The 54,073-nt window shown below is 70.4% G+C and carries 59 protein-coding genes, 4 tRNA genes and 1 pseudogene (1 of these 64 cut by a window edge); 35 read left to right on the top strand and 29 right to left on the bottom strand.

All coding sequences use genetic code 11. The annotated features are described in order from the left end of the window. The 5 genes from ACFYYW_RS48060 to ACFYYW_RS48040 form a co-directional block, all read left to right on the top strand. On the top strand, window positions 1-637 hold the 3' portion of the coding sequence (locus ACFYYW_RS48060) for an ABC transporter ATP-binding protein (RefSeq protein WP_387661045.1). The gene continues 80 nt to the left of window position 1, outside the view; 637 of the gene's 717 nt are visible here — the last part of the coding sequence; its start codon lies beyond the left edge, outside the window; the stop codon is at window positions 635-637. Further along, entirely contained in the window at window positions 634-1,359 is a 726-nt protein-coding gene (locus ACFYYW_RS48055; RefSeq protein WP_387661042.1) for an ABC transporter permease, read from the top strand. Before ACFYYW_RS48060 ends, ACFYYW_RS48055 begins: the two co-directional genes overlap by 4 nt. Then, window positions 1,353-2,606: a sensor histidine kinase gene (locus tag ACFYYW_RS48050; RefSeq protein ID WP_387661039.1), complete on the top strand. Its 1,254-nt coding sequence runs from the start codon at window positions 1,353-1,355 to the stop codon at window positions 2,604-2,606. Before ACFYYW_RS48055 ends, ACFYYW_RS48050 begins: the two co-directional genes overlap by 7 nt. Before the next feature lie 3 nt (window positions 2,607-2,609). Next, complete coding sequence (locus ACFYYW_RS48045) at window positions 2,610-3,236, top strand: response regulator (RefSeq protein WP_387661036.1); 627 nt, start codon at window positions 2,610-2,612, stop codon at window positions 3,234-3,236. 147 nt (window positions 3,237-3,383) lie between these two features. Continuing rightward, window positions 3,384-5,426, top strand: coding sequence for a cellulose binding domain-containing protein (locus tag ACFYYW_RS48040; RefSeq protein ID WP_387661033.1), 2,043 nt, complete (start codon window positions 3,384-3,386; stop codon window positions 5,424-5,426). A gap of 24 nt (window positions 5,427-5,450) precedes the next feature. Here the strand turns inward: ACFYYW_RS48040 and ACFYYW_RS48035 are convergent, their stop codons facing one another. Together ACFYYW_RS48035 and ACFYYW_RS48030 are read right to left on the bottom strand one after the other, a co-directional pair. Next, a complete protein-coding gene (locus ACFYYW_RS48035; RefSeq protein WP_387661030.1) occupies window positions 5,451-7,454 on the bottom strand; it encodes a protein kinase in 2,004 nt (667 codons plus the stop codon). A 71-nt stretch (window positions 7,455-7,525) separates the two neighbouring features. Then, a complete protein-coding gene (locus ACFYYW_RS48030; protein ID WP_387661027.1) occupies window positions 7,526-8,509 on the bottom strand; it encodes a DUF5937 family protein in 984 nt (327 codons plus the stop codon). Window positions 8,510-8,644: 135 nt separating this feature from the next. Here ACFYYW_RS48030 and ACFYYW_RS48025 point away from each other — a divergent pair, with 135 nt between their 5' ends. Continuing rightward, the gene (locus ACFYYW_RS48025; RefSeq protein WP_387661024.1) at window positions 8,645-9,499 is read left to right on the top strand and encodes an isocitrate lyase/phosphoenolpyruvate mutase family protein; all 855 of its coding nucleotides are present in this window, start codon (window positions 8,645-8,647) and stop codon (window positions 9,497-9,499) included. 332 nt (window positions 9,500-9,831) lie between these two features. On the opposite strand, the gene ACFYYW_RS48020 is transcribed toward ACFYYW_RS48025, so the two are convergent. The 4 genes from ACFYYW_RS48020 to ACFYYW_RS48005 form a co-directional block, all read right to left on the bottom strand. Beyond that, window positions 9,832-9,908, bottom strand: a tRNA-Phe gene (locus ACFYYW_RS48020). Between the two features lie 5 nt (window positions 9,909-9,913). Beyond that, a tRNA-Asp gene (locus ACFYYW_RS48015) sits at window positions 9,914-9,988 on the bottom strand. A 100-nt stretch (window positions 9,989-10,088) separates the two neighbouring features. Continuing rightward, window positions 10,089-10,161, bottom strand: a tRNA-Glu gene (locus tag ACFYYW_RS48010). Beyond that, window positions 10,162-11,667, bottom strand: coding sequence for a metallophosphoesterase (locus ACFYYW_RS48005; protein ID WP_387661021.1), 1,506 nt, complete (start codon window positions 11,665-11,667; stop codon window positions 10,162-10,164). A gap of 87 nt (window positions 11,668-11,754) precedes the next feature. Between ACFYYW_RS48005 and ACFYYW_RS48000 the strand changes: the two genes are divergently transcribed. Both ACFYYW_RS48000 and ACFYYW_RS47995 read left to right on the top strand, forming a co-directional pair. Continuing rightward, the gene (locus ACFYYW_RS48000; protein ID WP_387661019.1) at window positions 11,755-12,105 is read left to right on the top strand and encodes a metallopeptidase family protein; all 351 of its coding nucleotides are present in this window, start codon (window positions 11,755-11,757) and stop codon (window positions 12,103-12,105) included. A 109-nt stretch (window positions 12,106-12,214) separates the two neighbouring features. Further along, a complete protein-coding gene (locus ACFYYW_RS47995) occupies window positions 12,215-13,501 on the top strand; it encodes an MFS transporter (protein ID WP_387661016.1) in 1,287 nt (428 codons plus the stop codon). Here ACFYYW_RS47995 and ACFYYW_RS47990 read toward each other — a convergent pair whose 3' ends face one another. Next, on the bottom strand, window positions 13,502-13,798 hold the full coding sequence (locus ACFYYW_RS47990) for a PspC domain-containing protein (protein WP_352360963.1): 297 nt from the start codon (window positions 13,796-13,798) through the stop codon (window positions 13,502-13,504). It abuts the gene before it with no gap. Between the two features lie 91 nt (window positions 13,799-13,889). Here ACFYYW_RS47990 and ACFYYW_RS47985 point away from each other — a divergent pair, with 91 nt between their 5' ends. The 3 genes from ACFYYW_RS47985 (at window position 13,890) to ACFYYW_RS47975 (ending at window position 15,576) form a co-directional block, all read left to right on the top strand. Continuing rightward, on the top strand, window positions 13,890-15,044 hold the full coding sequence (locus tag ACFYYW_RS47985; RefSeq protein ID WP_352324511.1) for an acyl-CoA dehydrogenase family protein: 1,155 nt from the start codon (window positions 13,890-13,892) through the stop codon (window positions 15,042-15,044). Window positions 15,045-15,093: 49 nt separating this feature from the next. Continuing rightward, window positions 15,094-15,169: transfer RNA gene (locus ACFYYW_RS47980), tRNA-Lys, on the top strand. Window positions 15,170-15,387: 218 nt separating this feature from the next. Then, a complete protein-coding gene (locus ACFYYW_RS47975) occupies window positions 15,388-15,576 on the top strand; it encodes a hypothetical protein (RefSeq protein WP_387661012.1) in 189 nt (62 codons plus the stop codon). Between the two features lie 48 nt (window positions 15,577-15,624). Here the strand turns inward: ACFYYW_RS47975 and ACFYYW_RS47970 are convergent. The 3 genes and pseudogenes from ACFYYW_RS47970 to ACFYYW_RS47960 form a co-directional block, all read right to left on the bottom strand. Beyond that, a pseudogene (locus ACFYYW_RS47970) lies at window positions 15,625-15,753 on the bottom strand (integrase core domain-containing protein); the annotation flags it as partial. A 337-nt stretch (window positions 15,754-16,090) separates the two neighbouring features. Continuing rightward, window positions 16,091-16,528, bottom strand: coding sequence for a hypothetical protein (locus tag ACFYYW_RS47965; protein ID WP_387661009.1), 438 nt, complete (start codon window positions 16,526-16,528; stop codon window positions 16,091-16,093). A 108-nt stretch (window positions 16,529-16,636) separates the two neighbouring features. Continuing rightward, a complete protein-coding gene (locus ACFYYW_RS47960) occupies window positions 16,637-17,002 on the bottom strand; it encodes an STAS domain-containing protein (protein ID WP_357709994.1) in 366 nt (121 codons plus the stop codon). A gap of 341 nt (window positions 17,003-17,343) precedes the next feature. On the opposite strand from ACFYYW_RS47960, the gene ACFYYW_RS47955 reads away from it, so the two are divergent. Next, a complete protein-coding gene (locus ACFYYW_RS47955; protein ID WP_387661006.1) occupies window positions 17,344-17,607 on the top strand; it encodes a hypothetical protein in 264 nt (87 codons plus the stop codon). Between the two features lie 147 nt (window positions 17,608-17,754). Here ACFYYW_RS47955 and ACFYYW_RS47950 read toward each other — a convergent pair whose 3' ends face one another. Then, entirely contained in the window at window positions 17,755-18,048 is a 294-nt protein-coding gene (locus ACFYYW_RS47950; protein ID WP_387661003.1) for a hypothetical protein, read from the bottom strand. Between the two features lie 432 nt (window positions 18,049-18,480). On the opposite strand from ACFYYW_RS47950, the gene ACFYYW_RS47945 reads away from it, so the two are divergent. The 7 genes from ACFYYW_RS47945 to ACFYYW_RS47915 all read left to right on the top strand — a co-directional run bounded on the left by ACFYYW_RS47945 (window position 18,481) and on the right by ACFYYW_RS47915 (window position 23,041). Continuing rightward, on the top strand, window positions 18,481-18,699 hold the full coding sequence (locus ACFYYW_RS47945; RefSeq protein ID WP_387661001.1) for a UBP-type zinc finger domain-containing protein: 219 nt from the start codon (window positions 18,481-18,483) through the stop codon (window positions 18,697-18,699). A gap of 19 nt (window positions 18,700-18,718) precedes the next feature. Beyond that, window positions 18,719-19,708, top strand: a complete 990-nt coding sequence (locus tag ACFYYW_RS47940) for an acyl-CoA desaturase (RefSeq protein WP_387660998.1) — start codon at window positions 18,719-18,721, stop codon at window positions 19,706-19,708. Window positions 19,709-19,840: 132 nt separating this feature from the next. Further along, complete coding sequence (locus ACFYYW_RS47935; RefSeq protein ID WP_387660995.1) at window positions 19,841-20,014, top strand: CsbD family protein; 174 nt, start codon at window positions 19,841-19,843, stop codon at window positions 20,012-20,014. Window positions 20,015-20,128: 114 nt separating this feature from the next. Next, window positions 20,129-20,341 (top strand): hypothetical protein, encoded by a 213-nt coding sequence (locus tag ACFYYW_RS47930; RefSeq protein ID WP_387660992.1) that lies wholly within the window; start codon window positions 20,129-20,131, stop codon window positions 20,339-20,341. A gap of 97 nt (window positions 20,342-20,438) precedes the next feature. After that, window positions 20,439-21,413 (top strand): LysR family transcriptional regulator, encoded by a 975-nt coding sequence (locus ACFYYW_RS47925; RefSeq protein WP_387660989.1) that lies wholly within the window; start codon window positions 20,439-20,441, stop codon window positions 21,411-21,413. Between the two features lie 157 nt (window positions 21,414-21,570). Then, on the top strand, window positions 21,571-22,215 hold the full coding sequence (locus ACFYYW_RS47920) for a TetR family transcriptional regulator (protein ID WP_387660987.1): 645 nt from the start codon (window positions 21,571-21,573) through the stop codon (window positions 22,213-22,215). A gap of 4 nt (window positions 22,216-22,219) precedes the next feature. Next, window positions 22,220-23,041: a class I SAM-dependent methyltransferase gene (locus ACFYYW_RS47915; protein ID WP_387660984.1), complete on the top strand. Its 822-nt coding sequence runs from the start codon at window positions 22,220-22,222 to the stop codon at window positions 23,039-23,041. Window positions 23,042-23,165: 124 nt separating this feature from the next. Here the strand turns inward: ACFYYW_RS47915 and ACFYYW_RS47910 are convergent, their stop codons facing one another. The 4 genes from ACFYYW_RS47910 to ACFYYW_RS47895 form a co-directional block, all read right to left on the bottom strand. Beyond that, window positions 23,166-24,437: a PP2C family protein-serine/threonine phosphatase gene (locus ACFYYW_RS47910; protein WP_387660982.1), complete on the bottom strand. Its 1,272-nt coding sequence runs from the start codon at window positions 24,435-24,437 to the stop codon at window positions 23,166-23,168. Between the two features lie 86 nt (window positions 24,438-24,523). Continuing rightward, complete coding sequence (locus ACFYYW_RS47905; RefSeq protein ID WP_387660979.1) at window positions 24,524-25,453, bottom strand: acyl-CoA desaturase; 930 nt, start codon at window positions 25,451-25,453, stop codon at window positions 24,524-24,526. A gap of 98 nt (window positions 25,454-25,551) precedes the next feature. Then, window positions 25,552-25,875: an STAS domain-containing protein gene (locus tag ACFYYW_RS47900; protein WP_387660976.1), complete on the bottom strand. Its 324-nt coding sequence runs from the start codon at window positions 25,873-25,875 to the stop codon at window positions 25,552-25,554. Window positions 25,876-25,994: 119 nt separating this feature from the next. After that, window positions 25,995-26,576, bottom strand: coding sequence for a DUF5994 family protein (locus ACFYYW_RS47895; protein WP_387660973.1), 582 nt, complete (start codon window positions 26,574-26,576; stop codon window positions 25,995-25,997). Window positions 26,577-26,727: 151 nt separating this feature from the next. On the opposite strand from ACFYYW_RS47895, the gene ACFYYW_RS47890 reads away from it, so the two are divergent. The 6 genes from ACFYYW_RS47890 to ACFYYW_RS47865 all read left to right on the top strand — a co-directional run bounded on the left by ACFYYW_RS47890 (window position 26,728) and on the right by ACFYYW_RS47865 (window position 31,558). Further along, window positions 26,728-27,732 (top strand): tyrosine-type recombinase/integrase, encoded by a 1,005-nt coding sequence (locus ACFYYW_RS47890; protein WP_387660970.1) that lies wholly within the window; start codon window positions 26,728-26,730, stop codon window positions 27,730-27,732. Window positions 27,733-27,922: 190 nt separating this feature from the next. Next, window positions 27,923-28,045: a hypothetical protein gene (locus tag ACFYYW_RS47885; RefSeq protein WP_387660968.1), complete on the top strand. Its 123-nt coding sequence runs from the start codon at window positions 27,923-27,925 to the stop codon at window positions 28,043-28,045. A gap of 96 nt (window positions 28,046-28,141) precedes the next feature. Beyond that, window positions 28,142-28,531 (top strand): STAS domain-containing protein, encoded by a 390-nt coding sequence (locus ACFYYW_RS47880; RefSeq protein WP_387660965.1) that lies wholly within the window; start codon window positions 28,142-28,144, stop codon window positions 28,529-28,531. A gap of 273 nt (window positions 28,532-28,804) precedes the next feature. Then, complete coding sequence (locus tag ACFYYW_RS47875) at window positions 28,805-29,890, top strand: AI-2E family transporter (RefSeq protein ID WP_387660963.1); 1,086 nt, start codon at window positions 28,805-28,807, stop codon at window positions 29,888-29,890. A gap of 199 nt (window positions 29,891-30,089) precedes the next feature. Further along, window positions 30,090-31,046, top strand: coding sequence for an acyl-CoA desaturase (locus ACFYYW_RS47870; RefSeq protein ID WP_387660961.1), 957 nt, complete (start codon window positions 30,090-30,092; stop codon window positions 31,044-31,046). After that, window positions 31,043-31,558: a DUF5994 family protein gene (locus ACFYYW_RS47865; protein WP_387660958.1), complete on the top strand. Its 516-nt coding sequence runs from the start codon at window positions 31,043-31,045 to the stop codon at window positions 31,556-31,558. Before ACFYYW_RS47870 ends, ACFYYW_RS47865 begins: the two co-directional genes overlap by 4 nt. A 23-nt stretch (window positions 31,559-31,581) precedes the next feature. On the opposite strand, the gene ACFYYW_RS47860 is transcribed toward ACFYYW_RS47865, so the two are convergent. Further along, window positions 31,582-32,022, bottom strand: coding sequence for an ATP-binding protein (locus ACFYYW_RS47860; protein WP_352361107.1), 441 nt, complete (start codon window positions 32,020-32,022; stop codon window positions 31,582-31,584). Between the two features lie 436 nt (window positions 32,023-32,458). Between ACFYYW_RS47860 and ACFYYW_RS47855 the strand changes: the two genes are divergently transcribed. Further along, window positions 32,459-32,848 (top strand): STAS domain-containing protein, encoded by a 390-nt coding sequence (locus tag ACFYYW_RS47855; protein WP_387660955.1) that lies wholly within the window; start codon window positions 32,459-32,461, stop codon window positions 32,846-32,848. Between the two features lie 159 nt (window positions 32,849-33,007). On the opposite strand, the gene ACFYYW_RS47850 is transcribed toward ACFYYW_RS47855, so the two are convergent. Beyond that, window positions 33,008-35,812, bottom strand: coding sequence for an ATP-binding protein (locus tag ACFYYW_RS47850; protein ID WP_387660952.1), 2,805 nt, complete (start codon window positions 35,810-35,812; stop codon window positions 33,008-33,010). A gap of 134 nt (window positions 35,813-35,946) precedes the next feature. Between ACFYYW_RS47850 and ACFYYW_RS47845 the strand changes: the two genes are divergently transcribed. From ACFYYW_RS47845 to ACFYYW_RS47835, 3 genes are all read left to right on the top strand, one after another. Further along, a complete protein-coding gene (locus ACFYYW_RS47845; RefSeq protein WP_387660949.1) occupies window positions 35,947-36,732 on the top strand; it encodes an alpha/beta fold hydrolase in 786 nt (261 codons plus the stop codon). Then, entirely contained in the window at window positions 36,729-37,271 is a 543-nt protein-coding gene (locus ACFYYW_RS47840) for a dihydrofolate reductase family protein (protein WP_387660946.1), read from the top strand. Before ACFYYW_RS47845 ends, ACFYYW_RS47840 begins: the two co-directional genes overlap by 4 nt. A 543-nt stretch (window positions 37,272-37,814) precedes the next feature. Next, on the top strand, window positions 37,815-38,132 hold the full coding sequence (locus ACFYYW_RS47835) for a hypothetical protein (RefSeq protein ID WP_352360929.1): 318 nt from the start codon (window positions 37,815-37,817) through the stop codon (window positions 38,130-38,132). A 482-nt stretch (window positions 38,133-38,614) separates the two neighbouring features. On the opposite strand, the gene ACFYYW_RS47830 is transcribed toward ACFYYW_RS47835, so the two are convergent. After that, on the bottom strand, window positions 38,615-39,859 hold the full coding sequence (locus tag ACFYYW_RS47830) for a M28 family metallopeptidase (protein WP_387660942.1): 1,245 nt from the start codon (window positions 39,857-39,859) through the stop codon (window positions 38,615-38,617). Further along, window positions 39,856-40,101, bottom strand: coding sequence for a hypothetical protein (locus ACFYYW_RS47825; protein WP_387660939.1), 246 nt, complete (start codon window positions 40,099-40,101; stop codon window positions 39,856-39,858). Before ACFYYW_RS47825 ends, ACFYYW_RS47830 begins: the two co-directional genes overlap by 4 nt. 232 nt (window positions 40,102-40,333) lie before the next feature. Between ACFYYW_RS47825 and ACFYYW_RS47820 the strand changes: the two genes are divergently transcribed. Further along, on the top strand, window positions 40,334-41,155 hold the full coding sequence (locus ACFYYW_RS47820) for a sulfite exporter TauE/SafE family protein (RefSeq protein ID WP_387660936.1): 822 nt from the start codon (window positions 40,334-40,336) through the stop codon (window positions 41,153-41,155). Here ACFYYW_RS47820 and ACFYYW_RS47815 read toward each other — a convergent pair. From ACFYYW_RS47815 to ACFYYW_RS47795, 5 genes are all read right to left on the bottom strand, one after another. Continuing rightward, window positions 41,127-42,245 carry an ArsO family NAD(P)H-dependent flavin-containing monooxygenase gene (locus ACFYYW_RS47815; RefSeq protein WP_387660933.1) on the bottom strand — a complete coding sequence of 373 codons (1,119 nt, stop codon included), beginning with the start codon at window positions 42,243-42,245 and terminating at the stop codon, window positions 41,127-41,129. The genes ACFYYW_RS47820 and ACFYYW_RS47815 overlap by 29 nt on opposite strands. Further along, entirely contained in the window at window positions 42,242-42,640 is a 399-nt protein-coding gene (locus ACFYYW_RS47810; protein WP_387660929.1) for a metalloregulator ArsR/SmtB family transcription factor, read from the bottom strand. Before ACFYYW_RS47810 ends, ACFYYW_RS47815 begins: the two co-directional genes overlap by 4 nt. Beyond that, complete coding sequence (locus ACFYYW_RS47805; protein WP_387660926.1) at window positions 42,637-42,885, bottom strand: hypothetical protein; 249 nt, start codon at window positions 42,883-42,885, stop codon at window positions 42,637-42,639. Before ACFYYW_RS47805 ends, ACFYYW_RS47810 begins: the two co-directional genes overlap by 4 nt. A 198-nt stretch (window positions 42,886-43,083) precedes the next feature. Then, on the bottom strand, window positions 43,084-44,499 hold the full coding sequence (locus tag ACFYYW_RS47800) for an FAD-dependent oxidoreductase (RefSeq protein ID WP_387660923.1): 1,416 nt from the start codon (window positions 44,497-44,499) through the stop codon (window positions 43,084-43,086). A 25-nt stretch (window positions 44,500-44,524) separates the two neighbouring features. After that, window positions 44,525-44,680 carry a hypothetical protein gene (locus ACFYYW_RS47795; RefSeq protein ID WP_387660920.1) on the bottom strand — a complete coding sequence of 52 codons (156 nt, stop codon included), beginning with the start codon at window positions 44,678-44,680 and terminating at the stop codon, window positions 44,525-44,527. Window positions 44,681-44,969: 289 nt separating this feature from the next. Here ACFYYW_RS47795 and ACFYYW_RS47790 point away from each other — a divergent pair, with 289 nt between their 5' ends. Together ACFYYW_RS47790 and ACFYYW_RS47785 are read left to right on the top strand one after the other, a co-directional pair. Further along, window positions 44,970-45,257 carry a hypothetical protein gene (locus tag ACFYYW_RS47790; protein ID WP_387660917.1) on the top strand — a complete coding sequence of 96 codons (288 nt, stop codon included), beginning with the start codon at window positions 44,970-44,972 and terminating at the stop codon, window positions 45,255-45,257. A 426-nt stretch (window positions 45,258-45,683) separates the two neighbouring features. Further along, entirely contained in the window at window positions 45,684-46,133 is a 450-nt protein-coding gene (locus tag ACFYYW_RS47785) for an ATP-binding protein (RefSeq protein WP_387660914.1), read from the top strand. A 9-nt stretch (window positions 46,134-46,142) separates the two neighbouring features. On the opposite strand, the gene ACFYYW_RS47780 is transcribed toward ACFYYW_RS47785, so the two are convergent. Continuing rightward, on the bottom strand, window positions 46,143-46,448 hold the full coding sequence (locus ACFYYW_RS47780; RefSeq protein ID WP_387660912.1) for an AI-2E family transporter: 306 nt from the start codon (window positions 46,446-46,448) through the stop codon (window positions 46,143-46,145). A gap of 296 nt (window positions 46,449-46,744) precedes the next feature. Further along, window positions 46,745-47,749, bottom strand: coding sequence for a tyrosine-type recombinase/integrase (locus tag ACFYYW_RS47775; protein ID WP_387660909.1), 1,005 nt, complete (start codon window positions 47,747-47,749; stop codon window positions 46,745-46,747). Window positions 47,750-47,900: 151 nt separating this feature from the next. Between ACFYYW_RS47775 and ACFYYW_RS47770 the strand changes: the two genes are divergently transcribed. Together ACFYYW_RS47770 and ACFYYW_RS47765 are read left to right on the top strand one after the other, a co-directional pair. After that, on the top strand, window positions 47,901-48,482 hold the full coding sequence (locus tag ACFYYW_RS47770) for a DUF5994 family protein (protein ID WP_387660906.1): 582 nt from the start codon (window positions 47,901-47,903) through the stop codon (window positions 48,480-48,482). 119 nt (window positions 48,483-48,601) lie between these two features. After that, complete coding sequence (locus ACFYYW_RS47765) at window positions 48,602-48,925, top strand: STAS domain-containing protein (protein WP_387660903.1); 324 nt, start codon at window positions 48,602-48,604, stop codon at window positions 48,923-48,925. Between the two features lie 553 nt (window positions 48,926-49,478). Here the strand turns inward: ACFYYW_RS47765 and ACFYYW_RS47760 are convergent. The 3 genes from ACFYYW_RS47760 to ACFYYW_RS47750 all read right to left on the bottom strand — a co-directional run bounded on the left by ACFYYW_RS47760 (window position 49,479) and on the right by ACFYYW_RS47750 (window position 52,360). Continuing rightward, window positions 49,479-50,399: an NAD(P)-dependent oxidoreductase gene (locus ACFYYW_RS47760; protein ID WP_387661048.1), complete on the bottom strand. Its 921-nt coding sequence runs from the start codon at window positions 50,397-50,399 to the stop codon at window positions 49,479-49,481. Further along, entirely contained in the window at window positions 50,396-51,844 is a 1,449-nt protein-coding gene (locus tag ACFYYW_RS47755; protein ID WP_387660900.1) for an MFS transporter, read from the bottom strand. Before ACFYYW_RS47755 ends, ACFYYW_RS47760 begins: the two co-directional genes overlap by 4 nt. A 69-nt stretch (window positions 51,845-51,913) precedes the next feature. Then, on the bottom strand, window positions 51,914-52,360 hold the full coding sequence (locus tag ACFYYW_RS47750) for a carboxymuconolactone decarboxylase family protein (protein WP_387660898.1): 447 nt from the start codon (window positions 52,358-52,360) through the stop codon (window positions 51,914-51,916). A 129-nt stretch (window positions 52,361-52,489) separates the two neighbouring features. On the opposite strand from ACFYYW_RS47750, the gene ACFYYW_RS47745 reads away from it, so the two are divergent. Then, window positions 52,490-53,380: a LysR family transcriptional regulator gene (locus ACFYYW_RS47745; RefSeq protein WP_387660895.1), complete on the top strand. Its 891-nt coding sequence runs from the start codon at window positions 52,490-52,492 to the stop codon at window positions 53,378-53,380. Window positions 53,381-54,073 lie beyond the last annotated feature (693 nt).

The following is a 54,073-nucleotide window of genomic DNA, read 5'->3' as shown; positions in this document are numbered from 1 at the left end:
ACGCGGCGAGATCTTCGGGCTCGCCGGGCCCAACGGCGCCGGGAAGACGACGGTCGTGGAGTGCGTGTCCGGGCTGCGGCGTCCCGACGGCGGCAGCGTACGCGTGCTGGGCCTGGACCCGCAGAGCGACCGGCGCGCGCTGCTCCAGCGCGTCGGCGCCCAGTTGCAGGAGGCCGCGCTCCCCGACGGCATCAAGGTCGGCGAGGCCCTGCGCCTCTACTCCTCCCTGTACGACCACCCGGCCGACTGGCGGGCCATCATGGACGAATGGGGCCTCACCGACAGGAAGGACGCCCGCTTCGGCGGCCTGTCCGGCGGCTGGAAGCAGCGCCTGTTCATCGCGCTGGCCCTGGTCGGCGACCCCGAGCTGGTCCTGCTCGACGAGCTGACCACCGGCCTCGACCCCGACGCCCGCCGCACCACCTGGGGGCTGATCCGGGCCATGCGCGACCGCGGGATCACCGTCGTCCTGGTCACCCACTTCATGGACGAGGCCGAGACGCTGTGCGACCGGATCGCCGTCGTCGACCGCGGCCGGGTCGTGGCCGAGGGCAGCCCGCGCGAGCTGATCGGCCGGGCGCGGGCCGCCTCCCTGGAGGACGCCTACTTCACGCTGACCGGGAGGGCCGGGGCATGAAGGGCTTCACGAGGGTCGTCGCCGTCGAGCTCAGGCTGGGGTTGCGCGACCCGATGTCGGCGTACTTCGCGCTGGGCTTCCCGCTGGTCATGCTCTGGGTCAAGCTGCGCGGCGGCGACCGGCCGCTGCCCGGCGGCGAGCGCCTGGTCGACGCCACCGTGCCGATGCTGACGGTCTTCGTCGTGGGGCTGGCCGCGCTGGTCGTCCTGCCGGCCACGCTGGCCCAGTACCGGGAGCGCCGGGTGCTCAGGCGGCTGCGGGCCACGCCCGCCACGCCGTTCCTGCTGTGCGGCGCCCAGTGGGCCGCGCACATGCTGCTGGCGGTGCTCGGCAGCGTGCTGCTGGTCGTCCTGGGGGTGGCCGGCTACGGGCTGAGCGCGCCCGCGAGCCTGCCCGGCGTGCTGCTGGCCTGGTTGCTCGGCGCGCTCAGCCTCGGCGCGGTCGGGCTGCTCCTGGGCGCGCTGGCCCCCAGCGGGCGGGCGGCGACGGTGATCGGGCTCGCCCTGTTCTTCCCGATGGTGTTCCTGTCCGGCGCGGTGATCCCGCGCGAGACCATGTCGGGGTCGATGCGGGCGATCGGGGACCTGACCCCCATGGCGCCCGCCGTCCAGGCGATCCGCGACGGCTGGTCGGCCGGCGCGCTCCCGCCGCTCGCCCTCGGGATCATGGTGGCGGTCAGCGCCGTCGCGGGCGGCCTCGCGGTGAAGGCCCTGCGGTGGTGAGCCGGTGGGAGCGGGTCACCGCGGCCCTGCCGTACCTGCTGGTGCTGCTGCCCACGTTGTTCTCGCTGCTGCGGACGTGGCGGGTCGAGGTGCTGGCCCTGGCGCTGTTCGCGGCGGCCTGGCACTGGTTCGTGGTGGCTCGCCGTCCCGGCCTGGCCGCGCGGGCGTGGGTGGTGGCCGGGTACTTCGTGGTGCTGCTGGCGGTGGTCGCGGCGCTGGTGCGGATCGACCCGGTCTTCACCGTGACCGGGGTGGGGATGTTCGTCCAGTGCTTCGCGCTGCTGCCGGGGTTGTGGGCGTACGCCGGGGTCGCGGTGACGGTCGGGACGCTGGTCGCCGCCCGTCCGCCGACCGGTCGCAGCCCGGTCGAGCTGCTGGCCTCCTTCGTGGTCGGGGTGCTGGTCGCGTCCATGACCGGGCTGGTCTTCCAGACCGTCGCCGAGCAGAACGCGCAGCTGAAGGAGAAGAGCGCCAGGCTGGCCGCGCTCGCCGAGGAGAACGCCGACCTGCAGGCCCGGCTCCTGGTCCAGGCCCGCGAAGCGGGCGTGCTGGCCGAGCGGCAACGGCTGGCCAGGGAGATCCACGACACCGTGGCCCAGGGGCTGACCGGCATCCTCACCCAGTTGGAGGCCGCCGACGAGGCCGCTGACGGGGCTGCCGGAGCGGCGCCCGCGGTGCGCGCGCGGCTGGCGACCGTACGGGAGCTGGCCAGGGAGAGCCTGACCGAGGCCCGCCGCTCGGTCCAGGCGCTGCGCCCGGCGCCGCTGGCGACGGCGGCGCAGCTCGGGACCGCCCTGTCGGACGTGGCGGCGGCCTGGTCCCGGGCCTGCGAAGTGCCGGTCACGGTGTCGGTCACGGGCGCGGCCCGGCCGCTGCACACCGAGGTGGAGAGCACGTTGCTGCGGGTGGCCCAGGAGGCGCTGGCCAACGTGGGCAGGCACGCGCGGGCCACCCGGGTGGGGATCACGCTGTCGTACATGGAGGACGTGGTGGCGCTCGACGTCCGCGACGACGGATCCGGCTTCACCCCGGGCTCCGGCGGCGGCTCAGGCGGCGGCTCAGGCGGCGGCTCAGGCGGCGGCTCAGGTGGCGGCTCGGGCAGCGGCTCAGGCGGCGGGTTCGGGCTGGTGGCGATGCGGCAGCGGGTCACCCGCCTGGCCGGCAGCCTCGCCGTCGAGAGCGCCCCTGGCCAGGGCACCGGGATCTCCGCTACCGTTCCGGCCATCCCCGCCGACCCGGGAACGTGAGCCATGCCGGTACGCCTGATCGTCGTCGACGACCACCCCGTGGTCCGCGACGGGCTGCGCGGCATCTTCGAGACCGACGGCTTCGAGGTGGTCGGCGAGGCGGCCGACGGCGCCGAGGCGCTCGCGGTGGCCCTGCGCACCGCCCCCGACGTCGTGCTCCTCGACCTGCGCATGCCCGGGCCGAGCGGCGCCGAGCTCATCCGCCGGCTGCGCGCGCAGTGCCCCGGCACGCACGTGCTCGTGCTGACCACCTTCGGCGACGACGCCGACGTGGTGCCCGCGATCGAGCAGGGCGCCACCGGCTACCTGCTCAAGGACACGCCGCGCGCCGAGCTGCGCCGGGCCGTGCTGGCCGCGGCCCGCGGCGAGAGCGTGCTGTCGCCGGCCGTGGCCGGGGCGCTGACGCGGCACGCGCACCCGCCGGAGCAGCGGGCGCTGAGCCCGCGGGAGCTCGAAGTGCTCGGCCTCGTCGCCCGCGGTGCGACCAACCGGGAGGTGGCCAGGAAGTTGTTCGTCACGGAGGCCACCGTGAAGACCCACCTGCTGCACGTGTTCGCCAAGCTGGAGGTCAAGGACCGGGCGGCGGCCGTCGCGGCGGCCTACGACCGGGGCCTGCTCAAGCCCGCCTGACCGGCCGTGACCCGCTCGCAGCCCGCCTGACCGCCGTGAAAGTTTCAGCGCCGATTGACGGGCCGGACCCCACGTCGCATGATCATGCTTGCCTCCTGGTCAGGAGGGGGCGTCGAGCCATACCGCTACCCACGGCGAGGTACCCCGATGCCTGGCAAGATCCTGCCCAGGGCCGCGACCGCGGCCCTCCTGACCCTCACCACGCTGATCGCTCCCCCGGCGCGCGCCGACGACGTCACCCCCGTCACGGTGACCGTCAACGCCCGCGCCGCCCTGGCCACCGCCCCCGAGACCGGCATCGGTTCCAACCATGCGATCTGGGACGCGAACCTGGGCACCGACCAGACCGCCGACCTCCTCAAGGACGCCGGCGTCAAGCTGCTGCGCTACCCCGGCGGCTCCTACTCCGACATCTACCACTGGGCCGACCACACCGCCCCCGGCGGGTACGTCGCCCCGAACACCGACTTCGACACCTTCATGCGCGGCGTACGGCGTACCGGCGCGCAGGCCATGGTGACCGCCAACTACGGCACCGGCACCGCCGAGGAGGCCGCCGCCTGGGTTCGGCACGCCAACGTCACCAAGGGCTACGGCGTCAAGTACTGGGAGATCGGCAACGAGAACTACGGCAACGGCCACTACGGCAGCGCCTGGGAGGCCGACGACCACGCCGACAAGAGCCCGGCCGAGTACGCCCGCCACGTCGTCGCCTACGCCGACGCCATGAAGGCGGCCGACCCGACGATCAAGATCGGCGCGGTGCTGACCACCCCCGCGAACTGGCCCGACGCCATCACCGCCGAGGGCGACGACGGGAGCTGGAACAAGGTCGTCCTGTCCCTCGCCGGGCCGAAGATCGACTTCGTGATCCTGCACTGGTACCCCGGCGCCCTGGACAGGGCCGGTCAGGTGCCCGACATGATCCGGCTCACCCGGCAGCAGCTCGCCGCGTACGCGGGGCCCGGCTCGGACCGGATCGGCATCGCGATGACCGAGTTCAACACCGGCTCCAGCAGCAACGGCACCAACACCCAGCCCGGCGCCCTGGCCGCCGCCGACGCCTACGCGAGCCTGCTGGCGAACGGCGTGTTCACCGTCGACTGGTGGAACGTGCACAACGGCATCGGCAACGTCACCGAGGTCGAGGGGCACACCGACTACGGCGACTTCGGCCTGCTGTCCAGCGGGGTCTGCAACTCCTCCGGGGTCTGCGAGCCGCCGCTGAACACGCCGTTCGCGCCGTACCACGCGTTGCGGATGGTCAGCGTGTTCGCCCGGGCCGGCGACCAGTTCGTCACGGCGGCGACCGACCAGCCGAAGGTCAGCGCGCACGCCGTCCGGCGGCCGAACGGCGACCTGGCGGTCATGCTGATCAACGCCTCGCCGGACACGTCGTACCCGGTCGCCGTGGACTACGCGGGCTTCACGCCGGCCGCGGGCGCGCCCACCGTGCTGACCCACGTCAACGGCGCCGACGCCATCACCACCGCGACCACCGGCACCGCCACCAGCCAGACGCTGCCGCCGCTGTCGCTGACCACCGTCGTCGTGCGTCCCGCCGCGCCTCAGGCCGGCCTTCCCGGCGCGCCCGGCCGTCCGACGGCCTCGAACGTCACCGACCGGGCCGCCGTCCTCTCCTGGCCCGCCGCCGCCCCCGGCGCCCGCCCGATCGTCAAGTACGAGCTCCACCGCCAGAACGGCGCCGTCAGCGAGCAGCTCGGCGAGACCGCCGGCACCTCCTACACGGTGGGCAACCTCAAGCCCGGCACCACCTACACGGTCAACGTGATCGCCCGCGACAGCGGCGGCGGCGTCTCCTGGGCCTCACCGCCCGTGACCTTCACCACCGGTACCCCGGCGACCAGCTCCTGCGCCGTGCGATTCACCGACCAGACCGACTGGGCCAGCGGCTACGTCGGCGCCGTCGAGATCACCAACAACGGCGCCCCGGTCAACGGCTGGACCCTGAGCTTCACCTGGCCGAGGCCCTGGCAGAGCCTCGGCAGCGGCTGGAGCGCCACCTGGACCCAGACGGGCTCGAACGTCAGGGCCGTCAGCGAGCCCGGCAACGCCTCCCTGGCCACGGGCGCCTCGACCACGATCGGGTTCGTCGGCAACTACGCCGGCCCGAACCTCCTGCCCACCGTCTTCACCCTCAACGGAACCGTCTGCACCACCCGGCAGTGACCCCGCACCCCGGCGTGCGGGTCCTCACCACAACACCCAGGGGCTCTCCGCGCCGCCGCCGAACGCCGCCGTCCCCGTCCGGCGCCAGCGCTGCCGCACGTCGTGCTTGGCGTGGACGGCCGGCGCCGTGGTGGTGAACGGCCCGCAGGTGGCCACCTCGCCGTCGTTCCGCGGGGACACCCCGGAGCAGGTGAAGGGCTGGGAGACGTTGCGGTCCGCGTCGGTGTCGTAGAGCTGGACGTGCACGTCCGAGCGGACCGAGCTCGCGCCTCGGATGCGTCCCATCAGGTAGAAGACGTCGCCCACCATGGCCATGCAGGGCGACATCTCCACGCCGGAACCGTCGCCCGCGGTGATCCACGAGCGGCATCTCCAGTTCGGCTGGGAGCTGCGCGGCGGGGCGCCGTCACCGTCCGTCCCGGGGTCCACGGTGTGCGGGGCCTCCGTCTTCCGGCCGGTCGGCGTCCGGCGAGGGTCGGCGGTACGGTTCGCCGTGGGGTCCGTCGTCGCGCCCGGCGTGCGTTCCTGGACGGTCGCGCCCGGCGTGCGGACCGGCTCCTTCGGCGTCTTCCTGGCCGACGACTTGAGTGGTTCGTCCTCGGTGCCGGACGTCTCCTCGTCCGCCTCCGACGGGACAGGCGTCTGCTTCTCCGTCCCGGACTCGGCAGGCGTCGCTGTGCCGGCCACCTCGGCCGCCTTGGACACCGAGAGCCCGGACGCGTCGTTCACGGCCCCCGCATCCGGCGTCCGCCATGGGGCCATGGCGGCCACGGCCACCGCGGTCAGCGCCACCGCCGTCGTGGTGCTCGCGATGACGACCAGCCGCCGGCGGGACCGTCCGGACGGCCGCCCACCCGCCGTACCCGCCTGCACGGCGGCGCCCCGCCCGGCGGACGGAACCATGCCGACCTGAGCCGCACCCCGCCCCGCGGACGGAACCGTGCCGTCCCCGCCGGCGACGCCCGAGACCGCCCCGGCCCCCGGGCCATCCCCAGAGGGCGGAGCAGCAGCCCGAACAGGCTCACCGCCTGGCCCGGCGGCGTCGGCCGGCGACGAACCAGGCGCCGGCCCCACGAGCGGCCCGCCCACCGACCCCGACCCCGGCACCGACCCCGGCACCGAGCCCGGCACCGGCGGCCCCGGGAGCGGCTCTGACGTCGCGGACGGGGCCTCGGCCCTGCCGACCCGCGGCAAGGCGGCCAGCCCCGCCACCACCGGCGCCGCCTCCCGCAACGCCACCGCCACCTGCCCGGCCGCCGGACGCGCCGCCGGATCCTTCGCCGTGCAGGCCGCGATCAACGACCACAGGGCGTCGGGCATCCCGGGCAACCGCCGCGGCATGGCCATCGCATGCTGCCGGAGCAGGGCCATCGGATGCTCGCCCACGAACGGCGGACGCCCGGCCAGCAGCTCGTAGAGGATCAGCCCGGCCGCATAGACGTCCACCGCCGGCGTGGGGACGCCGCCGTCGGCCACCTCGGGCGACAGGTACGTGGGCGTGCCGATGATCGAGGTGGTCTGCGTCAGCCCCGGCCCGAGGACGATCCGGGCGACCCCGAAGTCCGTCAGCCGCACCTGCCCCGAGGGCCCGTCGATCAGGACGTTCCCCGGCTTGACGTCCCGGTGGACGACGCCCGTCGCGTGCGCCGCCGCCAGCGCCTCGGCGACCTGGGCCATCAGCTCGGCGGCCATGGCCGGCGGCAGCGTGCCGTGCTGCTGGAGCAGGCCGCGCAGATCGCCGCCCTCGACGAGGTCCATCACCAGCGCGAGCCGCTCCCCCTCGATGACGAAGTCGCGCATCGTGACGATGTGGGGATGACGGAGGGTGCGCAGCACATTGCGTTCCTGCACGAACCGCAGCACCAGGTCCTGGTCGCCGGCGAGGTTGCTGCGCAACAGCTTGACCGCCACGAGCTCGCCGGTCTCCCGGTGGCGTGCCCGCCAGACGGTCCCCATCGCCCCGGCGCCGATCTCGTCGAGCAGCACGTACCGGCTGCCGAGGAACGCCTCGGCCCCACCCTCGTCCATCGCCCGCCTTCCCCCGAACAATGGGGATCACAATAGTCAGGATGATCGAGACAAAAAAGATCAGCGCCGTTTCACACCTGAGCCGTGAGCAGGGCGTCCGCGAGGCTCGTACGGGCGTAGAACACCGTGCGGCCCGCCCGGTGAGTGCTGGTCAGCCCGGCGGCCCGCAGCGCGGTGAGGTGCTGCGACACCCCCGCCGCGGACATCCCCGACCGCTCGGCGAGCTCGGTGGTCGAGGCCGGCGAGTCGAGTTCGGCCAGGATCAACGCCCGGGACCGGCCGATCACGGCGGCGAGCGCGTCCATGGGCGCATGCCTCCGCGACTCCCACAACGTCCCGATGCCACGCGCCGGATAGGCGAGCTGAGGCGGCTCGGACGCGACGGACCGCGTCAGCACCCGCGGCCACGCGAAGACCGACGGCACGAGCAGCAGCCCCGCACCGGTCTCGATCCTGGTGATCGCGCAGTGCCGCTGTGCCAGCTGGAGGCCGCCGCTGTCCCAGCGCACGGTGTGGTGGAGCTGGTCGAGCGTGCGCGCCGTGCCGTGCTCGGCCACCTGGCGGCCCCGGTGGAAGACGTCCGCGTCCAGCACCGACCGGATGCGCGCCCAGTAGGGCGCGATCGCGAGCTGCCAGTAGGTCTCGATCTCCGCGACGACCTTGGGCAGGTACGCCCGGGGGTCGCGGTGCAGGTTCCGCAGCCGGGGCGGCAACCGGCCGTCCCGCTCGGCGGACACCAGGTCGAGGTCGCGCCGCACCTGCTCGGGATCGGTGGCCTCGATGGCCGCCAGTTCGTCGGGCAGCTCGTGGGACGCCGTGGTCGGATTGAGGAAGTCGGGGAAATGGCCGACGGGCGCCACCATGTCGGCCAGCCAGCCGCGATCGAGCCCCGCCGCCGCGATCCGGGGACGCACCTGTTCGGCCCACCCACGATGAGGATCGGGCACCGTGGCCGCGGCCAGCGCCCGGCAACTCGTGACGACCTCCCACATGGCCGAGACGGCGAACCGGGTCTCGGCCAGATCGTTCACCGAAAAGGCCAGCCGCGCCTTCATGCCGCCTCCCGTGCGTCCACGATTCGGTCAGAGCTTAATCAATGGACGCCTACCTCGCCGCCCGGCAACATCCAGGACCAGGCACCCACCGAGCCATGGTGCCGGACTCCGAACACCCCGAAGGCGGTCACGCACATGTCTGTGGACAACCTCCCCTCCACCGATGCGACGACGACGAAAAAGGCTGATCTGTTCAGAAAGCTGAACGCCGGCTCCGTACTGATCCTCCCCAACGCCTGGGACGCCGCCAGCGCCGCCGTGATCGCCGCAGCCGGCGCCACGGCCATCGCCACGACCAGCGGCGGCGTCTCCTGGTCGCTCGGCCGCGGCGACGGCCAGCACCTCACCCGCGACGAGACGCTGCACGCCGCCCGGCGCATCGTGAACACCGTCGACCTCCCCGTGACGGTCGACATCGAGGGCGGCTACGGCCCTGCCCCCGAGGACGTCGCGCACACCGTCCGAGCCGTGGCCGGAGCCGGTGCGGTGGGCGTCAACCTGGAGGACTCCCAGGCCGTCGGCGGCCCGCTGTTCGACCTCGCCGACCAGACCGCCAGACTGCACGCGGCCCGGCAGGCGGCGGCCGCGGCGGGTCTCCCCGGACTCTTCGTCAACGCCCGCACCGACGTCTTCCTCTTCGCCGTCGGCCCCTCCGCCGGCCGCCTGGACGAAGTGCTCAAGCGCACGGCGGCGTACGCCAAGGCCGGCGCCGACGGCATCTTCGTCCCCGGCCTCCTCGACCTCGACGCGCTGGCCACCCTGTGCGCCGAGTCCCCCCTCCCGGTCAACGCGATGGCCGTCGCCGGCGGCCCCACCATCGCCGAGCTCACCGAGGCCGGCGTACGCCGGATCAGCCTGGGCACCGCGCTCGCCCAGACCGCCTACACCGCCGCCCGCAGAGCCGCCGAAGAACTCCTCACCACCGGCACCTTCGAAACCCTGACCGACTCCCTGGACTTCACCGAACTCAACACCCTCTTCCACCCCTGACCCCGCCCCGCACGACGACCCCAGCCCCGGAAGCGCAGTGGCGAGCGAACCGTAGATCATCCAGCCGGACCGTCGCCCGCCTCCCGAGCCGGATCCGAAGCCCTTCCAGTCAGAGAGAATTTCTCAGGCGGTACCGACTGGCCCACTCCAGGCAGTCATGTAACCGCCGAGTACGAGCCCTTCTCCATCGATCCGCAGGAACTTCGCCTGACTGATAGCCACGGACTTGATCCTCGCGCACGCATCCATGACGTTGCTGTCACTGTTGCTGTCGGAGGAAAACAAAAAGCCCCGAACGATGATTCGTTCGAGGCTTTTTTGCTGTTGAAAGCTGGTGGTCAGGGGCAGGGTCGAACTGCCGACCTTCCGCTTTTCAGGCGGACGCTCGTACCAACTGAGCTACCTGACCCAGAGCGGTCCTGACGGGACTTGAACCCGCGACCTCCACCTTGACAGGGTGGCGAGCACTCCAAACTGCTCTACAGGACCTTGCTTTTCTTGCGTTTCTTTCTGTTTGCGCTTGCTTAGCTTACCAGCTCTCCGGTGGCCTTTCGACCAGCCGGTTCGCGGTGCGCCAAACACTCGCAAGTGCCCCCAACGGGATTCGAACCCGTGCCGCCGCCTTGAAAGGGCGGTGTCCTAGGCCGCTAGACGATGGGGGCTCAGGATTCCCTGTCGCCTTCCGTCGGAGACCTCTGAAGCATAGGGGACGATTGCCCTTGATGCCAAAGTGGCTGACCGGCGGTCGGTGACGCAGTGCCAGTGACCGTTCCCGTTGGAGACGGGGCGTTCGTTGGCTCCGGAGAAATCATACGTTGTGGGTCGGCCTCCACGTGACGCTGGATGTACACCGACTGCTCCCCCAGGCCGCCCAGCGTGATGTCGTCCCAGGCACGCAGGCGGCGTGTCTCCCGGTCGAAGTACAGGACCGAGGCCTGTACGGGCGTGGGCTGGGCGTGTTCGAGCGCCCGCAGGCCGGCGCCGCCGGTCGAGCCCTGGACGAGCATGCGGGAGCCGGACGGCAGCATGGACGTCGAACGGTCATGCGTGTGACCGGCCAGGATCATGGGCGTGGCCCCGCTGAAGCCGCGGCCGACGACGGGGTCGTGGACGGCCACCAGGTCCGCCCCGTCCACCTTGGGCAGGTGTGAGCGGGCGAATTGCTGGAGGGCGTCCGGGTCGGAGTCGACGGCCACCGATTTGTCGGGGGTGAACCGGGGGTCGCCCAGGCCGTAGATGCGCAGGCCGGCGACCTTCTCCACCCTGTCGTCCAGGACCACGGCGTTCTTCTGCCTCTCGACCGCCCGCTGGGTGATCATCGAGTCGTGGTTGCCGCGTACGTACACGTACGGCACGCCGAGGCGGCTGATCTCGTCGACGAACTTGTTCTCCGGTTTGGTCCCGTGGTCCGAGATGTCGCCGGTGTCGATGATCATGTCGACGGCGAACTGGTCCTTGAGCGAGCGGATGACGTTCCAGGCGATGGGGTTGATGTGGATGTCCGAGACGTGCAGGACCCGGATGGAGTTGGGGTCGGCGTCGTAGAGCGGCAGGGTCGAGACGGTGTCGTACAGCTTCGAGACGTTCGTGACGAGCTTGGTGAGCTGCGACCGGTACGACTCGAACTTCGTCACGATCGACTCCGCGCTGCCCACCAGCGACGGCGCCGCGGCGACCAGACCCGAGTAGCGCGGCTCCACGAGCGAGCTGGGACGGAACGTGAGGGCGGCCAGCGCCCCGGTGGCCGCCAGGCCCACCGAGGCCGCCAGAAGCCCCACCAGAGCCGTCCTGGGGCGCCTGTAGACCATCAGGACGGCGATCAGGGCCCCCGCCCCGGCACAGAGCATGCTGCGGACCGCCAGGGCGCGCACGCCGTCCAGGAGGTCGCTCTCGATGAGGCCCGGCAGGCGGTCGGCGAGTTTGGGGTCCTCGATGAGCGCCTTGGCGCGCTCCTGGTCGATGTTCTCCAGGGTGATGCGGAGCCTGAGCGGGGCGTCGTGGGTTCGGAAGGTCAGCGTGCCGAGGGGGCTGGCGTCGACGACCGTCTCGCCGTTCCAGGCGGGTCTGAGCGACATGCCCGTCTCGACCGGGCCGACCTGGGCGTGCACGGTGCCGCTCAGGAAGATGCCCAGCCAGGCGCCGGCGGCGGCCACCAGGAGCACCGCCACGGCCCTCGTTGCACGTGACCGAATGACTGCTTTCGACCTGTCAACGAAGTTCATACAGTTTCTTGCATACCTGACCGACAGGGCAGAATGGCATGCGTGATCGACGTTTCGCGGGAGAAGTTCGAGGAACTCGTGGCCGAGGCTTTGGACACGATCCCCGCCGAGCTCACCCGCGTCATGAGCAACGTCGTCGTCACGGTCGTCGATGATCCGCCAGAGCCCCACCTGCTCGGCCTGTACACCGGTGTCCCCCTCACGGAGCGCGGCGACTGGTACTCAGGTGTCCTGCCCGACCGGATCGAGATCTACCGCAATCCCATATGTCAGATATGCAAGACAGAAGAGGAAGTCGTTAACGAGGTGCGCATCACCGTTGTCCATGAGGTGGGACACCATTTCGGGATCAGTGATGACAGACTTCACGAACTGGGCTGGTGACCCTTTGCAGCCCGTTGACTTCTTTGGGTTGCGCCTTGCCTCATGATCGGGCACCTTAGGTCACATAGCGAACACGGTGAGTCAGGCGCAGCGGAGTCCAATGGGGGCCATGCAGGCAGGTAGGCCGCCGGGACGGCATCGCCGTGCCGAGACAGACCAGGCCACCTACGGCGAAGTCATCGCCATCCGGGAGTTCCGGGCACTCTGGTACGGCCAGGGCCTCTCCCTCCTCGGTGACCAGCTCGCCCAGGTCGCGCTCGCCGTCCTCGTCTACTCCCGCACCGGGTCGCCCCTGGCCACCGCGGCCGTCTACGCGCTGACGTACCTTCCGTCGATCGTCGGCGGGCCGCTGCTGGCGGGGCTGGCCGACCGGTTCGCGCGCCGGGGCGTCATGATGACCTGCGACGTCGTCCGGGCGGTGCTGGTCGGCGTGATGGCGCTGCCGGTGATGCCGTTCTGGGCGTTGTGCGTGCTGGTGTTCTTCGTGGTGCTGCTCAGCGCCCCGTTCTCGGCGGCGCGCGCGGCGCTGCTGCCCGAGGTGCTCGAAGGCGACCGGTACGTCGTCGGCTCGGCGTTGCAGAACATGACGAACCAGGCCGTGCAGATGCTGGGTTTCGCGGCGGGCGGAGCGATGATCGCCACCCTGGGCCCCTACCGGGCGCTCGCGCTCGACGCGGCCACGTTCCTCGCCTCGGCGCTGATCCTGGTCTCCGGGGTACGCCCGCGGCCGGCCGCCCGCCAGGACGGCGCGAAGCCGTCCATGTGGGCGATGACCAGGGCGGGAGCCCGGCTCGTCTTCGGCTCGCGCAGGTTGCGGACGCTCGTGCTGTTCGCGTGGTTGTGCGGCTTCTACATTCTTCCCGAGGGCATCGCCGTGCCCTATGCCGCCGAACTCGCCACGGGGTCGTTGCCGGTGCCCATGATCACCGGTCTGCTGATGGCCGCGATGCCGACGGGCACGGTGGTGGGCGCGTTCCTGTTCAGCAGGTTCGTGACGCCGGCGCGGCGGCTGCGGCTGATGGGGTGGATGGCCATGCTGAGCTGCGCGCCCCTGGCCGTGACGGCGCTCCGGCCGCCGCTCGCGGTGGTGCTGGCCGCGTGGGTTCTGTCGGGGATCGGTGGGGCGTACCAGCTCGCGGCGAACGCGGCCTTCGTCCAGAACGTGCCGCCGGAGCGGCGCGGCCAGGCGTTCGGGCTGGTGCAGTCGGGGTTGATGGCCGTGCAGGGGATCGGGATCCTGGTCGGCGGGTTCGCGGCGGAGAGACTCGGTCCTGAGCTGGTGGTCGCGCTCTCCGGCATCACCGGAGTGATCGCGGCTGCCGTGCTCGCCCTGCTGTGGACCGAGTCCCGGGACGACCGTGATGCCCAGGAGCTGCCCGCCCAGGCGCCGGCCTGATCACTGCTGCGGCTTGTGCTCGCCGGTCCAGTCGGTGGCGTTGCGCTGCTGCTGCTGCTTGCTGATCAGGTCCTGGACGATCGAGGTGTCCCGCTCCTCGTCCGGCAGCAGGAGCCAGCCGATCGCGTACAGGCCGACGCCGGCCCCGCCGAACAGGGTGGCGATGGCGAGGCCGACCCTGATCAGGTTCGCGTCGATGCCGACGTACTCACCGATGCCCGAGCAGACGCCCGCGATCATCCGGCCCTTGTTGGTGCGACGGAGCTTCTTGACGTTGTGCTCGCTGTATTCGTTCATGTCTCAAGACTGCCCCTGGGGCCGGTGTTAGCACATCAGGATTGTCCCTGGTAGAACCCTGGTAACCCCTTACGCGAGGAGAGGACCCGCCATGGACGATCTGCTGCGCCTCGACGACCGCCTCAACGGCGACCAGCGGCTGATCCGCGACACGGTCAGGTCATTCGTCTCCGACCGCGTCCTTCCGCACGTGGGCGACTGGTTCGAGGAGGCCGTCTTCCCGGCGCGCGAGCTCGCGCCGGAGCTCGGCTCGCTCGGCCTGCTGGGCATGCACCTGGAGGGGTACGGGTGCGCCGGCACCGACGCCACCTCCTACGGCGTGGCCTGCCGCGAGCTGGAGGCGGGCGACTCGGGCCTGCGCTCGTTCGTGTCGGTCCAGGGCTCGCTGGCGATGTTCCCCATCTGGCGGTACGGCTCCGAGGAGCAGAAGGAGGAATGGCTCCCGCGCATGGCGGCCGGCACGGCGATCGGCTGCTTCGGCCTGACCGAGCCCGACCACGGCTCCGACCCCGCCAACATGCGCACGTACGCCAAGCGGGACGGCTCCGACTGGGTGCTCAACGGCTCCAAGATGTGGATCACCAACGGCTCGATCGCCGACGTCGCCGTGGTGTGGGCGCAGACGGACGAGGGGGTCCGCGGCTTCGTCGTCCCCACCTCCACGCCGGGGTTCTCCGCCCCTGAGATCCACAAGAAGCTGTCACTCAGGGCCTCGGTCACCTCGTCCCTGTACTTCGACGACGTCCGTCTGCCCGCCTCCGCCGTGCTGCCCGGCGTCACCGGCCTCAAGGGCCCGCTGTCGTGCCTGTCGGAGGCCCGCTTCGGCATCCTGTGGGGGGTCGTCGGGGCCGCCCGCGCCTGCCTGGAGTCGGCGGTCGACTACGCCAAGACCCGCGTCCAGTTCGACAAGCCGATCGGCGCGTTCCAGCTCACCCAGGAGAAACTGGCCTGGATGTACGTCGGCGCCGCCCAGGCCCAGCTCACGGCCCTGCACCTGGGCGCACTGAAGGACGAGGGACGCCTGGAGCCCCGGCAGATCAGCTTCGGCAAGCTGGCCAACGTACGGGCCGCCCTGGACATCGCCCGGCAGGCCCGTTCCGTCCTGGGGGGAAACGGGATCACCCTGGAGTACCCTGTGATCAGGCACATGAACAATCTGGAGTCTGTGCTGACGTACGAGGGGACCCAGGAGATTCACACGCTGGTGCTGGGGGAGGCCCTGACGGGGTTGCCCGCTTACCGGTGATGGAGGCGTCGCGGGCGGGGCGGTAATCTCTGTACCCTTGCTCGTGCGAGGGGCGTTAGCTCAATTGGCAGAGCTGCGGACTTTTAATCCGTAGGTTCCGGGTTCGAGCCCCGGGCGCCCTACCACTCAATACCCCATCTGACCTGGGCTTTCTCGATTCTCGACTCGTTTCCGAGAGGCGGAAATGGCCGAGTCGGTGCTCGGACAGTGCTCTTCGGCACGCGTCCGACATGCGGGCGGGCTCGACAGCGGGCACGCGTATCGGCCCTTGAACCCCGCAGGTCAAGGCAGACCCCGCCAGAACGCAAGGCAAGGGCAAACCAGAAGGGGTGACGGGCGGCTCGTGTCCGGCCTGATCATAGACCCGGTCGAGCTGTGCGGTGCCAATACCGGCATCACACGCCTGACCTGTGGCTTCGCTCGACTGTACGGCTCGGCCGTGCTCGTTGATCAGACCGCTGACGGCCGGTCGTCGCTGTATTCGAACCGTGAGATCGACAGCCTCGGCTGGATCATGCACAGGTGGCCGTAGCGACAGCGCCTGATGCGGCCGATACTGGTTGTAGTGGCGCTCATACTCAGCCAGGATCTGTCTCAGATGCCGCTCGCCATGGACCAGAAGGTGATCGAGGCATTCGCGTCGGAGCGTACCGACGAACCGCTCGGCGAACGCATTCGCCCGTGGCGAGCGCGGCGGAATCTTGAGCATGCGCACATCCGCACCGGCGAACACATCGTCAAACCGCCCGCCGATTTCCCGTCCCTGTCGCGGATCAGGAACTTGAACCCGTCGGCTCGCTCGCCCACGTCCATCAGCAGATTGTGCGCCTGCTGCGCTGTCCAGGCACCGGTCGGATGAGCCGTGACGCCGAGAATGTGCACGCGCCGCGTTTCGATCTCCATAACGAACAACACGTACAGGCGCTTGAGGAACACCGTATCGACGTGGAGAAAGTCGCACGCCAGGATGCCGGAGGCCTGAGCAGTCAAGAACTGGCGCCAGCTCAGTGAAGCCCGACGCGGCGCGGGCCCAAGCGTCACCGCCGTCAGAACCCGGCGGACCGTCCCTTCCCCCACCCGCGCCCCAAGGCCAAGTAGCTCGCCCCGAATGCGCCGATGCCCCATCGTGGATTCTCCCGCGCCAACCGGACGATCAGATCGCGAATCTCCTCAGAGAGAGGCGGCCGGCCGTGTTTGGCAGGGTAGGTCCACTTCTTCTTCACCAGCCTGCGGTGCCAGGCCAGCAGCGTGCCGGGCGTCACGATGCGATGCAGCCGAAGGCGACCGGGTAACAGCCTGGCCAGCTTGGCCAACAGCGCCCGATCGGCCCAGTCCGGCCTGGGCTGGACGACCTGGCGACGCAGCACCGCGACCTCATGCCGTAACACCAAGATCTCCACCTCTTCGGAGGCGCTGCCCCGAGTGAGCAGCACCAACCAGCCGAACACCCTGATCACCAGCAGATACAGAAGCCGAAACAACACAAGAGACGAGCCTAGAAGACCAGGTCAGACCCTCATTGCCAGTTTCTGGCACCGGACAGGTGGCGGGGACGGGCCACAGACCTGCCCCAGCGCGGGGATCGAGGGTCGTCATGAGGCGCTCCGATCCTGCAGGCGAAGACCGGCCTTCGGGTACCAGCCGGTGAGCTGGAGCAGGCGTCGCACCTGCGGAGAGGGCGAGCATAAGGTCAGAACCTGGCCGTCGCGCATACCGGCGGCGGCGGAGACCAACGCGCGCAGCCCACCGACGTCGCAGAACGCCAGGCCACTCAGATCGACGCAGAGGCTGCCACCGCTCGCCATCGAGACCAGTGCCCTGGTCAGGGCAGGCAGGGTGGCGTAGTCGAGCTCGCCTTCGATCCGCAGGCCCGGGGGATCGACGAGCGGCGTGATGCGCAAGGGCGGATCGGCGGCCGTGTCAGGCGTGCGAATGCCGGCTGTGTCCGCGGTGTCCATGCTGACTCCTACGGGCGGGGAGTACGGAATGAGGTGGCCGCGAGTGTGAGGCGGCCATGAACACGTGGTGTGGGAGCCAGCGTGAGTGGAGCAGTCCGGCGCGATGTATTGATCATCCCGTGAGCTCGGCCAGGCGGAAAGCGGCAACCTGCCCCACGCTTATCATCAGCCGTGATCACCGGGGCCGGCGCCGGCGTGGTGACCCGAATGGTTTGACGGCCGCACCGCTCGTGGCGTGTCATGGGGACCACTGGGGCGCTCTCCGTTGTCCTCGGCCGGCAGATGGAGCAGACCGGCCTGCGGCATCGGATCGCGCTCGGAGCTCAAGGACGGCATGGTGAATGGCGTTGACCGCTCAACCTGCGCAGCCGCCGGGTCCGAACGACGGCGTGGATCAGGCCCTGGCCGACGTCTTGACGGCGCTCGGCACGGCTTCGCGCGCCCTCGCCGTTCAGCGTGCGACGAACATGGCCTGCCATGGCGACCGGCAGCGGCTGGCCGTCTGCCTGGACGCGATGGGGCCTGGCCGGCTCGCCGAGGTGGCCGCCGCCGCCCGGTTGCTGAGCACCGCGGCCGAGCAGGCGCTCGCCAGGAGGAATTCGTAGCGGTCGGGCAGTTCCGGTCGGCCGGCGCCGGCCCCTTCACGTCTCGCGCGACGATGAACCGACACCAAAAAATGCCCCGTGCCATGACGCGAGAATGTTCTCGCACGCCACAGCACAGGTTGAGCTTTCGCGATGTTCAGCCGGCGATCAGCTCTTGTCGCGAATCACGTCGTAGTCGGAGAACTTGATCGGGCCTTCACACAGTTTGACCATGTGCGCGTTGAACCGGTCGGTTTCCGGCAGCCTGCTGTTACGCTGGGCCTCCTCGTAGGAGGAGAATTCGACGAGGGCCACGTAGTGGTCGGGGCGATCGCGGTGCTTCGCCACGACCTCGCGCTGCACATGGCGCTTTCCCTCGGTCTGCGTCCGCCACTCGTTCATGAGCGACTCGACTTCCGCAGCGCGTTTGGTGTTGAATTCCAGAATCTGTACGAAGCCCATAAGAGCCTCCCCTTTTTCTTGCTTGCATTCCCCAGTCAATACCCTTCCGAAATAAATAGCAAGGAAATTTCGCACAAATGAGCGAAATCCGCTCTCGGCATAAGTGACGGGAGGCCCGCGCCAGGTGAAAAATCCGGCCGATTTCGCGGTCCGGCGGCCTCTCGACGTCGCGGTCCGCATGATCCGGTGGCCTCTCGTCAAATCGCCCGCAGGCCCTGCCATCGCCGCAACTGATGAGGCTGACTGGGATCGCGTCTTTCCGCCGGCCCGGCTGAGCACGTTGACTGGCAAGTGACCAGCCGGCGCACCTTGCGTCGCTGTCACCGTGAGGGGGTCGTCATGACCCTGGACGCACAAGGAACGGACGCGACCAACCGCGCGGGCCTGAACGGTCAGACCCCGCGCTGCAATCACATCGACCAACTCCCCCAAGTGCGGTACGGACCCCCCGAATGCAAGGAATGCCTGGCTCTCGGCCAGTACTGGACGCGCCTGCTGGCGTGCCTGACCTGCGGCTGGGTCGCCTGTTCCGACGATTCCCAGGGCGGCCACGCCAAGGCCCACTACCAGGAGACCGACCACCCGGTGGCCGCCGCCCTGGGGCCGAGGTCGACCTGGCGCTGGTGCTACGTGCACCGGCGGACCGTATAGACGAGAAGAAGGCTGCTTCATGGCTGTTTCTGAACGACCGGTGCGACGCCGGCGGGACTACGACGGAACCTCACCCTTCCCCGGGGCCGGCGAGCACGTGCCGGCCGGGCGGCCGCAGACCGCGCTGACCGGGGCGATCGTGATCGCGCCGTTCGCCGCGCTCGGTGCGGTGATCTATCTGGCGTGGGGGCACGGGGCCGCGCCCACCGACCTGCTCCTGGCCGCCGCCTTCTACGTGGTGACCGGGCTGGGAGTGACGGTCGGCTTCCACCGGCTGCTCACCCACGGCTCCTTCACCGCCCGGCCATGGTTGCGCGTGGTGCTGGCGGTCGCCGGGTCGATGGGCTTCCAGGGCAACGTGATCGACTGGGTGGCGGTGCACCGCCGCCATCACGCCTTCACCGACCGGCCGGGCGATCCGCACTCGCCCTACCGGTACGGAACCAGCCTGCGCGGGCAGCTTCGGGGGCTTGCCCACGCCCACCTCGGCTGGCTGTTCACCGACGACCAGACGTCCGCCGAACGCTACGCCCCTGACCTGCTGGCCGATCCGGCCATGACCCGCGTGGCCCGCGCCTTCCCGGCGCTGTGCGCGCTGTCGCTGGCGCTGCCGTTCGCAGCCGGCTGGGCGATCGCCGGCACCCTGTACGGCGGCCTGACCGCCTTCCTGTGGGCCGGCCTGATCCGCATCGCGCTGCTCCAGCACGTCACCTGGAGCGTCAACTCCCTGTGCCATCTCATCGGCAGCCGGCCCTTCAAGACCCGCGACCACGACCGGGCGACGAACCTGTGGCCGCTGGCCCTGCTGTCGTTCGGCGAGAGCTGGCACAACGGCCACCACAGCGAGCCGACCTGTGCCCGCCACGGTCTCGACCGGGGCCAGATCGACCTGTCCAGCGGGGTGATCCGCCTGTTCGAGCGGCTCGGCTGGGCGAGCGACGTACGCTGGCCCGATCCCGAACGCGTCCGGCGCCACCGTACCGGCGCGCTCTCACCGGCCGGAGAGTGACCCCGATACCCCACCGCTCATCAGTTCCTGTGATGACCGGCACGGCCGTTGCTCGTTTCCCCCTCCCAAGCCAGAGCAGACACTGGGGCTCCAAGCCGCCTGACCGCGGCGGAGCAGTGAAGGAAGATCGCGATGAGTCTGCGCTGGGAAATCAGCAACAAGGTCCAGGTACTCAAGGGCTGGGCCAGGCAACGCTTCGGCCGTGTCACCGGCAACCGGCGCCAGCAGGTCGCGGGCAAGAGCGACCGGGTCGCCGGCAATCTGAAGCAGGCCGCTAGAAAGGCCAGGGACGCCTTCAAACGCTGATCCCCACTTCGACGAACCGCCCGGCGGGTCCCAGATCTCGGATCGGGATCCCGCCCGGACGCGGGCGAACCCGACAACGGTCCCGTCGTCCCCGCCGGCCTCGCAAGGACGAAGATGGAGGCAGAACCGATGCGCGTCGCATCATTGGCGCTGATCCTGTGGCCGATCGTCGGTGCCGTCGCCGCAGGCCGGCGCAAGTACTACACGGCACCGGTGGAGAACTGCGACCAGGTGGCCACCATCGCGGTGACGATCCTGGCCGGCCCCCTCAACTACCTCGGCATGAACCCGAAGATCGACTGCCGGACGCCTCAGCCCGGCAAGTGAGGCCAGGCCCACCTTCAGAAGTTGACACACCCACGAGGACCTACAGTGGGAGACGCCGGCCGCATCGGCACCGCCTGGGAGAGGAAGGGTGTCGGGCATGGAGTTACGGCAGTTGCGCTATTTCGTGACGCTGGCCGAAGAGCTGCACTTCGGCCGCGCCGCCGCCCGCGAGCACATCGTGCAGTCGGCGCTGAGCCAACAGATCCAGCGGCTGGAACGCGAGCTCGGTGTGCGGCTCCTGGACCGCAGCACCCACCACGTCGACCTGACCCCCGCCGGGGCCGCCTTCCTCGTCGAGGCGCGCCAGATCCTCCATCACGTCAGCCGGGCCGGGCATGCCGCACGCAACGCCGCCGCGTCCGCGCCCACGCTACGCGTCGGCATTATCGACGCCGGCTACGACACCATGCCGCAGATCCTGCACGAACTCCAGGACAACCATCCCGGCATCACGATCCACCAGATCGAAGCAGGCACCCCCGAGCAGTACCGGCAACTGGCCGACGGCCGCCTCGACATAGCCATCGGACGCGCCTCCCAGACCCCGGCCGAGATGACCTCCAAACTCATCAGGCTCGATCCCCTCGGCGTGCTGGTCCCCGACGACCACCGCTTCGCCGTCCTCGACGGTGTACCCGTCGCCGCCCTCGCCGACGAACTGCTCCTGCTCGGCGAGGAATCGCAGACGCCGGAGCTCAACCAGTTCGTCCTCGCGCTGTGCCGCTCGGCCGGGTTCGAGCCCACTCTCTACGAAGGCACCGTCGAGAGCTCCCGGGCTGCCGCCGACCTCGTACTCCAGCACCGCTGCGTGCACTGCGTCCCTTCCTCCTTCCGCTCCTCCAACCGCCCCGGCACCACTTGGCGGCCCCTGACCGACCCCACCACGTACTACCCCTGGTCCCTGCTGTGGCACGACGCCAACCCCTCCCCGCACATCGCCGGCGTCATAGACACCGCCCGCCACCTGGCCGAACAGCTCGACTGGCTCGAACCCGCCGCCCCGGCCACCGAACCGCCGTCCGGCGAAGACGCGCCGGCAGCCACCAGCAGCCGCAGCGACGAGGCTGTCTGACCCGCCTGGCGGGACTGGTGCGGGCGATGGTTGTTGTGGCTGGAGGTCAAAGCCGCGGATCAAGCACCACTCGACGAGTCATGAAGCGCTACAGGCCCTTGATCACGGGCCTGCCCTCGACTTGCCAGGCATTGAACATCTGTTTAGTCTACTAAACATGTGTTCAGCATCGTCGGACCTGACCGCCCAGGCCAAGATCCGCAACGCGGCCATCGCGCACTTCGCCCGGGACGGCTTCGCCAAGACCAACCTGCGCGCCGTCGCGGCCACCGCCGGAGTGAGCCCCGGCCTGGTCATCCACCACTTCGGCAGCAAGGAGAAGCTCCGGAGCGTCTGCGACGACCACGTCCTGCGCATCCTGGTCCAGCGGGCCGACAACGCCGGCCCGAGCGGCATGCAGGACCTCTTTCACGAATACCTGTCCAACCCGGAGGAATACCGCCTCCAGGTGCAGTACATGCTGCGCGCGATCGAGGAGGACACACCCGCCGCGGGCACGTTCGTCGACACGCTGGTGGCGGAGTCGGAGCAGGTCCTGCGGGCCGGGATCGCCGACGGCTCGATGCGGCCGTCCTCCGACGTGCGGGCGCTGGCGGTGCTGACCGTGCTCAACAGCGTGGCCACGCTGACCATGCCGCCACCCCTGGCGCGGGCACTGGGCCACGAGCAGTTCGGGCCCGACGTGCTGCGCCGCCTCGCGCTGCCCACGCTGGAGCTCTACACCCACGGGCTGTTCACCGACGACGCCGCCCTCAACGCGGCCCGGGCCGCCCTCAACGACTCACCACAGGAAGAGGACTGACACGATGGCCATCACCCTCCCCGACCTCACGCCGCTGGAGAACACGCTCTGGCTGACCCTGGCCGGCAAAGCGCTCGACTACCAGGCCAAGCACCCGATCTTGCACGACAAGACCGCATTCGACATCGTCAAGAAGCTCGACTACGACGCCGGGCAGTTCAAGCTCTCCGCCAGCCCCGTCGTGGGCATCGCGCACCGCTCCCTGGTCATGGACAACATCGTGCGGCAGTTCATCGTCAAAAATCCCGACGCCGTCGGGCTCGACCTGGGCGCCGGACTTGACACCCGTGTCTACCGCGTCGACCCGCCCGCCACCGTCGACTGGTACGACGTCGACCTGCCCGGCGTGGCCAAGGCCAGGCAATTACTGCTCCCCGAGCGTCCCCACCTCCACACCATCGGCTCCGACCTCAACGACCCCCGATGGATCAGCGAAATCCCCGCCGACCGCCCCGCCGTGATCGTCGCCGACGGCCTGATCGGGTTCCTGTCCAAGGAGGAACTGGCCACGCTCCTCGACCGCCTCATCCGCCACTTCCCCACAGGGGAGATCTGCTTCAACGGCTACACGAGGTTCCACGTCTGGGCGGCCAGGAAGTACGCCGGCACCCAGTCCGTCGTCCCCTTCCTGAGGTCTCCCGGCTTCGACACCCCGCAGGACATCGAGCGCCTGGAACCTCGCCTGAAGCTGGTACGCGAGATCCTGCTGGGCCGCGAGCCCGAGGTCGCCGACTACCCGTGGACGACCCGCCTGGCCAGCTTCCTGACGGCCTGGAGCACCTCCATCTCCCGCAAGGGCACCGCCATCCAGCACTATCGCTTCTAGAGGCTTCAGGCGGGCCCGGACAGACTGGTGACCAGATGGCTTGCTCGCGCCGCGGCATGTGATCCTGGTAGGCCGCCGTCGGCCTCACCGATGTCGACCGGCTCGGTGCCCATGCTGTTGCGTCCTACGGTCCCGGCACCGCGATCTTTCCCAGGACGAGTTGCTGTTGCCGCCCGGTGCGCCACTCGACCATCAGCACGGTGGCGTCGTCTTGGAGCCGGCCGTGCTGGTGCTGCAGGATGCTGTGGATCAGCCGGCGGAGTGTTTCCGGGGCGGAGGTGCCGTCGGCCTCGTGACGGACGATGAAGTCGATGAAGCGCTCCAGCCCGAAGGGTTGCCCGTCCGGGCTCTCAGCCTCGATGACGCCGTCGGTGTAGAAGAGCAGCCGGTCCCCGGGTTCCAACTGGTAGCGCAGCAATCCGGTGGACAGGCCCAGGCAGATGCCCATCGGCGGATCGGGCACGCTGTCCAGGGTCGCGACCTGCTGGCTTTTGCGGATCACCAAGGGCGGATGGTGCCCTCGGTTGACCCAGCTCAGCCAACCAGTCCGCAGGTCCAGATCGGCCAGGACGCCTGTGGCGAAGCGGTCGATGAACTGCTCGTCGATCGCCGCGTCGATCGCCTCGCTCGTCGCGGGCAGGTCCTTGCCTTGGCGGCGGCTGGTGCGACCGGCCCCCATGGCGATGGTGGCGGTCAGGCCGGCCGCGGTGTCGTGTCCCATCGCGTCGAAGATCGACACGCGCAGTGTGCCGCTGTCGATCGCGTAGTCGTAGGCGTCGCCGCCCACCTCGTAGGCAGGTTCCAGCGCGGCGCTGACCACCACGTCGTCATCGGCGAAGGCTCGCGGTGGGAGCAGGTTCCACAACACCTCGGCCGACAGCGTCATCGGCCGAGCGCGTACCAGGCGCGCATAGGAGTCGCTGTGCGGGCGTTTGCTGATCACCAGCAGCGAGACGAGGGAGGCCAGCCGGCCGGCCAGCAACCCCACGCTCTCCGACCCCTGCGCCACGGTCACTCCCAGGACGCCAACCCGCTCGGTGTCGCTCAGCAACGGCACCCACAGGCGCTGCGGCCCATCACCTGCCGTCGACGTCGGCGCGGTCTCGGGCGCGGCGGGATCCAGCACGTGCCGGGCCTCGACGATCTCCATATTGCGGAAGGCACGTCCTGCCATGGTGGCGTCGATCCGGATCGGTTCGAGCGGTTTGCCGAACACGTCACGCTGCCCGGTCAGCGGGACCAGCACCTGCTGCTGCAGGTCGGCTACGTAGACCATGGTCTGGGAGAAGCCCGCCGACCGTCCGTACTCGGCGACCAGGGCTGGCAGATCCTCCAGCGAGGAGAGTTGGCTGGCGCTCAGCAAGCCGCCCAGCAGCTGCTCGCCATCACCGGTCACCGCGATGCCTTCCCTGGAGGCCCTTCCCCTTGCACTAGTTCCTCTTCCCAGCTGTACGAGCTTCTCCCCCAACGTGCTGACCAGGGCTAACGCCTCTTGGTTCCGCCCTGGCGCGGGGTGCTGGTGCGCAGCGTGTGCTTGCCGGCCACCGTGCGATGGTGGCCGAGGACGTCGGGGGGTTGCCAGTGCACATCGCTGGCCCAGTTCAGGCGTTCGAACAGGCTGATGAGTGCGGCTGAGGGATCGATCTGGCGGCCGCCGCGGCCGTGCCGGGCGCAACTGGGCTCACTGTGGTGGCCGTTGTGCCAGCTTTCTCCGAAGGACAGCAGGGCCAGCGGCCACAGGTCGGTGGAGCGGTCGTGGCGGCGGGCTTTGTGCGGCCGCTCACCGATCATGTGGCACAGGGAGTTGACGCTCCAGGTCACGTGCTGCAACAGGGCGATACGGATCAGGCCCGCCCAGATGAACGCGGTCAGCCCGCCGTAGAGGCTGCCACTGATCGCCCAGCCCGCCGCGAACGGCAGGAGGAGGGAGGCGGCGCACAAGGCGGGGTAGGCGCGGGAGATCCGCAGCATGGCCGGGTCGTTGCGCAGCAGATCGGGAGCATACGTCGTGGCCGAGGTGGGTTCGCTGGAGAACAGCCGGCCCAGGTGGGCGTGGGCCAGGCCGCGCAGTCGTCCGCCGAGACCGGTGCCGTACCGGTAGGGGGAGTGCGGGTCGCCGGGCCGGTCGGTGAAGGCGTGGTGGCGGCGGTGGACGGCCCCCCAGTCGATCAGGTTGCCCTGGAAGCTCATCGACCCGGCCACGGCCAGGACGGCGCGGAGCCACGGACGGGCGGTGAAGGAGCGGTGGGTCAGCAGGCGGTGGAAGCCGACCGTCACCCCCAGCCCGGTCACGACGTAGAAGACGACGACCAGGAGCAGGTCGGTGAGACTGACACCGACTCCCCACGCCAGCCAGATGCCGGCGCCAAGCGCGAGGAACGGCGCGATCACAATTGCGGCGGTCAGTGTCACCGGGGTGATACCGGCCCGCGCCGGTGCCGCAGGCCGAGGGAACGGCGAACTGCCGTCATAGCCGGCCGGGGTGAGCTCGAAGGTGAGTGGTATGCCGGTCATGCGATGATCGGGAATCGGTGGCCCAGGCCGGTGATGTGCAGCAGCCGGGCCATGCGCGACGGAACGCCGGTCAGGGCGAGCGTGATGCCCAGTGACCGGGCCCGGCCTTGAGCGCCGACCAGCACGCCCAGCCCGCCGGCGCCGCAGAAGGTCACCTGGGACAGGTCCACGACGAGCAGGCCGGTGCTGTGGGCGAGAGCGTCGATCAGCCGCCTGCGCAGCTGAGCCGTGGTGAAGATGTCGATGTCCCCCGCCAGGTGCACGAGGGTCGGCGCCGAGGCGCCCGCCTCGCCGAGCGGGGCGGTGTCGATGACGGTCATGGAAGCCTCCTGTGGAGAAGCTGGAACGCGATGAGATGCCTGCCGGCCGGAGATCGGCCCGCCGCCGGACAACGGGCGATGCCTGGACCGCTCAATCCGGCCGGCAGGCGGCACGCGGGTCACGCCAGGATCGGCCGTGCCGTGAACGAGGCAGCCTTCTGCCCGTTGACCGCCCCGCCCTCGTTCTCCCACCGGGCTGAGCCGGCCGTCGCACGCGGACCGGGGCCCGCCGGCAGGTGCGCCAGAGTGAGAATGGCGTCGGCCGTCAAGCCGGCGGTGTCCTGGACGGTGAGCTTGAGCACGGCCTCGGCGACGCCCGCGGCGGTTCCTGACGGGATGATCAGCAGGACGACCGGCTCGCCGGACGCGAAGCTGAGAGTGATCATGCGCGGGTCGGTGTGGCGGAACCAGCCGACGCGGACCTGCCGACCGCGGGCCGGGATGCGGCGCGGGACGTTCTGCCACGCATCGCCATGCACGCCGACACGGAGCGTGACCCGATCAAGCATCCGGTCGACCGCGGCGATGAGACCGGGGAATTCCGCGGCGGCGTCACTGGAGTAGGGCCACCAGGCCCCGTCCACCACCGATCGCCGATTCGGCACCGGGTGGAGACTGAGCCGTAGCGCGGAATCGGCCCGAGGCATCGCGGACGAGGTGGGGCTGAGCGGTGCGGGCTGAGAAAGAAGTGTCGGCGTCATGGTCGCTGACCTATCCGGGCCCCTCAGAAGGGGCCTGTGGTGGTTCGCCGGGGGCGACGCAGACCTGAGTGCCAACGCTCGAGAAGTCCTCGGTACCTTCATTCTACCTCCTACTTCCGGAATGACATAATTCCGGAAGTAGACTCTGTGGATGACTTCCGGAAACTCGCCCTCGGGAATCACGGAGCCGGTCGGAGTCGCTGCCGGAAACCCGCGCCGGTCGCGGGCCGTCCCGCTCCCCGCTCCCCACGCCGCCGTCCTGGCCGACTACACCGCCACCCTTGAGCACGCCCCGCTGGCCGACTCCACCAAGACCAAGTACACCTCCCGGCTGCGCGGCTACCTGGCCTGGCTGGCCGTCCAAGCCGACGCCGCCGCCCTGGACGGCGATCCGCTCACCGATGCGGCCGCGGCCGCCGGCGCGGTACGCGACTTCCGCCGCCACCTCAAGGACGGCCGCCGCGCTCCCAACACCATCGACGCCTACCTGTCGGCCATCGACGACTTCTACGCCCGCCGCGGCCTCGGCAAGCCCCAGACCCGCCGCGAACGCGACTCCCGGCGCACCGCCCCCCGAGTCCTGGACGCCCGGCGCGCCCGCCGCTACGTCCGCCACGTCCAGCTCACCGCCTCCCCGCGCGACAAAGCCGTCGCCCTGCTGCCCTACTACGCCGGACTGCGCATCTCCGAAGTCGTCGGCCTCGACCTGACCGACGTGCGCCTCTCAGCCCGCACGGGCGAACTACGCATCCGCGGACAGGGCCGCGACGGCGGCAAGATCCGCCTGCTGCCCGTCCACCCCGACCTGCGCCAGGCCCTGACCGACTGGCTGGCAACCCGCGCCGGCTGGAAGGGAGCCGGCACCCACCCAGCGCTGTTCCTCAACCAGCGCGGCGGTCGCCTGAGCGACCGCGCAGCCCGGGACATCATCACCGGCCTCGGCGACGCCGTCGGCCTGGGCGACGACCCCACCGAGCCCTTCAGCTCGCACGTCCTGCGCCACACCTTCGCCACCCAGCTCATCCGCCACGGCACAGACCCCGTCCTGGTCGCCGACCTCCTCGGCCACGGCTCGTTGGACACCACCCGCCGCTACGGCCTGCCGACCGAAGCGGACAAGGCAGCCGCCTTGAACGCCCTGATCAGCGACCACTAGCTGTACTGACCACAGAGGTTAGGTCGAGACGACACGCAAAAAATGATCTTGTAAAGGGGTGAGGGCCTTCGGTTCGGTGTGGATTGCGACATCTACACGCCGACCAGAAAGGCCCTCATGCCTTAACGCGCCGCTGACCGAACCCGGACGCCTGCGCCTGGCCCGCTGTGCCGGCCGGCTGAACGACGGCTTGAACGCCGAGCAGACGCTGGAGCGCATCACGACCGCCCTGAGCGAGTATGCCGGGGACCACCACAGCGACGACACCGCCCTGCTGCTCCTGCGCGTACCCACCCCTGAGGAGAAGCCATGACGACCGGCCGTACCGAACCGCGCCGGTGACAGGACGGGCGTCGCGACACATCAGAGAGCGGGCGCGGGGCAGAGGGCCACCCGAGAGGAGGCGTCGATGCCTTCGCAGCCGATGTCGAACGACCCGCCGCCCTTGCGGCTCAGCGTGCGCGCGGCGCCTCCGGGCCAGGTGGTGGCCGTCCACGGCGCACTGGACCTGAACACTGCCACGCACCTGGAACACGAAGTGGTCAAGGTGTGCCGACGGCAGAACCCACCGTTAGTGATCATGGACATGTCCGGGGTGGAGTTCTGCGACTCCTCCGGGCTGAGCAGCCTGGTCCGTGTATGGAGGCAGATCGACCATGACGGCGGCGCGCTGGTCTTGATCGGCCTGCACGGTACATGTGAGCAACTGCTCCGCAGGACCGGCCTGCTGGGGCGCATATTTCCCACCCACCCCACTCTGGCGCAGGCACAGGACGCGCTGGCCCGGACACGGCAGTGATCGGCGAACCGCCATCGTCAATCCCGGAAACCAAGACGTCGGCAGGTGACCTCGCGCGTGTCGGCCGCCCCGATGGCGTTCACCCCCGCGGTGCTCACCGCAAGCCAGGCCGGCACCACGCAGGCCGCCGGGCCCGTGACGCAGATTCTCTGCTTCAACTTTCCTTTACCGAAGTCGGGAAGTGCGCCTATTTCCGACCGGTGGGGAAGTTTCCCGTGCGTGGACTCACCTCAGGAGCGCCTGTTGCGGTTGGTGCCTGCGACCTTGGCGAGGATGGCCGCGTGGTGCGCGTGCCTGATCGTCATCGGCATCGTGGCCAACTACGTGCTCGGTTTCGTGGCGACGATGCGCATCGTCGCCCTGCCGGTGGCGGTCGCCCTGTTGCTGACCGCGCTGCTGTTCCCGCTCACCCGGCGGCTGCGCGAGTCGGGGCTGCGGACGATCTACGCCACCTGGGTCACCATGCTGGTCGCGCTCGCCGTGCTGGGCGGGACGGGCTGGATCATCGGCGTGCGGGCCAATGAGGAGTTCCCCGGCCTGTTGACACAGGTCAGGCAGACGGCCAAGACGGTGGAGGGCTGGCTCTACACCGGCCCTCTGCACGTGAAGCCCGTTCAGCTCAGCGGCTGGGTGGACGAGATCGCCAAGCTGGTCACCGAGCGGCAGCAGCAGATCACCTCGACGGTTCTGGCGGGGACCGTGGTGGTGGTGGAGGCGCTGGCCTCGATCGTGCTCCTGCTGTTCGTGACGTTCTTCCTGCTCAAGGACGGTGACCAGATCTGGTCCTGGTTCCTCAAGGGGTTCGGCCGGATGGCGCCGCGGGTCGACCGGGCCGGGCGGACCGCCTGGACCACGCTGTCGCACTACGTGCAGGGCACGGTGGCCGTGGCCGCGGTGCACGGCGTGCTCATGGGTGTGGTGCTGGCCGTCATGGGAGTACCGCTGTGGGCGGCACTGGCCGTACTGATCTTCCTGGCCAGCTTCGTCCCGATCGTCGGCATCCTCTTCGCCGGCGCGGTCGCGACGCTGGTCACGCTCGGCGCGAAGGGCCCGATCTACGCGCTGATCTTCGTCGGCATCCTGATCGTCGAGCAGCAACTGGAGAACCACGTGCTCCAGCCGCTGATCGTCGGCCGGGTGCTGCACTTCCACCCGCTGGCGATCATCATCGTGCTGGCCGTCGGCGGCATCCTGGCCGGGATCGCGGGCGCGGTGGTGGCCGTGCCGATCACCGCCATCCTCTACCGGGCCGTCCCCGAACTCTTCAAGGACGTCCCGCTCGCCCTCCCGGCGGGACCGGTCCCCGAACCACCGGCGCAGGCGGCGCCTCCTGGGAAGGAACCCGAACAGAAGGATTGACGGGCTCGGGGGCGGGCGCGGGTGGTGTCCGGGCCGTGGCGGCCTCATGCGGGACGGGCGCGCCCGATCCGTTGGCGGTGGGATGTCCCCCGCCCGTCCGAAGCTTGGCATCGACACGGGAGTGGCTTCCGTGCGTGTGGGCAGGTGAATTGCTGTCCAGGGGGAGAAAGGACGCTGCCGTTCGGGGGAGGAAGTCGGCATGGCTTCGTCAGGAACAGGTGTCATCGAGCGGGCCGGCCCGGCACCGCTCATCGGCGGCCGTAAACCGTTCGCGGCGATGGTCGCGTTGTGGGTGTTCGTGCTGGTGCCGTTCGCGGCGCTGGCCGCCGCCGTGCCGGTGGCCTGGGGGTGGGGGCTGAGCTGGACCGACGTGGCGATAGCCGCCTCGGCTTACGTCCTGACCGGGCTCGGCGTCACGGTGGGCTTTCACCGCCATCTCACCCATGGCGCGTTCAAGGCGGAGCGGTGGCTGCGGATCGGTCTGGCCGTAGCCGGGTCCCTGGCGGTGCAAGGCTCGGTCATCCAGTGGGTGGCCGACCACCGGCGCCATCACGCCTTCGCCGACCGTGACGGCGACCCGCACTCGCCCTGGCGTTACGGCAGCAGCGTGCGCGGCCTGGCCAAGGGGCTGCTGTTCGCACATGTCGGCTGGATGTTCGGGCGTGACCTCACCAATCGGAAACGTTTCGCCAAGGACCTGCTCAACGACGCCGGCATCGGCCGGGTGGACCGGTTGTTCGGACCGCTGGTGGCAGCCTCGCTGCTGCTGCCGCCCGCGATCGGCCTGCTGGTCACCGGCACCTGGCGTGGCGCGCTGACCGCATTCTTCTGGGGCGCTCTGGTACGGATCGCGCTGCTGCACCACGTCACCTGGTCGATCAACTCCATCTGCCACGTCTTCGGCGAACGGCCGCTGATGACCCGCGCCGGAGACCAGGCCGCGAACTTCTGGCCACTAGCTCTCCTGTCATTCGGCGAGAGCTGGCACAACGGCCACCACGCCGACCCCACCTGCGCCCGCCACGGCGTGCTGCCCGGCCAGATCGACCTCTCCGCCCGGCTGATCCGACTGCTGGAGCGACTCGGCTGGGCCCGCGACGTACGCTGGCCGACCCCGGCGCGCCTGGCCGCACGACGCCGCGAGCCCTCCCCATGACCGGCTCCGAGGAGGTGCGGCTCAGCCTCGATCCCGACCTTGCACGTCGAGGCGCGGTGGACGGCGCGTGGTGGCCCGCCGGCTACGACGCCGGCGCGGAACTGCCCGCACTGATCGCCGCCATCGACCAGCGGCTGGAGCGGCGGGTCCTGCGCGTCGGCCTGCACGTCGACACCTGGCACAACATCCCGCATCGCATCGCCGCCCCCGGCCGCCAGGTCAGAGTGGGCTGGTTCCGCACCATCGACCCCCACCTGATCAACCTCATCATCCCGGGGATCGAACACATCAACCTGCTCGTCATCCCACCCGACACCACACCCGCAGCCGCCGAGAAGGCACTCGACCTGGCCACCCGATGCCGAGGCCGCACCCGCTCCGGCGACATCCTCACCGCCGCAGGCCACGATGGTCCCGCCGACACCGCCGCCGAGGAGGAGCAGCGCCTGGCCGGTTGGGACAACGAAGGCGGCCGGACCCGACAGCCCGCCCGCGAGGACCCCACACCCTGATCACGCGTTCGGTGGCGGGAAAGTCAGTCCCGCAGACGGACGACGATGACGACGGTCGTGCCGGCCGGGCCGGTGGTCACCGTGAGCGAGTCGCTGAGCTCGGCCATCAGCCACAGCCCGCGGCCGTGGTCACGGTCGCGGGCAGGCATCGATGCCCGCTGCTGGTAGTGGCGGGCCGGGATCCCGGGGCCATGATCGCTGATCTCGCAGCACAGCAGGCCATCGGCCTGCCACAGGCGGACCCGCCCGGATCCACCACCATGATCGAACACGTTGGCCACACCTTCGTGCACCGCCAGTTCAAAATCTTCCCGCCGAGCCGACGACAGCCCCTGCTGGGTGGCATGGGCGCTCACGCCCTTCCGCAATGCGCTCTGATCGTACGTGGCCGCGCCACCCGGCCCGGACGTACTCAGTGCCCAGGTCAGCAGCGGGTCTCGGCATTCCGGCGGCGGCCCGAACATCCCGCTCACCGGTCACGCCCGCTCATCGCCGGTCACCGGGGGCGGCCGGCTGCCCTCTGAGGGAGCTGCCGCCTGAACGCGCCGCACGCCCGCCCCCTCGTCGCGACATGTCGACAGCGGTCGGAACATCAGACGACGGAGGGGCCGCGACGGTCGGCACGGGCAATGGGACGGCCGACGGCGCCTTGGACATCATGGTCCCTTCGATGGCGCGATCAGCGTGACTTGCGAGAGCGACGACAACCGCAGTGCGATCAGATCCTGACTCGCGACACCCCTTACCCCTGCGGCGAAGGGGGAAACGGGCCCAGGGGGCCGGCTGCCGGCGACGCCCTTGCTCCCCATCGACAAGCCTCCTCCATCCATGAGATCGCCAAGCCCACTCGAAGAGGCTCGAGCGGGCGCGGGGCAGAGGGCCTCCCAAGAGGAGGCGTCGATGCCTTCGCAGCCGATGTCGAACGACCCGCCGCCCTTGCGGCTCAGCGTGCGCGCGGCGCCCCCGGGCCAGGTGGTGGCCATACATGGCGCGCTGGACCTGAACACTGCCACGCACCTGGAACACGAAGTGGTCAAGGTGTGCCGGCAGCAGCACCCACCGCTAGTGATCATGGACATGTCCGGGGTGGAGTTCTGCGACTCCTCCGGACTGAGCAGCCTGGTCCGGGCATGGAGGCAGATCGACCATGACGGCGGCGCGCTGGCCTTGATCGGCCTGCACGGCACATGTGAGCAACTGCTCCGCAGGACCGGCCTGCTGGGGCGCATATTTCCCACCCACCCCACTCTGGCGCAGGCACAGGACGCGCTGGCCCGAACACGGCGGTGATCGGCAAACCACCACCGTCAACCCCGGAACCCACGACGTTGACAGGTGACCTCGTGGTGGCTCGCGGACTTCGCCGAAGCCCGCATGGGGTCCTTACGTCTGCCGACGATTACGTCCATGCAGTTCAAGCAGCATGTGAGTATCCGTGGAGGACTCCTGTTACGGGGTTCTCCTACCCGTCCTCGTGATCAGTGCTTCGAGGGCGGCTCGGCCCTCTTCGGCGCGATGTGGGATCAGCAGGAGGGTATGGGCCCGTTCCAGCCGGGCGTCGATGCCCTCCCACTGGGCGACCGAGGCCGTCAGCGCGTCCGGGTCCGCGTGGAGCCTGCCGCCGGCGCGAGCCAGGCATGCCGAGGCCCAGTGGTTCTCACCGGCTGTCAGGAGCGCGGCCGCGAGCCGGTCCGGGGCATCAGGCAGCCCGGCGACGACGGCCAGCTCGGCTCCCGCCGCCTGCGCGTACGCCGCGTAACGTCCCATCGAGAACGTGCCGAAAGCCCTCCCCACCAGGGCGGCCGCGTCGCTCAGGTCACCGGACTGCAGCGCGGCACGGGCATCGACGAACGCGCCGAAGGAAGTCAGCCGGGCATGCCCGGCCTGCGCGTGGTCGACCACCACGCCGGCCCTGTGACGCCAGAGCCGGAAACGGACCCGGTCGTCGAGAAGCCCGTGGGCGAGCGCCACGGCCGACACGGAAGGCAGCAGCCATCCGGCCGGGGGCCGGCCGGCTCGTTCCCAGCCCGCCCACATCCGTTCGCCGTAGCGCAGGGCCGCGCCGAGGTCCCCGGTGAGGACGAGCGCGGGGATCAGCCTGCTGGCCGAAATGTAGGGGTGGTCCCCGACGAGGTCGTCGGCCATCATGATCCGACCGGCGGTGATCGCCGCGGGCAGATCTCCCGCGACGATCGCGTCGGTGCAGGCCACGTGCAGGGTGTCCACGATCTCGATGGCCGAACGCGGGTCGTCGCGGTCCATCACGGACAGCAGTGCCAGCCGCTCCTCGGTGTGCCGCCGGGCTTCGCGATGCCGGCCGGCCCGTACGGCGGCGGTCGTCACCGCGTCGAGTCCCGCGCTGATGAGCACGGCGTCGCCCGTCGTCCGTGCGACGGCGAGCGCGCGGGCGGCCAGGGCCGGGTCCGGGTCGAAGGCGCCCGGCCGCGCGGTCCAGGCCGCCGCCGCGGCGAGGGCCGCGGCCACGGTCGGGTCGCCCGGGTCTCCGGCCTCGGCGGCCTCGGCGGCCTCGGTGAGATGACGGCGGAGCCGCTCGCCGGGAATGCCCTCGGGGAAGGAGGCCAGAAACCTCGCCGCTGTCTCCACCGCACGGGCCAGGGCGACCGCGCGGCCCTTCTCGTCGCCCGCGGCGTGGGCCTGCGCCGCCGAGGCGAGCAGCAGGTCGAACACGAATTGCCCGGAGATGTTGTCCAGGGAGCAGTCGGCCGCGTGCCGCAGGTCTTCGGCCGCTTCGGCGGGACCGGGCGCTCGTTCGGCTGCCTGCCGGTAGTGGCCTTGGGCCTCGGCCAGGAATCGGCGGGCGAAGGTGAGGTGACCCAGCGAGCGGGCCAGCCGGTGCGCCGCCCCGCCCGGTCCGGGCGGTGCGGCGGCCAGCGCCGCACGCAGATCGTCTGAGACCTCGTCGAACTCCCGCCGCCAGCCCTCGGCGCCGTCCTTCTGGCTGTCTTCGAACGGCGCCGCTGTCCCGGCGCCGTGCTGTCCGGCGGCGATCAGCCGCTCCCGCATCGCCGTAGCGGTACTGGCGGCCCACAGCAGATGGAGTTCCCGAGCCGGGTCGTGCTCGCCGGAGTCTCGTAGCAGGTCCTCGGCGAAGGCTCTGACGGTCTGCAGGAGCCGCCATCGGCTCGCCGTCCCCGGGGCGCGTACGACGAGACTCTTGTCGACGAGCCGCCCCAGCACATGGCTCACGGCGCCGGGTGGGCGGCCGGCGGTGAGCGCCGTCGCGGCGGCCAGGTCGAAGCCGCCGCAGAACATCGACAGCCGCCGGAACAGCGCCTGCTCTTCCTCGTCCAGCAGGTCGTGACTCCATTCGAGCACCGCGCGCAGGGACCGATGCCGCCGGTCGGCGGCCCGTCCTCCGGTGAGCAGCCTCAGCGTGTCGTCGAGCGCGACGAGCAGTCCGGCAAGCCCCAGAGAGGCGCTGCGGGCCGCGGCGAGCTCGATGGCCAGGGGAATGCCGTCGAGGCGGGCGCAGATCTCCGTCAGCAGGGCCGGGTCGGCGTCGAACTCCGGATCGGCCGCGGTGGCCCGGTCGAGGAAGAGCGCCTCCGCGTCGGAGTCCAGGGGCAGCGGGCCGATCGGCACGGTACGTTCGCCGGGCACGCCGAGGCGCTCGCGGCTCGTCACGAGGATCCGGGTGCCGGGGCAGGCTGCCAGCATCCGCTCCGCGAAGCCGGCAGCGGTGTCCAGCACGTGCTCGCAGTTGTCGAGGACGAGCAGCGCCCGACCGCGGCGAAGCCGTTCGATGACGGCGTCCTCCAACGGCTGCTGGGCGCGCTCACCGACCCCGAGCACCTTGGCCGTCGCCTGCGTGACGAACCCGTCCCGTACGGGAACCAGATCCACGAACGCCCCGCCGGCCGGGTACGTGGAGCAGATCTCCGCCGCGAGGCGGCTCTTGCCCGCGCCGCCGGGACCCAGCAGGGTGACCAGCCGGGAGGCGCCGAACGCCGCCAGGACCGCCTCGTGTTCCCGTTCGCGCCCGACGAACGAGGTCATCGGGGCGGGAACCCCGGGTTGCGGCGTGTCAGGGATGTCGCGGTCCACACCGGCCTGCACCGCCTGCTGCGCCAGCTCCTGCCGGTCGGCCACGCCGTACTTGCGCAGCAGCGAGGCGACGTGGCTCTCGACCGTGCGGACGGAGATGCGCAACCTGTTCGCGATCTGCGCGTTCGACAGCCGCGCCGCCACCGCCGCCAGCACCTCGGCCTCGCGCTGGGACACCTTTGCGATCATCCGGACATCATCACGTACGTATGGACGTCACGGACGTCTCAGTGGCGAATCAGTGGAGTCCACGGATGTCGAACAGCTGCCACGTGAAGCATTCTGATCATGCAAGCGACGAACACGAACACGAGGGAAACGACATGGACAAGGTCATTTCGCAGGACGGCACCGCGATCGCCTACGACCGGATCGGGCAGGGCCCGGCGATGATCCTCATCGGCGCCGGCCCCACCGACCGATCCGCCAACGCGCCCCTGGCCGAGCTGCTGGCCAAGGACCTGACCGTCTACAACTACGACCGGCGCGGCCGCGGCGACAGCGGTGACACCGCTCCCTACGCGGTGGACCGCGAATACGAGGACATCGAGGCGCTCATCACCGCGGCGGGCGGGTCGGCGCACCTGTACGGCACCTCCGGCGGTGGCATCATCGCCCTGGAGGCCGCCGCCCGCGGGCTCGCCGTCGACAGGCTGGCGGTGTGGGAGGTCCCCTACATCCTGCCCGGCACCCGTACGCCGGTGCCGGCCGACTACCGCGAGCAGCTCGTGGCGCTGCTGGCCGAGGGCCGCCGGGGCGACATGTGCGAGCTGTTCCTCACCGCCGCGGTCGGCATCCCGGCCGAGTTCGTGGCCCCGATGCGCGACTTCCCGGGCTGGCCGGCGATGGAGGCCGTGGCCCACACGCTCGTCTACGACGCCACCATCACCGGCGACTTCTCCCTGCCCGCCGATCGGCTGACCGGCGTCACGGCCCCCACCCTGGTGATCGACGGCGAGACCATCCCGTGGATCAGCAGCACGGCGCAGGCCGTGGCCGACCTGCTGCCGGACGTCCGGCGAGCCACCCTCACCGGTCAGCCTCACAACGTGGACCCCGAGGCCATCGCACCCGCGCTCGCCGCGTTCTTCACCGAGGCCACAGCGTGAGCACCATCGTCTCGCAGCTGTTCGTGTCGCTGGACGGTGTCGTGGAAGCCCCCGAGCAGTGGCACTTCCCCTACTACGACGAGGAGATGGCCGCGGCCGTCTCCGGCCAGCTCGACGAAGCCGACATCCTCCTGCTCGGACGCAGGACCTACGAGGTGTTCGCCGCCTCGTGGCCCGGCAGAGGCGGCGAGGTGCCGTTCGCCGACCGGATCAACTCGATGCCCAAGCTGGTGGCCTCGACCACGCTGACCTCCCCGGCCTGGCAGAACACCACCGTCATCCCCGGCCCGCTCTCCGGCGAACTCGCCGCCCTCAAACAGGGGCCGGCCCGGCACATCACCATCAGCGGCAGCCTGACCCTGGTGCGATCACTGCTGCGCGACAACCTGCTCGACGAACTGCACCTCCTCATCCACCCGGTCGTCCTCGGCCGTGGGGAGCGGCTCTTCGCCGACGGCGGTCCGACCCCGCTGCGACTGGTCCACTCGGCCACCTTCGCCACCGGGGTCCTGCACCTGATCTACCACCCTGGCCCCTGACAAGGCGGGGGCAGAAACCCGGTGGATGGACACGGATTTCGAGGCGTCCGCTGCGCGGCCGCGGAAGCGCCGCTCAGTGGTCGCGTCTCACTGATCGCCGTCCCCGCGAGTGAATACCCATCCGGCGGCGTCGAGCCCGCTCAAGTGCCGGCGTTGCCGGTGACGGCGCAGGAGCGGATCGCCTCGGAGTCCGAGGCGATCGTGCGGCGGCTCCATCTGGCGCAGCGCTCGAAGCGCCCATCCAAAAGGATGGAGCGTCCACGATGCCTCCAACCTGCAAGGATTGATATTCGGCGCCCGCACCTCCATCTCCGCCTGACCGGAACAACCACGAGATCGATCAATGCGGTGATATGAATGGGTGGGCGATGAGCGAGCGAACGTTCGAAGTCCGACTGTGCGGGCGACCGGCCCGTTCGGGCAGCTCGTGCAAACAACACGTCTACGGATCCGACGTGGCGTGCGGTATTCACATCACCGACCATGAACGGGCCCTGTCCGAGGCGTACCAGCGCGGCCGACGGGAGGGGCACTCCGGCGGGCATGACAGCGCGCTCGACGGCCCGGCAGGAGATCGAGCGACTTCAGCGGCGTGTCGCCGAACTGGAGCAGCATCTCGACGACGCCCAGCGCTACTACGAGATCAACGGCGACCAGGTCGTCGAGGTCGGCAAGTACGCCTATCGGTGGCGTGGACAGCCACCCCTCACGGTCGGCGAACGAGTGTTGCTTCCCGAGAACTGGGTCAGCCAGATGACTGAAGGCCGAGGGACGTTCGTCGGCGAGGTGACCAGGCTCGGCGCTACTTACCGCGGCCACCTGTCAACCATCGTCAGCAGAGCAAGAACCGACCAGAGCTGACCCATATCAGCGATCGGCCACCGACCCGGTATTCCGCGCTCGCCACGTGCTCTTCGGTCAGCGACACGCGTAGACACGGGGCGACAGGCCTGGGTATTTTCCGGGCGGCATAACGCGGCAGAGCGACACAATCGAATACGCCAAGATTGTTCGCGACATAAAAGCTCGCGGCTTTTAATCCGTAGGTTCCGGGTTCGAGCCCCGGGCGCCCTACCACTCCGACTTGGGGTTTCCCGCGATTCTGTAGTCGAGTTGTGTGATCGTGAGTCACGGTGAGACACATGTGAGTCACGTACCAGGGCGGGCCGTTGTTCGCCTTGCGCGCGGTTTTGCGAGCGGCCTTGCGAACCAGCGGCCCGGACGCTCTCGGGATACAGCCGAGGCAGCACCGAGGTGTAGGCGTCGGCGGTGAGGACGATGCTGGCGCAAGCCCCGGGAATCCCGATCGCGGTCACCCGCCAGGACCCGTCGCTGAAAGACGATCAGCCGGTAGGCCGACGGGACAGCAACCACGTGGTGGCCACAATCAGGCGGGCTGCCGCCACCAGAGTGTCCGGCTGGACGCGGTCAGGGGTTTCGGCGGGGGTCTGGTAGCCGGGCATGCCCATGCCGATGCCGATCGCGGCCAGTCCGGCGGCGGCGTAGCGGCGGTTGTCGGAGGCCATCGCACCTGCCCGCAAGGGCACGCCAGTCAGGCGGGCGGCCTGGTCGAGCGTGGCCAGCAACCCGTGGGCGGGACCTCCCGCCTCGACGGCGGCAGCCTGGTGAAGATGCGCGGCACCGTCGAGGTTGATCACGAACGTGTCCGGCGGCAGGGTGATGGCGTGGTGGGCCGAGCCCCACGCGCCCGCCTCCTCCGCATCCAGGAAGGCCACCGCCAGCTCCAGCACCCCTGGCGGCGCGGAGGCCGCCAGCACTCGGGCGACCTCCAGGACCGCGGCCACGCCCGAGGCGTTGTCGGCTGCCGCCGGCAGGCGCCGATCGGGATCGTCGCCGACGCCGTCGTAGTGCGCGCTCAGCAGCACCCGTACGTGGCCATCACCGACGCCGGAGTGCGGGAAGCGGGCACGGACGTTGTGGCCGTCCGCGCCGACCTGCCGTAGCGGCATCGACCCGGTCACCTGCACGGGGCCGGCGGCCATGGCAGCACTCAGATGTGCGTGCCGGTCGGGGTGCACGGCGATGATCGGGACGGCGCGGGCGGCCGGGCCGGCGATCATCTTGGGCATCCACCCCTCGGCGTCGGTGCCGCGCGCGGTCAGCACCCCGGCCGCGCCGTGGGCCTCGGCTCGTTCGCACGCCCGCGCCCAGTCTCCAGCCTCGGCCAGCACCCACCGGCCGCGCAGGTCGGCATCGTAAGGTGCGGCCGGCGGCGCGGTGCGCGGGTTCGGCAACTCGGCGGAGGCGAGGTGCTCGACGAAGTCCCGGCGGTGCTCCAGGCGCAGCACCTGACCGCCCGCGCTCCATTCGAGCACCGGGGTGGCATACAGCTCCCGCACGTCGGCGACGGGGAAGGAGTCGAGTTCGACCTCGGCGCCCAGCTCGCGCAGCCGCTCGGCGAGCCACGCGGCGGCGGCGCGGCCTCCGGGCGTGCCCACGCGCCGCCCGGCGTAGTGGTCGCCGGCCAGCTCGTGGACCGTGGCCTTCATCCGCTGTGCAGACACCTGGCTCAGCATCGCGGCGAGGCCGGCCGGGGGCGAGTCCACGTCCGGGGGCGTGGATGTCATCCGCAGCACCCGGCGGAGACGGCGCCGGGGGCCTGAGTGTCGACGAGGGCCGGGGCCTGGCCGCAGCAGCCGGACTGCGCGGCCTGCTGGGCTGCGGCCGGGCTTCCGCAGCAGCTGGTGGCCGCCTGGTCGGTCTCGCTCGTGCTGAGTGCGGCAGGGGCTCCGCAGCAGCCGCCGGCCGCGGACGGGGCGAACGCCTCTTCCAGGTCGCCGATGAAGCCGCCGCTGGTCTGCTCCGTCACCGTGGTCTCCTTCGTGTTGGGCAGCGGCAGGGCGCCACCAGATAGTTAGATATATGTCTAAGCAGTCCGTACGATCTCATATTGCTTAGATAAACGTCAAGATAGATGCCGGTCGAACTAGCCCGAGGCAGTGACGTGCCCGCCGGCTCCGTCGATAGCGTGAGCCGAGCGGGCACAAGAAGCCGTGCATGCCGGACACGGCGGCCGGCGTGGCGAGCCAGGAGCTTGGTCGATGACCGTGAAGGAGAGCACCATGCCCGCGCCGGCGGCACGCTCGCTGCCAGTGGCCTTCACCGCCGGCGCGGTGGTAGGCACGCTGGGCGGGATGATCGGCCTGGGCGGCGCCGAGTTCCGGCTTCCCCTGCTGATCGGCCTGTTCGGGTTCGCAGCGCTGTCGGCGGTCATCTTGAACAAGGCAATGAGCCTGATCGTGGTGCTGGTCGCGCTACCTGCCCGGCTGGCCGCCGTCCCCCTGGCCGAGTTGGCCGCGCACTGGACGGTCGCGGTCAACCTGCTGGCCGGCAGTCTGCTGGGCGCCTGGGCGGGAGCCTCGTGGGCGGTCCGGATGCGCACCGCCACCCTCTACAAGGTCCTCGGGGCTCTGATGGTGCTCATGGCCGCCGCTCTGGTGCTCACCCACACCACCGCGGTGGGCTCGCTCGCCCTGCCGGGCCCGCCGCTGGCGGTGACCGGCGTCGTGGCCGGGTTCGGCATCGGGGTGGTGGCGGCCATCATGGGCGTGGCCGGCGGCGAGTTGCTGATCCCGACAATCGTGTTGCTCTACGCCGTGGACATCAAGGCCGCGGGCAGCCTGTCGCTGGTGGTGTCGCTGCCGACCATGCTGGTCGCGTTCGCCCGCTACAGCCGGGACGGCAGCTTCGCCGTCCTGGGCGCCAATCTGCGCTTCACCGTCATCATGATCGCCGGCTCTGTCGCGGGCGCTCTCCTCGGCGGGCTGCTGCTCGGGGTGGTGCCCGATCTCGTCCTCATTCCCGCCCTTGCCGTCGTCCTGGTGATCTCAGCGGTCAAGATGGCCCGTCACGCCAGAGACTGACGGCACGACGCGCAGGCCGGGTACCGCAGATCTCCAGCCGGGCGACGATCTCTGCGGCCACTTGCCGTGCCGTGCGCCCCGCGCCGATGAGGGTGGCCGACGCGGGGGCGGTCCAATCCCCGTAACCGAGCAGGTGCAGGCGGGGCTCATCGACCGTCTGGGTGCCCCGGGTGGGGATGAGGCCGTCCCGGCCACGCAAGCCCAGGGGCGCAAGGTGGCGCAGGGCGGGCCGGAAGCCGGTGCACCACAGGATCACGTCGCAGGCCAGCGTGCTGCCGTCGGCCCAGGCGACGCCGTACGGGGTGACCCGGGCGAACATGGGCTCGGCCTTCAGTACGCCGCGATCGCGGGCCTCACGCACGGGCGGGACGGCGACGATGTCGCCCAGGTCGGCGATGCCTCCGGCCTGCCGGCCTGCCTGGGCCGCGCGGTGGCGGCGGGTGGCCAGGTCGAACAGGGCGCGGCCGTCGATGTCGTCGGGCAGCAGGCGTGGCGGGCGCCGGGTCACCCAGGTGACCTCGGCGACCGTGGACACCTCGGCCAGGAGCTGGGCGGCGGAGTTGCCACCGCCCACGATGACCACGCGCCCGCCGCGCAACGGTTCAGGGCCGCGGTAGCCGGCAGTGTGCAGGTGCTCGCCGCCGAAGTCGCGCAGGCCGGGGTAGTGCGGGACGTAGGGACGCCACCAGGTGCCGGTCGCGCTGATCACGTTCTTGGCCTGCCAGGTGCCGAGGCTCGTCTCGACCAGGAGGTGACCGTCACCACGCCGGACGGCGTGCACTGTCACCGGGCGCAGAATCGGCAGGTCGTAGCGGCGTTCGTAGTCGGTCAGGTAGGTGACGACCTCGGCGGCGCTGGGACAGCCGCCATCCGGGGGGATGGGCATCATGCGTCCGGGCAGCGAGCTGTACTGGGCCGGCGAGAACAGGCGCAGGCGGTCCCAGGCGTGCCGCCACGCGCCGCCGGCGCTGTCCTGGGCGTCGAGGATGACGAAGTCGGCCTTCGCGCGGCGCAGGTAGTAGCCGGCGGCCAGGCCCGCCTGCCCGCCGCCGATCACCAGGACGTCGACGGGCCGGGGGGCGGCCGTCATGCCGGAAGCAGCTCCAGCTCGGCGCGTCCCGCGGCGGGCTGAGGGACGGCCCCGGCAGCGGACCCGGTGAGCGGAGCGAACAGCGCACCGAGCCTGTTGACCGCCTCGGGGATGATGCGGTAGTAGACCCAGGTGCCGCGCCGCTCCCCGTCGATCAACCCCGCCGTCCGCAGCACCTTGAGGTGGTGGGAGATGGTGGGCGCGGTCAGGTCGAAGGTGCCAGTCAGGTCGCAGACGCACGCCTCGCCGCCGGCGTGGGAGCCGATCATCGACAGCAGGCGCAGCCGCACCGGGTCGGCCACGGCCTTGAGCAGCGTGGCCAGCTCGGCGGCGTCGGCCTCGCCGAGCGGTTCGCGGGCGATCGGGGCGCAGCACTGGCCGGACGGGACGGTCATGACAAGCCCTCCTGATTCGAAGCTTGTCTAAATCCTAGGCGATGACGGGCCACCAGCGCGAACGCGGCGATCCCGCAGGCGGCGGCGACCGCGCTCATCACCCAGCCATGGCCAACGGCCTGGGCCAGAGCGACCGCACCCAGTGGGGCCGACGCCTTGCCTGCGACGGAGAAGACCGCGATGCGGCCGGCGGGCACCCGGTTCCGCAGGCCGGTCGTGACCAGCCGTCCGGTCACCGACAGCACGCCCGGCAGGCCGGCCAGCGCGGCGACGGCCCGCCGTCCATGCCCGGCACGCGACGGGCCGCTTGGTGCTGGGCCTGCGGGCGGCGACCAGTTCGTCGGCCAGCCGTGCGGCGGGCATCGGCTCGTGGTCGCAGATGAGGCGCAGCGCCTCCTTCTGGGCGGCGGTCGGGTAGCCGTAGGACATCGGGGTTGTTCCGCTCAGCCGCAGCAGCCGCCGCCGGACTCGGCGGTGGCGCCCACGGTGGCGAGGGGAAGCGGGGTGGACAGCAGGCCGCCGCTGATGCCGGTCGCCAGGCCGACCCGCTGCTCCTGCTTCTCGACCAGGTCGGAGGAGCACACGCCGGTCTCGGGCAGGTCGAGCTGAACGTCCCGGGCCGCCTCCCAGTCCCCGGCCAGCGCCGCCACGACCGAGCGGACCTGCTCGTAACCGGTGGCCATGAGGAACGTCGGTGCGCGGCCATAGCTCTTGACGCCGACGGCGAAGTAGCCGGGCTCGGGGTGGGCGAGTTCGTCCACGCCGTGGGCCGGGACGGTGCCGCAGGAGTGCTGGTTCGGGTCGATCAACGGGGCCAGGGCACGGGGAGAGCCGAGCACCGGGTCCAGGTCGAGCCGGAGTTCGGAGGCGATGGAGTGATCGGGGCGGTAGCCGGTGGCCGACACGATCCGGTCCACGGTGACGGCCTGCTCCCGGCCTGACGGGGCGCGGCTGACGACCTCGGCGCCCTGGTCGGTGGTGTTGACGCGGTGGGTGAAGAAGCCGGGCAGCAACTGGATGCGGCCGGATTCGACGTGGGCGCGCAGCCGGGTGCCGAGCGCGCCGCGGGCCGGCAGCGCGTCGGCCTCGCCGCCGCCGTAGGTGCGGGTGGCGTTGCCGGCGCGGATGGCCCAGGTGATCGGCGTGTCCGGCAGCTCGGCCAGCGCGAGCAGGGTGGTGGCGGCCGAGTGGCCGGCGCCGACGACCAGCACGCGCTTGCCCTCGTAGCGGTCACGGTCGGCGCCGAGGACGTCGGGCAGGGCGTGGTCGACGAAAACCTCCGCCTCGCCGTGTGCGGGCAGGCCGCTCGAGCCCAGCACGTTAGGGCTTGTGTAGGTGCCGGAGGCGTCGATGATCGCGCGGGCCTGGAGTTCGGTGCCGTCGTCGAGCCGGATCAGGAACGGGGCCTGCTCGCGGCCTGTCGTGCGCACGCGGTCGTAGCCGAGGCGGCTGATCGCGGTGACCTTCGCGCCGAGCCGCACCTTGTCGCCGAACAGCTCGGCCAGCGGGGCGAGGTAGTCGTCGATGAGTTCAGCGCCTGTCGGCAGCCAGTCGGAGTCCGGGGCCGTCCAGCCGTCGGCCTCCAGCAGGCGGCGGGCGGCGGCGTCGATGTTGTACCGGTACGGGCTGAACACCCGTACGTGCCCCCACTGCGCCACCGAGGCGGCGACCCGGTCACCGGCCTCCAGGATCGTGAAGTCGATGCCACGCTCGGCCAGGTGGGCGGCGGCGGCCAGCCCGACCGGACCGGCGCCGATCACGACGACGGGCAGATCGTTCGCCGGCCCGGAGGCGGCCTGCTGAGGGATGGCGAACTGCTCGATCTCGACGGCAACCGTGCCGCAGCAACTGTCACTCATGACGGCTCTCCAGATGGCGCGCGGGTTAGCGGAAGGACAGGGACGACAGGGCGGAGGCGCGGGCGCGTTCGACGGCCGCGTCGGCGCGGCAGGTGCGGTCGCACACCTCCGAGGTCGCCTCGTCGAAGGCGAAGCCCGAGACGAGGGCGGGGTGGCGCAGGCGGGTGAGCAGAGCACTCATCGCGCACCTCCTGAATAGAAACTCATCTAAACAGCTCAGATTGTGAACCACTGGTTAGAGAAATGTCAAATTAGATGAGCGCCTAAGCCCAGGTGTGCGGGCTCCGCCAGCCGTCAGCCACACCCGCCGACTGAAGGCGCCGTCCGGTGGGCAGCACGCGGCCAAGGCGGCCTGCAGATCGGCCGGCGCCCGCCGCGCCCCGTCGGGGTCGGCGCGGTAATAGACGGCCTTCCACTCGCGCCGCGACGTGAGCACTCCGCCGTCGCGCAGTGCCGCCAAGTGCGTGGAGGTGGCCGACTGGGCAAGCGAACGCGAGAGCGTCGACACGGTCATCTACGCGACCGGCTACCTGCCGCACCTCGACTTCCTGGCCCCGCTCGGCGCGCTTGACGAAACAGGGCTGCCCCTGCACGTCGGCGGCCTGTCCGCCACCCACCTCGGGCTCGGCTACGTCGGACTGGAGTTCCAGCGCTCCTTCGCCTCCAACACCCTGCGCGGCGTCCACCGCGACGCCGGACACGTGGCGGCACCGATCACCGCCTGCACCGGCGGCGTTCTGGCGGCTTACGGCTTCTGAGCAGCGACAGCGCCGTACGACGGACCTGACGGTGCTGGGCCCGCAGCAGTCCCGGTCGCGAGGGCTGTACGGGCCGTCTGGGCATCTGTCACTTCGTCCGCCCCGAGGAGTCTCGCCGGCAGCCGGGACCCGGGCCGTTTCCCGTTTCGCCGCGGGGGCAGGGATGTCGCGAGTCAGGATCTGATTGCACAGCGGTCGTCGTCACTCCCGCAGGTCACGCTGATCGCGCCATCGAAGGGACCATGATGTCCAAGGCGCCGTCAGCCGTCCCATGCCCGTGCCGACCGCCGTGGCCCCTCCGGCATCTGATGTCCCGGCCGCTGTCGACATGTCGCGACGAGCGGCGGGCGAGCGGCGCGCTCAGGTGGCAGCTCCCCAGGACGGCAGCCGACCGTCCCGGTGACCGGCGATGAGCGGGCGTGACCGGTGAGCGGGTTGTTCGGGCCGCCGCCGGAATGCCGGGACCCGCTGCTGACCTGGGCACTGAGTACGTCCGGGCCGGGTGGTGCGGCCGCGTACGATCAGAGCGCGTTACGGAAGGGCGTGAGCGCGCATGCCACCCAGCAGGGGCTGTCGTCGGCTCGGCGGGCAGATCTTGAACTGGCGGTGCAAGAAGGCGTGGCGAACGTGTTCGATCATGGCGGTGGATCCGGGCGGGTCCGCCTGTGGCAGACCGATGGCCTGCTGTGCTGCGAGATCAGCGATCATGGCCCCGGGATCCCGGCCCGCCACTACCAGCAGCGGGCATCGATGCCTGACCGCGACCGCGACCACGGCCGCGGGTTGTGGCTGATGGCCGAGCTCAGCGACTCGCTCACGGTGACCACCGGCCCGGCCGGCACGACCGTCGTCATCGTCGTCCGTCTGCAGGACTGACTCTCCGCGTCAGGTGCGGCACTGTCGTGAACTCGATGGAGGACCGCCAGGACCGCCGCGCGACCGCCCGCCCGCGATCCCGGCCAGTATGCCGCCGACGGCCAGCACGATGATGATCGCCAGCGGGTGGAAGTGCAGCACCCGGCCGACGATCAGCGGCTGGAGCACGTGGTTCTCCAATTGCTGCTCGACGATCAGGATGCCGACGAAGATCAGCGCGTGGATCGGGCCCTTCGCGCCGAGCGTGACCAGCGTCGCGACACCAACCGCAACAGGCGCTCCTGAGGTGAGTTCACGCTCGGGAAACTTCCCCACCGGTCGGGGATAGGCGCACTTCCCCGCTTCGGCGAGGGAAAGTCGGAGCGGAGAATTTGCGTCACGAGCCCCACGGCCCGCGTGGCGCCGGCCTGGCGTGCGCTGAGCACCGCGGGAGGGTGAGCGCCATCAGGGCGGCCGGCACGCGCGAGCTCACCTGTCGACGTCCTTGGTTCCGGGGTTGACGATGGCGGCTTGCCGATCACCGCGGTCGTTGACGAACCGAAGGCCCTCACCATTTACAAGATCATCGATATCGTGTCGCGCCTGTGCCTGACCTCTGTGGTCGGTGCAGGCTAATGGTCGCTGATCAGGGCGTTCAAAGCGGCTGCCTTGTCCGCTTCGGTCGGCAGGCCGTAGCGGCGGGTGGTGTCCAACGAGCCGTGGCCGAGGAGGTCGGCGACCAGGATGGGGGCCGTGCCGTGGCGGATGAGCTGGGTGGCGAAGGTGTGGCGTAGGACGTGCGAGCTGAAGGGCTCGGTAGGGTCGTCACCCAGACCGACGGCGTCGCCAAGGCCGGTGATGATGTCCCGGGCTGCACGGTCGCTCAGGCGACCGCCGCGCTGGTTGAGGAACAGCGCGGGGTGGGAGCCGGCTCCCTTCCAGCCGGCGCGGGTTGCCAGCCAGTCGGTCAGGGCCTGGCGCAGGTCCGCATGGACGGGCAGCAGGCGGATCTTGCCGCCGTCGCGGCCCTGTCCGCGGATGCGCAGTTCCCCCGTGCGGGCTGAGAGGCGCACGTCGGTCAGGTCGAGGCCGACGACTTCGGAGATCCGCAGTCCGGCGTAGTAGGGCAGCAGGGCGACGGCTTTGTCGCGCGGGGAAGCGGTGAGCTGGACGTGGCGGATGTAGCGGCGGGCGCGCCGGGCGTCCAGGACTCGCGGGGTGGTGCGCCGGGAGTCGCGTTCGCGGCGGGTCCGGGGCCTGCCGAGGCCGCGGCGAGCGTAGAAGTCGTCGATGGCCGACAGGTAGGCGTCGATGGTGTTGGGAGCGCGACGGCCGTCCTTGAGGTGGCGGCGGAAGTCGCGTACCGCGCCGGCGGCCGCGGCCGCGTCGGTGAGCGGACCGCCGTCCGGGGCGGCGGCGTCGGCTTGGACGGCCAGCCAGGCCAGGTAGCCGCGCAGCCGGGAGGTGTACTTGGTCTTGGTGGAGTCGGCCAGCGGGGCGCGCTCAAGGGTGGCGGTGTAGTCGGCCAGGACGGCGGCGTGGGGAGCGGGGAGCGGGACGGCCCGCGACCGGCGCGGGTTTCCGGCAGCGACTCCGGCCGGCTCCGTGATTCCCGAGGGCGAGTTTCCGGAAGTCATCCACAGAGTCTACTTCCGGAATTATGTGATTCCGGAAGTAGGAGGTAGACTGAAGGTACCGAGGACTTCTCGAGCGTTGGCACTCAGGTCTGCGTCGCCCCCGGCGAACCACCACCGGCCCCTTCTGAGGGGCCCGGATAGGTCAGCGACCATGACGCCGACACTTCTTTCTCAGCCCGCACCGCTCAGCCCCACCTCGTCCGCGATGCCTCGGGCCGATTCCGCGCTACGGCTCAGTCTCCACCCGGTGCCGAATCGTCGATCGGTGGTGGACGGGGCCTGGTGGCCCTACTCCAGTGACACCGCCGCGGAATTCCCCGGTCTCATCGCCGCCGTCGACCGACTGCTTGATCGGGTCACGCTCCGCGTCGGCGTGCATGGCGATGCGTGGCAGAACATCCCGCGCCGCATCCCGGCCCGCGGTCGGCAGGTCCGCGTCGGCTGGTTCCGCCACACCGACCCGCGCATGATCACTCTCAGCTTCGCGTCCGGCGAGCCGGTCGTCCTGCTGATCATCCCGTCAGGAACCGCCGCCGGCGTCGCCGAGGCCGTGCTCAAGCTCACCGCCCAGGACACCGCCGGCTTGACGGCCGACGCCATTCTCACTCTGGCGCACCTGCCGGCGAGGCCCGGTCCGCCTGCGACGGCCGACTCGGCCCGGTGGGAGAACGAGGGCGGGTCGGTCAACGGGCACAAGGCGGCCTCGTTCACGGCACGGCCGATCCTGGCGTGACCCACGTGCCGCCTGCCGGCCGGATTGAGCGGTCCAGGCATCGCCCGTTGTCCGGCGGCGGGCCGATCTCCGGCCGGCAGGCATCTCATCGCGTTCCAGCTTCCCCACAGGAGACTTCCATGACCGTCATCGACACCGCCCCACTCGCCGAGGCGGGCGCCTCGGCGCCGACCCTCGTGCACCTGACGGGGGACATAGACATCTTCACCACGGCTCAGCTGCGCAGGCGGCTGATCAACACTCTCGCCCACAGCACCGACCTGCTCGTCCTGGACCTGTCCCAGGTGACCTTCTGCGGCGCCGGCGGCCTGGGCGTACTCATCGGCGCTCAAGGCCGGGCCCGGTCACTGGGCATCACGCTCGCCCTGACCGGCGTTCCGCCGCGCATGGCCCGGCTGATGCACATCACCGGCCTGAGCCACCGATTCCCGATCATCGCATGACCGGCATACCACCCACCCGCGAGGCCGGCAGGGGTGCTGCCCGCCGCCTGGAGCGTGCCGCAGGATGACGGCCCTGCCTCCGCTCAGCCTGCGGCAAGCCCTGCTGATCGTGGACGCGGTGAACGGGCTGCCCTCCGCCGACCGCCTGGGCAGAGAACGGCTGCCGGCGCAGGGAGTGGCGGCAGCGATCGCTGCGGGTACGCCGGAGGTGTGGACGGGACCGCCTCGCCGGGCATGATCGAAGCCTGGACGACGACCAGAACCTGGCGTCCACCACGATGATCGCCGCGAGCATGGTCCACCACCACCCGACGGAAACGCGGGCGATCCGCGAGGCGGACGAGCAGCCGGGTGCGCTCCCCCCGGTGGTCGCATGTCCGCTGGAGACTCGGCTCCGGCGGCGCGGCAGGCAGCTGCACCTGGCCGGTCACCAGAGCGCCGGAGGGCTGCACGGCACGCCCGCCCGCACGGCGGAGCGACTGAGCGAATCCGGTCGCGATCGTGGCGCCGACCGGAATCGCGTTCGGACCGACGCGGAAGCTCCCCGCCGTTCTCAGCCGGAGGGTGGGGTCGGCTTGCCGAGCAGCTCGGTGAGAGCTGAGATGCTGTGGTCGCCGTGGCCGGCCTCGGCGGCTCGCCGCAGCAGGTCGTTCAGCGGGACGAGCCAGGTCACGTCGACGTTCGTCTCCCGGGCGAGGTCCTCGTCATGGGCCGCTCCGGCCAGGAAGAGGTTCACGGAGGAGGCGGCGTCGCTGTAGTCGCCGCTGTCGATCTCGCTGGCGTACACCGGGAGCAGGGATTTGATCATGTCCAGCCACTTGCCGGTGAAGCGCACCATGCTGCCCGCCTGCAGCCCGCGCGCCCGGAGGGCGGCGGCGCCCTGGAAGAAGCCGACGAGGGCGGGCAGCAGGAGGGCGCCCACCGCCATCTCGTACAGGGCGGCCAGGTCGATCTCGTCGCCCAGGTGGACGGTGTCGCCGCCCAGTACCGTCAGCGTCGGCTCGCAGGCGTCGAAGACGGCCTTGTCGCCGCTGTAGTAGATCAGGGTGTCCGGCGCCCCCACGGCTGCGGGCACGTTCTTGACCGCGCCGTCGAGGTGGCGGGCCGCGTGGGCGGCGGCCCAGGCGGCCGTCTCCCTGGCGCCGGCCGGGGGTCCGCTGTTCAGGGTGACCAGGGTGCGCCCCGACAGTGCGGCGGCGACCGGTTGCAGGGCCTGGCGGGTGTCTTCGTACGTGGTCAGGCAGGTGATGATCAGCGGGCTCGCGGCCACGGCGTCCTCGATCGTCTCCGCGTGGATCGCGCCCTCGGCGGCCAGGCGTGCGGCCTTGTGCGGCGTACGGTTCCACACCGTCGTGGGGCGTCCTGCCCTGATGAACGCCTCGGCGATGGCCGTACCCATCGAGCCAAGCCCGATGACGGTGACCTTGTCGTCTGTCATTGCGTGTTCCTCGGTGTTGTGTGGTGGTCGGGTCAGTGGTGAGCGGACACCGCGTGCTTGCCGGCGCCCTGCGGGGACGTCTTCTTGTCCCGGTGCAGCAGCAGGAGCAGCGCCGTCGCGAGCCCGGCCAGCGCGAAGACCGCGGTGGCCAGGAAGGCCGCACGGAACCCGTCGTTCAGGCCCTCGGCGCCGGCGCCCGTCGTGGCGGCGAAGGCGACCGACGAGGCGATCGCGATGCCGAGCGCGGCTCCGATCTGGAAGACGGCGTTGTTGATGCCGGAGACCAGGCCGGACTCCTCGGGCTTGGCGCCGGTGAGCGAGGCGATGGAGGCGGCGACGTTGGTGCTGCCGATGCCGGAGCCGAAGACGACCAGGCCGAAGAACAGGTCGCTCCAGTAGCCGCCGTCGGGGTCGATCCGGGTCAGCAGCAGCAGGCCGCCGGCCAGCAGCGTCATGCCCGCGATCGCGATGGGCTTGTAGCCGACCTTGGCGACCAGCCGGGCGCTGACGTTCGCGCCGATGATCGACATGACCGCGTAGATGGCGGTGCTGAGCCCGAACTTCACCGCGCTGTAGCCGAGGACCTGCTGGGCGTAGAGCGAGGTGATGAGCGCCCCTCCGTACACCGTCATGGCGATGATGAGCATCAGGATGTTGCCGCCGACCACGGTCGGCGAGCGGAAGATCCGCAGCGGCACCAGCGGGGCCTGCGACCGGTTCTCGATCACGGTGAAGATCACGAGCAGTACGGCGGCGCCGACGAGCATGCCGATGGTCCGGCCGCTGCCCCAGCCGGCCAGCGGCGCCTCGGAGACGGCGTAGACCAGCAGGGCGATGGCGGCGGTGATCGTCACCGCGCCCGCCGGGTCGAAGCGGCGGCGGCCCTCCCGGACCGGTGTCGCCTTGAGCAGACGGGGGCCGAAGACGAGGACCGCCGCGACGACCGGGACGTTGATGTAGAAGATCCACTCCCAGCCGAGCCCGTCGGTGATCGGGCCGCCGATGAGCAGCGCGGCGGTCGCGCCGAAGGCGCCGACGCCGGTCCAGATGCCCAGCGCCTTGTTGCGCTCGGGCCCTTCGGCGAAGGTGTGCATGAGCACCGCCATCGCGGTCGGCGTCATGATCGCGGCGGCGACGCCCTGGACGATCCTGGCGGTGATCAGCACCGAGTCGTTCCAGGCCAGGCCGCACAGCACTGAGGCGAGGCCGAACAGGGCGGTGCCGAACAGGAACATCCGGCGTCCGCCGAGCAGGTCGGCGGTGCGCCCGCCGAACATCAGCAGGCCGCCGAAGCTCAGCAGGTACGCGCTCATCACCCACTGGACGCCGCCCGGGGAGAAGCCGAGCTCGGTCTCTATGGAGGGCAGGGCCAGCATGACGATCTGGGAGTCGACGATGACCATGAAGAAAGACGCCACCAAGAGGGTCAGCGCCAGCCATCTCCGAGGGTCGGGGGCTTCCAGAGGGTCGCGAGGTGTCATCTTTTTCTCTTCCGGGATGCATCAGGGCAGCGCGAAGCCGCCCCGCAGGGATGTCTGGCCTGGTGAGACCTAGTGCGGAGGGGAGATCCTCGCGGTCAGGCACATGCGATCGAGCGCGTTCGCGACGGACACGGCCATGATCAGATTCGCGAGGTTGTGGGGACCGAGCAGGTTCTCCGCCGCGCCGTACACGTCGTCGGGCACGCCGTCGGCCGGGAGCTTGGTCATCGTTTCGGCGAGAGCCAGAGCGGCCCGTTCGGAGTCGGTGAACCGGCGCGAGTCGCGCCAGCCCGCCAGCTCGTTGAGCCGCTCCTGCCGCTCGCCGAGGCGGATCGCCTCCGCGGAACGCAGGGCCAGGAAGTACGCGCAGCCGTTGAGCTGGGCGACCCGGATGCGCGCGAGTTCGCGCAACCGGTCATCGCACAACCCCTCGCGGCGCAGCACGTCCTCCAGTTCGGTGATCAGGCGGGCGGCTCGTGGCGACGCTGCCGCCAGTTCGATGCGCTGCCTGGTCATCGTGTCGTTCTGCCCTTCGTCGCCGTCGGTGGTCGCCTGCCTGAAGCAGTGTGAATCCGGCAGATGGTCACGAACAACGGCAAAGTTCTCACCGTTCGGTAAGGTGCCCTTACCGAACGGGGGGAGCCGGTGAACTGGCAGGAGCTGGAGACGTTCCTGGTGCTGGCCGAAGAGCTGCATTTCGGCCGTACCGCCGACCGGCTGCACGTGTCGCGCGCCCGGGTGAGCCAGATGACCCAGGCCCTGGAACGCCGGGTCGGCGGCCCGCTGTTCGAGCGCACCAGCCGCCGGGTGGCCCTGACCCCCTTGGGCAGGCAACTGCGTGAGGACCTCGGCCCGCACTGCCATGGGATTCTCGAAGCCATGGCCAAGGCGTCGCACACCGCGCGCGGCATCGGCGAGGTGCTGCGCGTGGGCTTCTCCAGCCCGCTGGCCAGCGAGCGGGTCATGACCGTCGTCGAGGCGTTCCGGGCCGCGCATCCGGGGTGTGAGGTGCAGATCCGCGAAGTGCACCTGTCCGACAGGTACGGCGCGCTGCGCCGGGGCGAGCTGGACCTCCAGGTGATCGAACTGCCCGTGGACGAGCCCGATCTGACCGTGGGCCCGGTGCTCGTGCGCGACCCGACCATGCTCGCCGTCTCCGCCTCTCACCGCCTGGCCGGCCGTACGTCGATCTCCATCGAGGACCTCGGGGGTGAGAACCTGCGCCTCATCGACGGCATGCCGGGCTATTTCCAGGCGCGTCACCTGCCTGATCGCACGCCGGCCGGGCGGCCCATCCATCACTCGACCACCACGAAGTACTGGCAGGAACTGCTCGCCCTCGTCGCGGCGGGTGAGGGCGTCACGATTGCCGCCGCCCAGGGCGCCCGTTACTATCCACGGCCCAACCTGGTCTACGTCCCGTTCCACGACGTCGGGCCGTTCGAGTACGCGCTGATATGGCGTACGGCGAGCGTCTCCGCCAAGGCCCTGGCCTTCACCCGGGTGGCCGTGGAGACGCACTCCTCCAGGGCATGACCGGCGCCGAAGCGCCCGCCCCCGGCAGGCCTTGCCGGCGGCCGGCCGGCTACCTGCGCCTGATAGGAACGACCACGAGATCGATCAATTCGGCGCCATGACGGCGACCTGCGTGACAGCGGTTGAACCGAGGAGATGCTCTGACCGATGCCGACGCCGTCAGCCACTCATCCGCAATCCCGTACTCGACTCATCGATGCCAGACCTGGAAATTCTTAAGCGAAGGAACAGGATCGGCTGAGAGGCTCGGGTATTTCCGGGGCGGCATACCGCGGCAGAGCGACGCAATAAAAGCTCGTGACTTCAATCCGTAGGTTCCGGGCTCGAGCCCCGGGTGCCCTACCACGACGACCTGGGCGGATTACCCGATCTTTTATGATCTGGAAGCGCGCCCGGTTGCGGTTCCGGTTGCGGTCAGCCCGGCGTGCTCGATGACCACCTGGATGCGATGACTTCACCCGGCGGGGTTTGAAAAACACTGTGAATGCAGCCAAAAAGTGGCGCTTCCGGGAAGCGGACGCACGACACGGAGACGCCGCCCGGCGCGGTCTGCCGCTGTGCCACGCCCCTTCCGTATTCCATGGGGGCAGATGTCGGGTATGTGTAGACTCCCGGGTCCATGAGAAGCCGCCTGCTGATTTCCGGTGCCACGCTGGCCATGGTGTTATCGGGGTGCCAGTTCGGCCCTGCCTC

The organism is Nonomuraea sp. NPDC001831 (genome assembly GCF_042892035.1).
Taxonomy (GTDB): Bacteria; Actinomycetota; Actinomycetes; order Streptosporangiales; family Streptosporangiaceae; genus Nonomuraea.
This window is presented reverse-complemented; position numbering and strand designations above follow the sequence as displayed.

Bases quoted from the DNA above. Each gene is read 5' to 3' on its own strand.
- ACFYYW_RS47950 (WP_387661003.1), bottom strand. From the start codon at position 18,048: ATGGGCTTCGTACAGATTCTGGAATTCAACACCAAACGCGCTGCGGAA.
- ACFYYW_RS47900 (WP_387660976.1), bottom strand. From the start codon at position 25,875: ATGACCGTCATCGACACCGCCCCGCTCGGCGAGGCGGGCGCCTCGGCG.
- ACFYYW_RS48030 (WP_387661027.1), bottom strand. From the start codon at position 8,509: ATGAAGGCGCGGCTGGCCTTTTCGGTGAACGATCTGGCCGAGACCCGG.
- ACFYYW_RS47890 (WP_387660970.1), top strand. From the start codon at position 26,728: ATGACTTCCGGAAACTCGCCCTCGGGAATCACGGAGCCGGTCGGAGTC.
- ACFYYW_RS47875 (WP_387660963.1), top strand. From the start codon at position 28,805: ATGGCCGCGTGGTGCGCGTGCCTGATCGTCATCGGCATCGTGGCCAAC.
- ACFYYW_RS47985 (WP_352324511.1), top strand. From the start codon at position 13,890: ATGGACGATCTGCTGCGCCTCGACGACCGCCTCAACGGCGACCAGCGG.
- ACFYYW_RS47795 (WP_387660920.1), bottom strand. From the start codon at position 44,680: ATGAGTGCTCTGCTCACCCGCCTGCGCCACCCCGCCCTCGTCTCGGGC.
- ACFYYW_RS48040 (WP_387661033.1), top strand. From the start codon at position 3,384: ATGCCTGGCAAGATCCTGCCCAGGGCCGCGACCGCGGCCCTCCTGACC.
- ACFYYW_RS48000 (WP_387661019.1), top strand. From the start codon at position 11,755: ATGGCATGCGTGATCGACGTTTCGCGGGAGAAGTTCGAGGAACTCGTG.
- ACFYYW_RS47920 (WP_387660987.1), top strand. From the start codon at position 21,571: ATGTGTTCAGCATCGTCGGACCTGACCGCCCAGGCCAAGATCCGCAAC.
- ACFYYW_RS48035 (WP_387661030.1), bottom strand. From the start codon at position 7,454: ATGGACGAGGGTGGGGCCGAGGCGTTCCTCGGCAGCCGGTACGTGCTG.
- ACFYYW_RS47830 (WP_387660942.1), bottom strand. From the start codon at position 39,859: ATGACATCCACGCCCCCGGACGTGGACTCGCCCCCGGCCGGCCTCGCC.
- ACFYYW_RS47955 (WP_387661006.1), top strand. From the start codon at position 17,344: ATGGCGTTGACCGCTCAACCTGCGCAGCCGCCGGGTCCGAACGACGGC.
- ACFYYW_RS47940 (WP_387660998.1), top strand. From the start codon at position 18,719: ATGGCTGTTTCTGAACGACCGGTGCGACGCCGGCGGGACTACGACGGA.
- ACFYYW_RS47930 (WP_387660992.1), top strand. From the start codon at position 20,129: ATGGAGGCAGAACCGATGCGCGTCGCATCATTGGCGCTGATCCTGTGG.
- ACFYYW_RS47960 (WP_357709994.1), bottom strand. From the start codon at position 17,002: ATGGACACCGCGGACACAGCCGGCATTCGCACGCCTGACACGGCCGCC.
- ACFYYW_RS47850 (WP_387660952.1), bottom strand. From the start codon at position 35,812: ATGATCGCAAAGGTGTCCCAGCGCGAGGCCGAGGTGCTGGCGGCGGTG.
- ACFYYW_RS47860 (WP_352361107.1), bottom strand. From the start codon at position 32,022: ATGTTCGGGCCGCCGCCGGAATGCCGAGACCCGCTGCTGACCTGGGCA.
- ACFYYW_RS47935 (WP_387660995.1), top strand. From the start codon at position 19,841: ATGAGTCTGCGCTGGGAAATCAGCAACAAGGTCCAGGTACTCAAGGGC.
- ACFYYW_RS47815 (WP_387660933.1), bottom strand. From the start codon at position 42,245: ATGACGGCCGCCCCCCGGCCCGTCGACGTCCTGGTGATCGGCGGCGGG.
- ACFYYW_RS47835 (WP_352360929.1), top strand. From the start codon at position 37,815: ATGACAGCGCGCTCGACGGCCCGGCAGGAGATCGAGCGACTTCAGCGG.
- ACFYYW_RS48055 (WP_387661042.1), top strand. From the start codon at position 634: ATGAAGGGCTTCACGAGGGTCGTCGCCGTCGAGCTCAGGCTGGGGTTG.
- ACFYYW_RS47880 (WP_387660965.1), top strand. From the start codon at position 28,142: ATGCCTTCGCAGCCGATGTCGAACGACCCGCCGCCCTTGCGGCTCAGC.
- ACFYYW_RS47755 (WP_387660900.1), bottom strand. From the start codon at position 51,844: ATGACACCTCGCGACCCTCTGGAAGCCCCCGACCCTCGGAGATGGCTG.
- ACFYYW_RS47870 (WP_387660961.1), top strand. From the start codon at position 30,090: ATGGCTTCGTCAGGAACAGGTGTCATCGAGCGGGCCGGCCCGGCACCG.
- ACFYYW_RS47915 (WP_387660984.1), top strand. From the start codon at position 22,220: ATGGCCATCACCCTCCCCGACCTCACGCCGCTGGAGAACACGCTCTGG.
- ACFYYW_RS47820 (WP_387660936.1), top strand. From the start codon at position 40,334: ATGACCGTGAAGGAGAGCACCATGCCCGCGCCGGCGGCACGCTCGCTG.
- ACFYYW_RS47765 (WP_387660903.1), top strand. From the start codon at position 48,602: ATGACCGTCATCGACACCGCCCCACTCGCCGAGGCGGGCGCCTCGGCG.
- ACFYYW_RS47995 (WP_387661016.1), top strand. From the start codon at position 12,215: ATGCAGGCAGGTAGGCCGCCGGGACGGCATCGCCGTGCCGAGACAGAC.
- ACFYYW_RS47845 (WP_387660949.1), top strand. From the start codon at position 35,947: ATGGACAAGGTCATTTCGCAGGACGGCACCGCGATCGCCTACGACCGG.
- ACFYYW_RS48045 (WP_387661036.1), top strand. From the start codon at position 2,610: ATGCCGGTACGCCTGATCGTCGTCGACGACCACCCCGTGGTCCGCGAC.
- ACFYYW_RS47810 (WP_387660929.1), bottom strand. From the start codon at position 42,640: ATGACCGTCCCGTCCGGCCAGTGCTGCGCCCCGATCGCCCGCGAACCG.
- ACFYYW_RS47770 (WP_387660906.1), top strand. From the start codon at position 47,901: ATGACGCCGACACTTCTTTCTCAGCCCGCACCGCTCAGCCCCACCTCG.
- ACFYYW_RS48025 (WP_387661024.1), top strand. From the start codon at position 8,645: ATGTCTGTGGACAACCTCCCCTCCACCGATGCGACGACGACGAAAAAG.
- ACFYYW_RS47750 (WP_387660898.1), bottom strand. From the start codon at position 52,360: ATGACCAGGCAGCGCATCGAACTGGCGGCAGCGTCGCCACGAGCCGCC.
- ACFYYW_RS47775 (WP_387660909.1), bottom strand. From the start codon at position 47,749: ATGACTTCCGGAAACTCGCCCTCGGGAATCACGGAGCCGGCCGGAGTC.
- ACFYYW_RS47990 (WP_352360963.1), bottom strand. From the start codon at position 13,798: ATGAACGAATACAGCGAGCACAACGTCAAGAAGCTCCGTCGCACCAAC.
- ACFYYW_RS47925 (WP_387660989.1), top strand. From the start codon at position 20,439: ATGGAGTTACGGCAGTTGCGCTATTTCGTGACGCTGGCCGAAGAGCTG.
- ACFYYW_RS47895 (WP_387660973.1), bottom strand. From the start codon at position 26,576: ATGACGCCGACACTTCTTTCTCAGCCCGCACCGCTCAGCCCCACCTCG.
- ACFYYW_RS47855 (WP_387660955.1), top strand. From the start codon at position 32,459: ATGCCTTCGCAGCCGATGTCGAACGACCCGCCGCCCTTGCGGCTCAGC.
- ACFYYW_RS47800 (WP_387660923.1), bottom strand. From the start codon at position 44,499: ATGAGTGACAGTTGCTGCGGCACGGTTGCCGTCGAGATCGAGCAGTTC.
- ACFYYW_RS47865 (WP_387660958.1), top strand. From the start codon at position 31,043: ATGACCGGCTCCGAGGAGGTGCGGCTCAGCCTCGATCCCGACCTTGCA.